This window comes from Acinetobacter sp. YH16031 (assembly GCF_013417335.1).
Lineage (GTDB): Bacteria > Pseudomonadota > Gammaproteobacteria > Pseudomonadales > Moraxellaceae > Acinetobacter.
Genome location: NZ_VPED01000020.1, coordinates 1 through 55,473, shown reverse-complemented (window position 1 = coordinate 55,473; position 55,473 = coordinate 1). Strand labels below are relative to the sequence as shown.

65 protein-coding genes and 1 pseudogene (1 of these 66 only partly in view) are annotated in these 55,473 nt (G+C 44.5%); 49 read left to right on the top strand and 17 right to left on the bottom strand.

Translation table 11 applies throughout. The features are described 5' to 3' along the window. The 3 genes from aroE to hemF all read right to left on the bottom strand — a co-directional run. Positions 1-629, bottom strand: the 5' portion of a protein-coding gene (gene aroE / locus FTV31_RS10200) for a shikimate dehydrogenase (protein WP_180014649.1). The gene continues 160 nt to the left of window position 1, outside the view; only the first 629 of its 789 coding nucleotides appear in the window; it begins with the start codon at positions 627-629; its stop codon lies off the left edge, out of view. A gap of 98 nt (positions 630-727) precedes the next feature. After that, positions 728-934 carry a hypothetical protein gene (locus tag FTV31_RS10195; RefSeq protein WP_005233693.1) on the bottom strand — a complete coding sequence of 69 codons (207 nt, stop codon included), beginning with the start codon at positions 932-934 and terminating at the stop codon, positions 728-730. Positions 935-1,084: 150 nt separating this feature from the next. After that, on the bottom strand, positions 1,085-2,032 hold the full coding sequence (hemF, locus tag FTV31_RS10190) for an oxygen-dependent coproporphyrinogen oxidase (protein ID WP_180014647.1): 948 nt from the start codon (positions 2,030-2,032) through the stop codon (positions 1,085-1,087). A 241-nt stretch (positions 2,033-2,273) separates the two neighbouring features. On the opposite strand from hemF, the gene hemN reads away from it, so the two are divergent. Next, positions 2,274-3,647, top strand: coding sequence for an oxygen-independent coproporphyrinogen III oxidase (hemN, locus tag FTV31_RS10185; RefSeq protein ID WP_180014645.1), 1,374 nt, complete (start codon positions 2,274-2,276; stop codon positions 3,645-3,647). Between the two features lie 121 nt (positions 3,648-3,768). Here the strand turns inward: hemN and ribA are convergent, their stop codons facing one another. Further along, a complete protein-coding gene (gene ribA, locus FTV31_RS10180; RefSeq protein WP_004786979.1) occupies positions 3,769-4,371 on the bottom strand; it encodes a GTP cyclohydrolase II in 603 nt (200 codons plus the stop codon). A 311-nt stretch (positions 4,372-4,682) separates the two neighbouring features. Between ribA and dxs the strand changes: the two genes are divergently transcribed. The 8 genes from dxs (at position 4,683) to FTV31_RS10140 (ending at position 13,560) form a co-directional block, all read left to right on the top strand. After that, complete coding sequence (gene dxs / locus FTV31_RS10175; protein ID WP_180014643.1) at positions 4,683-6,593, top strand: 1-deoxy-D-xylulose-5-phosphate synthase; 1,911 nt, start codon at positions 4,683-4,685, stop codon at positions 6,591-6,593. A 114-nt stretch (positions 6,594-6,707) separates the two neighbouring features. Then, positions 6,708-7,538, top strand: a complete 831-nt coding sequence (locus FTV31_RS10170) for an inositol monophosphatase family protein (RefSeq protein ID WP_004786976.1) — start codon at positions 6,708-6,710, stop codon at positions 7,536-7,538. A gap of 526 nt (positions 7,539-8,064) precedes the next feature. Beyond that, positions 8,065-9,924 carry a DEAD/DEAH box helicase gene (locus FTV31_RS10165; protein WP_180014641.1) on the top strand — a complete coding sequence of 620 codons (1,860 nt, stop codon included), beginning with the start codon at positions 8,065-8,067 and terminating at the stop codon, positions 9,922-9,924. A gap of 407 nt (positions 9,925-10,331) precedes the next feature. Continuing rightward, positions 10,332-11,150 carry an ABC transporter ATP-binding protein gene (locus FTV31_RS10160; RefSeq protein ID WP_180014639.1) on the top strand — a complete coding sequence of 273 codons (819 nt, stop codon included), beginning with the start codon at positions 10,332-10,334 and terminating at the stop codon, positions 11,148-11,150. Then, on the top strand, positions 11,147-11,926 hold the full coding sequence (gene mlaE / locus FTV31_RS10155; protein ID WP_180014637.1) for a lipid asymmetry maintenance ABC transporter permease subunit MlaE: 780 nt from the start codon (positions 11,147-11,149) through the stop codon (positions 11,924-11,926). Before FTV31_RS10160 ends, mlaE begins: the two co-directional genes overlap by 4 nt. Next, positions 11,926-12,603, top strand: coding sequence for an outer membrane lipid asymmetry maintenance protein MlaD (locus tag FTV31_RS10150; protein WP_004786968.1), 678 nt, complete (start codon positions 11,926-11,928; stop codon positions 12,601-12,603). Before mlaE ends, FTV31_RS10150 begins: the two co-directional genes overlap by 1 nt. An 18-nt stretch (positions 12,604-12,621) precedes the next feature. Then, positions 12,622-13,257, top strand: a complete 636-nt coding sequence (locus FTV31_RS10145; protein WP_004786965.1) for a phospholipid-binding protein MlaC — start codon at positions 12,622-12,624, stop codon at positions 13,255-13,257. A gap of 12 nt (positions 13,258-13,269) precedes the next feature. Continuing rightward, entirely contained in the window at positions 13,270-13,560 is a 291-nt protein-coding gene (locus FTV31_RS10140) for a lipid asymmetry maintenance protein MlaB (protein ID WP_166135914.1), read from the top strand. Positions 13,561-13,907: 347 nt separating this feature from the next. Here the strand turns inward: FTV31_RS10140 and FTV31_RS10135 are convergent, their stop codons facing one another. Beyond that, positions 13,908-14,921 (bottom strand): CorA family divalent cation transporter, encoded by a 1,014-nt coding sequence (locus tag FTV31_RS10135; RefSeq protein WP_159122636.1) that lies wholly within the window; start codon positions 14,919-14,921, stop codon positions 13,908-13,910. Positions 14,922-15,073: 152 nt separating this feature from the next. Between FTV31_RS10135 and FTV31_RS10130 the strand changes: the two genes are divergently transcribed. Both FTV31_RS10130 and FTV31_RS10125 read left to right on the top strand, forming a co-directional pair. Further along, a complete protein-coding gene (locus FTV31_RS10130) occupies positions 15,074-15,664 on the top strand; it encodes a TIGR00730 family Rossman fold protein (RefSeq protein WP_180014635.1) in 591 nt (196 codons plus the stop codon). Between the two features lie 28 nt (positions 15,665-15,692). Beyond that, on the top strand, positions 15,693-16,094 hold the full coding sequence (locus tag FTV31_RS10125) for an NUDIX domain-containing protein (RefSeq protein ID WP_180014633.1): 402 nt from the start codon (positions 15,693-15,695) through the stop codon (positions 16,092-16,094). 1 nt (position 16,095) lies between these two features. Here the strand turns inward: FTV31_RS10125 and FTV31_RS10120 are convergent, their stop codons facing one another. Together FTV31_RS10120 and recG are read right to left on the bottom strand one after the other, a co-directional pair. Further along, complete coding sequence (locus FTV31_RS10120) at positions 16,096-16,731, bottom strand: ComF family protein (protein ID WP_180014631.1); 636 nt, start codon at positions 16,729-16,731, stop codon at positions 16,096-16,098. Next, entirely contained in the window at positions 16,718-18,763 is a 2,046-nt protein-coding gene (gene recG, locus FTV31_RS10115) for an ATP-dependent DNA helicase RecG (protein WP_180014629.1), read from the bottom strand. The genes FTV31_RS10120 and recG overlap by 14 nt, the downstream gene beginning before the upstream one ends. A gap of 33 nt (positions 18,764-18,796) precedes the next feature. Here recG and FTV31_RS10110 point away from each other — a divergent pair, with 33 nt between their 5' ends. Then, entirely contained in the window at positions 18,797-19,609 is an 813-nt protein-coding gene (locus FTV31_RS10110) for an NAD(P)H-binding protein (protein WP_180014627.1), read from the top strand. Positions 19,610-19,792: 183 nt separating this feature from the next. Here the strand turns inward: FTV31_RS10110 and plsB are convergent, their stop codons facing one another. Next, on the bottom strand, positions 19,793-22,360 hold the full coding sequence (plsB, locus tag FTV31_RS10105) for a glycerol-3-phosphate 1-O-acyltransferase PlsB (RefSeq protein WP_180014625.1): 2,568 nt from the start codon (positions 22,358-22,360) through the stop codon (positions 19,793-19,795). 282 nt (positions 22,361-22,642) lie between these two features. Here plsB and FTV31_RS10100 point away from each other — a divergent pair, with 282 nt between their 5' ends. Then, positions 22,643-23,515: an acyl-CoA thioesterase II gene (locus FTV31_RS10100; RefSeq protein WP_004786947.1), complete on the top strand. Its 873-nt coding sequence runs from the start codon at positions 22,643-22,645 to the stop codon at positions 23,513-23,515. A 143-nt stretch (positions 23,516-23,658) separates the two neighbouring features. Continuing rightward, positions 23,659-24,897 carry a dicarboxylate/amino acid:cation symporter gene (locus FTV31_RS10095; RefSeq protein ID WP_004786945.1) on the top strand — a complete coding sequence of 413 codons (1,239 nt, stop codon included), beginning with the start codon at positions 23,659-23,661 and terminating at the stop codon, positions 24,895-24,897. Here the strand turns inward: FTV31_RS10095 and FTV31_RS10090 are convergent. The 7 genes from FTV31_RS10090 to FTV31_RS10060 form a co-directional block, all read right to left on the bottom strand. Beyond that, positions 24,894-25,313 (bottom strand): VOC family protein, encoded by a 420-nt coding sequence (locus FTV31_RS10090; protein ID WP_159122630.1) that lies wholly within the window; start codon positions 25,311-25,313, stop codon positions 24,894-24,896. The genes FTV31_RS10095 and FTV31_RS10090 overlap by 4 nt on opposite strands. Before the next feature lie 97 nt (positions 25,314-25,410). Further along, on the bottom strand, positions 25,411-26,355 hold the full coding sequence (locus FTV31_RS10085; RefSeq protein WP_180014623.1) for a metal-dependent hydrolase: 945 nt from the start codon (positions 26,353-26,355) through the stop codon (positions 25,411-25,413). Between the two features lie 102 nt (positions 26,356-26,457). Further along, positions 26,458-27,375 carry a ribosome biogenesis GTP-binding protein YihA/YsxC gene (yihA, locus tag FTV31_RS10080; RefSeq protein WP_180014621.1) on the bottom strand — a complete coding sequence of 306 codons (918 nt, stop codon included), beginning with the start codon at positions 27,373-27,375 and terminating at the stop codon, positions 26,458-26,460. A gap of 93 nt (positions 27,376-27,468) precedes the next feature. Beyond that, on the bottom strand, positions 27,469-27,909 hold the full coding sequence (locus FTV31_RS10075; protein ID WP_180014619.1) for an Rrf2 family transcriptional regulator: 441 nt from the start codon (positions 27,907-27,909) through the stop codon (positions 27,469-27,471). An 89-nt stretch (positions 27,910-27,998) separates the two neighbouring features. Beyond that, on the bottom strand, positions 27,999-29,207 hold the full coding sequence (gene hmpA, locus FTV31_RS10070; protein WP_180014617.1) for an NO-inducible flavohemoprotein: 1,209 nt from the start codon (positions 29,205-29,207) through the stop codon (positions 27,999-28,001). 152 nt (positions 29,208-29,359) lie between these two features. Next, positions 29,360-30,910: a helicase HerA-like domain-containing protein gene (locus FTV31_RS10065; RefSeq protein WP_180014615.1), complete on the bottom strand. Its 1,551-nt coding sequence runs from the start codon at positions 30,908-30,910 to the stop codon at positions 29,360-29,362. 18 nt (positions 30,911-30,928) lie between these two features. Next, entirely contained in the window at positions 30,929-32,131 is a 1,203-nt protein-coding gene (locus tag FTV31_RS10060) for a PLP-dependent transferase (protein ID WP_180014613.1), read from the bottom strand. A gap of 162 nt (positions 32,132-32,293) precedes the next feature. On the opposite strand from FTV31_RS10060, the gene FTV31_RS10055 reads away from it, so the two are divergent. The 30 genes from FTV31_RS10055 (at position 32,294) to FTV31_RS09910 (ending at position 48,558) form a co-directional block, all read left to right on the top strand. Further along, positions 32,294-33,028, top strand: a complete 735-nt coding sequence (locus FTV31_RS10055; RefSeq protein WP_180014611.1) for a type 1 glutamine amidotransferase — start codon at positions 32,294-32,296, stop codon at positions 33,026-33,028. A gap of 274 nt (positions 33,029-33,302) precedes the next feature. Next, complete coding sequence (gene rpsJ / locus FTV31_RS10050) at positions 33,303-33,614, top strand: 30S ribosomal protein S10 (RefSeq protein ID WP_000070912.1); 312 nt, start codon at positions 33,303-33,305, stop codon at positions 33,612-33,614. Between the two features lie 60 nt (positions 33,615-33,674). Beyond that, positions 33,675-34,313, top strand: coding sequence for a 50S ribosomal protein L3 (gene rplC, locus FTV31_RS10045; RefSeq protein WP_005233737.1), 639 nt, complete (start codon positions 33,675-33,677; stop codon positions 34,311-34,313). Between the two features lie 11 nt (positions 34,314-34,324). Next, the gene (gene rplD / locus FTV31_RS10040) at positions 34,325-34,927 is read left to right on the top strand and encodes a 50S ribosomal protein L4 (protein ID WP_004786925.1); all 603 of its coding nucleotides are present in this window, start codon (positions 34,325-34,327) and stop codon (positions 34,925-34,927) included. Beyond that, positions 34,924-35,244, top strand: a complete 321-nt coding sequence (rplW, locus tag FTV31_RS10035; RefSeq protein WP_004786923.1) for a 50S ribosomal protein L23 — start codon at positions 34,924-34,926, stop codon at positions 35,242-35,244. The genes rplD and rplW overlap by 4 nt, the downstream gene beginning before the upstream one ends. A gap of 11 nt (positions 35,245-35,255) precedes the next feature. Beyond that, on the top strand, positions 35,256-36,080 hold the full coding sequence (gene rplB / locus FTV31_RS10030; RefSeq protein WP_005233738.1) for a 50S ribosomal protein L2: 825 nt from the start codon (positions 35,256-35,258) through the stop codon (positions 36,078-36,080). Positions 36,081-36,099: 19 nt separating this feature from the next. Beyond that, positions 36,100-36,375 (top strand): 30S ribosomal protein S19, encoded by a 276-nt coding sequence (gene rpsS / locus FTV31_RS10025; protein WP_004673001.1) that lies wholly within the window; start codon positions 36,100-36,102, stop codon positions 36,373-36,375. A gap of 11 nt (positions 36,376-36,386) precedes the next feature. Then, positions 36,387-36,716 carry a 50S ribosomal protein L22 gene (gene rplV / locus FTV31_RS10020; RefSeq protein WP_001982638.1) on the top strand — a complete coding sequence of 110 codons (330 nt, stop codon included), beginning with the start codon at positions 36,387-36,389 and terminating at the stop codon, positions 36,714-36,716. 1 nt (position 36,717) lies between these two features. Then, the gene (gene rpsC / locus FTV31_RS10015) at positions 36,718-37,470 is read left to right on the top strand and encodes a 30S ribosomal protein S3 (RefSeq protein ID WP_004786918.1); all 753 of its coding nucleotides are present in this window, start codon (positions 36,718-36,720) and stop codon (positions 37,468-37,470) included. A 3-nt stretch (positions 37,471-37,473) separates the two neighbouring features. After that, on the top strand, positions 37,474-37,887 hold the full coding sequence (rplP, locus tag FTV31_RS10010; protein WP_004786917.1) for a 50S ribosomal protein L16: 414 nt from the start codon (positions 37,474-37,476) through the stop codon (positions 37,885-37,887). Then, positions 37,887-38,084: a 50S ribosomal protein L29 gene (gene rpmC, locus FTV31_RS10005; RefSeq protein WP_004786915.1), complete on the top strand. Its 198-nt coding sequence runs from the start codon at positions 37,887-37,889 to the stop codon at positions 38,082-38,084. Before rplP ends, rpmC begins: the two co-directional genes overlap by 1 nt. Further along, positions 38,081-38,338, top strand: coding sequence for a 30S ribosomal protein S17 (gene rpsQ / locus FTV31_RS10000; RefSeq protein ID WP_180014609.1), 258 nt, complete (start codon positions 38,081-38,083; stop codon positions 38,336-38,338). Before rpmC ends, rpsQ begins: the two co-directional genes overlap by 4 nt. A gap of 91 nt (positions 38,339-38,429) precedes the next feature. Next, positions 38,430-38,798: a 50S ribosomal protein L14 gene (gene rplN / locus FTV31_RS09995; protein ID WP_001982634.1), complete on the top strand. Its 369-nt coding sequence runs from the start codon at positions 38,430-38,432 to the stop codon at positions 38,796-38,798. Positions 38,799-38,807: 9 nt separating this feature from the next. Continuing rightward, entirely contained in the window at positions 38,808-39,125 is a 318-nt protein-coding gene (gene rplX, locus FTV31_RS09990; RefSeq protein ID WP_004786911.1) for a 50S ribosomal protein L24, read from the top strand. 16 nt (positions 39,126-39,141) lie between these two features. Then, complete coding sequence (gene rplE / locus FTV31_RS09985; RefSeq protein WP_004786908.1) at positions 39,142-39,678, top strand: 50S ribosomal protein L5; 537 nt, start codon at positions 39,142-39,144, stop codon at positions 39,676-39,678. A gap of 9 nt (positions 39,679-39,687) precedes the next feature. Continuing rightward, on the top strand, positions 39,688-39,993 hold the full coding sequence (rpsN, locus tag FTV31_RS09980; RefSeq protein WP_004786907.1) for a 30S ribosomal protein S14: 306 nt from the start codon (positions 39,688-39,690) through the stop codon (positions 39,991-39,993). Between the two features lie 12 nt (positions 39,994-40,005). Beyond that, a complete protein-coding gene (rpsH, locus tag FTV31_RS09975) occupies positions 40,006-40,401 on the top strand; it encodes a 30S ribosomal protein S8 (protein WP_004786905.1) in 396 nt (131 codons plus the stop codon). 13 nt (positions 40,402-40,414) lie between these two features. Further along, positions 40,415-40,948 carry a 50S ribosomal protein L6 gene (rplF, locus tag FTV31_RS09970; protein ID WP_004786903.1) on the top strand — a complete coding sequence of 178 codons (534 nt, stop codon included), beginning with the start codon at positions 40,415-40,417 and terminating at the stop codon, positions 40,946-40,948. Between the two features lie 14 nt (positions 40,949-40,962). Next, on the top strand, positions 40,963-41,313 hold the full coding sequence (gene rplR / locus FTV31_RS09965; RefSeq protein WP_004281497.1) for a 50S ribosomal protein L18: 351 nt from the start codon (positions 40,963-40,965) through the stop codon (positions 41,311-41,313). A gap of 2 nt (positions 41,314-41,315) precedes the next feature. Then, positions 41,316-41,813, top strand: coding sequence for a 30S ribosomal protein S5 (gene rpsE, locus FTV31_RS09960; RefSeq protein WP_004786901.1), 498 nt, complete (start codon positions 41,316-41,318; stop codon positions 41,811-41,813). A gap of 6 nt (positions 41,814-41,819) precedes the next feature. Beyond that, positions 41,820-41,996: a 50S ribosomal protein L30 gene (gene rpmD, locus FTV31_RS09955; RefSeq protein ID WP_004786899.1), complete on the top strand. Its 177-nt coding sequence runs from the start codon at positions 41,820-41,822 to the stop codon at positions 41,994-41,996. Between the two features lie 3 nt (positions 41,997-41,999). Beyond that, positions 42,000-42,440 carry a 50S ribosomal protein L15 gene (gene rplO / locus FTV31_RS09950; protein WP_004786897.1) on the top strand — a complete coding sequence of 147 codons (441 nt, stop codon included), beginning with the start codon at positions 42,000-42,002 and terminating at the stop codon, positions 42,438-42,440. Between the two features lie 45 nt (positions 42,441-42,485). Next, complete coding sequence (secY, locus tag FTV31_RS09945) at positions 42,486-43,805, top strand: preprotein translocase subunit SecY (RefSeq protein ID WP_171505548.1); 1,320 nt, start codon at positions 42,486-42,488, stop codon at positions 43,803-43,805. Positions 43,806-43,825: 20 nt separating this feature from the next. Continuing rightward, entirely contained in the window at positions 43,826-43,942 is a 117-nt protein-coding gene (rpmJ, locus tag FTV31_RS09940) for a 50S ribosomal protein L36 (RefSeq protein WP_000867907.1), read from the top strand. A gap of 107 nt (positions 43,943-44,049) precedes the next feature. After that, positions 44,050-44,406 carry a 30S ribosomal protein S13 gene (rpsM, locus tag FTV31_RS09935; RefSeq protein WP_004786893.1) on the top strand — a complete coding sequence of 119 codons (357 nt, stop codon included), beginning with the start codon at positions 44,050-44,052 and terminating at the stop codon, positions 44,404-44,406. Positions 44,407-44,425: 19 nt separating this feature from the next. After that, a complete protein-coding gene (gene rpsK / locus FTV31_RS09930) occupies positions 44,426-44,812 on the top strand; it encodes a 30S ribosomal protein S11 (protein ID WP_001040166.1) in 387 nt (128 codons plus the stop codon). A gap of 12 nt (positions 44,813-44,824) precedes the next feature. Then, positions 44,825-45,451, top strand: coding sequence for a 30S ribosomal protein S4 (gene rpsD / locus FTV31_RS09925; RefSeq protein WP_180014607.1), 627 nt, complete (start codon positions 44,825-44,827; stop codon positions 45,449-45,451). A gap of 16 nt (positions 45,452-45,467) precedes the next feature. Continuing rightward, positions 45,468-46,475, top strand: coding sequence for a DNA-directed RNA polymerase subunit alpha (locus FTV31_RS09920; protein ID WP_004786889.1), 1,008 nt, complete (start codon positions 45,468-45,470; stop codon positions 46,473-46,475). An 18-nt stretch (positions 46,476-46,493) separates the two neighbouring features. After that, a complete protein-coding gene (gene rplQ, locus FTV31_RS09915) occupies positions 46,494-46,859 on the top strand; it encodes a 50S ribosomal protein L17 (protein WP_004786886.1) in 366 nt (121 codons plus the stop codon). 208 nt (positions 46,860-47,067) lie between these two features. Further along, positions 47,068-48,558, top strand: coding sequence for an NAD(P)/FAD-dependent oxidoreductase (locus tag FTV31_RS09910; protein WP_180014605.1), 1,491 nt, complete (start codon positions 47,068-47,070; stop codon positions 48,556-48,558). Positions 48,559-48,611: 53 nt separating this feature from the next. On the opposite strand, the gene FTV31_RS09905 is transcribed toward FTV31_RS09910, so the two are convergent. Next, entirely contained in the window at positions 48,612-49,784 is a 1,173-nt protein-coding gene (locus tag FTV31_RS09905; protein WP_180014603.1) for an acyl-CoA dehydrogenase family protein, read from the bottom strand. Between the two features lie 182 nt (positions 49,785-49,966). On the opposite strand from FTV31_RS09905, the gene FTV31_RS09900 reads away from it, so the two are divergent. From FTV31_RS09900 to FTV31_RS09880, 5 genes are all read left to right on the top strand, one after another. Then, positions 49,967-50,224 (top strand): succinate dehydrogenase assembly factor 2, encoded by a 258-nt coding sequence (locus tag FTV31_RS09900; protein WP_005233752.1) that lies wholly within the window; start codon positions 49,967-49,969, stop codon positions 50,222-50,224. Beyond that, positions 50,217-50,603, top strand: a complete 387-nt coding sequence (locus tag FTV31_RS09895; RefSeq protein ID WP_180014601.1) for a hypothetical protein — start codon at positions 50,217-50,219, stop codon at positions 50,601-50,603. The genes FTV31_RS09900 and FTV31_RS09895 overlap by 8 nt, the downstream gene beginning before the upstream one ends. 545 nt (positions 50,604-51,148) lie before the next feature. Beyond that, positions 51,149-52,189, top strand: a complete 1,041-nt coding sequence (locus FTV31_RS09890; protein ID WP_180014599.1) for a hypothetical protein — start codon at positions 51,149-51,151, stop codon at positions 52,187-52,189. Positions 52,190-52,261: 72 nt separating this feature from the next. Next, on the top strand, positions 52,262-52,834 hold the full coding sequence (gene rrtA / locus FTV31_RS09885) for a rhombosortase (protein WP_104425691.1): 573 nt from the start codon (positions 52,262-52,264) through the stop codon (positions 52,832-52,834). Positions 52,835-53,011: 177 nt separating this feature from the next. After that, on the top strand, positions 53,012-55,294 hold the full coding sequence (locus FTV31_RS09880) for a TRAP transporter large permease subunit (protein ID WP_180014597.1): 2,283 nt from the start codon (positions 53,012-53,014) through the stop codon (positions 55,292-55,294). Between the two features lie 50 nt (positions 55,295-55,344). On the opposite strand, the pseudogene FTV31_RS09875 reads toward FTV31_RS09880, so the two are convergent. Beyond that, positions 55,345-55,473 (bottom strand): annotated as a pseudogene (locus tag FTV31_RS09875) (IS4 family transposase); the annotation flags it as partial.

The window sequence follows — 55,473 nt, the reverse complement described above, 5'->3', positions numbered from 1 at the left end:
TGTTTAAACTGTAGAGCTTCAGGTAGTACCAGCGTATCACCGCTAAGACTGGCAGAAGTCGCATTAATCACAATATCAAACTCACCGGCTAAATCAGTTAAGGCAATAGCTTGTAACTCCGCCTGAGGCACAGCGTCTTTTAGATCGGCAACCAGTTGTTCTGCACGTGACAAAGTACGGTTAGCAATGACAATCTTCTTCACACCAGCTTGTACCAATGGATAGATAACGCCGCGGGTCGCGCCACCAGCACCAATAATCAGGATATCGGTATTTTCCAGAGTCCAATCAAGAGCACGAATAGCCTCGACTAAGCCTTGTCCGTCAGTATTATCGCCATGCAGAATGCCATCTTTCATCCATAGAGTATTAACGGCTTTGGCGATTTTGGCGCGTTCGGTAAGGATCTGGCACTGGGCAAAGGCCTGTTCTTTGAAAGGCACAGTCACATTCATGCCAAGACCGCCCTGAGCAAAAAATTCCTGAATATTGGCTGTGAAACCATCCAGTGGGGCAAGGCGTTTGGTATAGGTCAGATCGATCCCGGTTTTGGCAGCGAAAGCCTGATGCAGTTCAGGAGAGCGTGATTGTTCGATGGGGTTGCCAATAACGGCAAATTGCTTGCTCATTTCACCATGTCCATGTACGGAAATGGCCATTAATATACGTGAAAATGCAGGAGGGCTAAAGCCTATCAGCAGTGAAAAGCAGGCTAAAGATTAAAGGTTTAGGAACTACAGATCTCAATAATATGTTCAACAAAAAGCAAGGCCATACTAAATAAGGTTCCTGCAATTGTGAGGACACTCACAAAAATGGCAACTACATCTAAAATCAGGTTATGACTGATGACAGCGGTACTAATCGCACTAATACCAAGCGCCAGAAATAGCCAAAAGGCCAACGTAGCAGGATTAAGGTGAAGCTTAAACATTGTTATTTTTACCTAGCAGAATTTATCTTTATCAGAGTCAAGATCAAGGAGTAGATCCTGAAATATCTTTCTGAGTTGCAGTATAGAGGATTTATCCATTAAAAAAGCCCTCCATCTGAGGGCAATTTGTATTTAAATATTTTGATTGCTTTATTTTGTTTTTAATTCTGTTAACCAGTCATGTGGTTTAAGGTAGTAATCGGTCAAACGTTTTTCTGGCGATCCTTCAGCCCATTCCGGGCGGTATAACCAGCCGGTAAGAGGTGGCAGGCTGACTAGAATTGATTCAATCCGGCCACCAGTCTGCAGGCCAAATAGTGTGCCACGGTCATATACCAGATTGTATTCCACATAACGGCCACGACGATACAGCTGGAAATCACGTTGTGCTTCAGTATATGGCTTATCCTGATTGCGCTGGAAAATTGGCAGAATTGCTTCGAGATAACCATTGCCTACAGCCTGTATATACTGAAAACAGGTTTCAAAATCCCATTGATTCAGGTCATCAAAGAATAGGCCACCGACACCGCGCTGCTCATCACGGTGTTTTAGATAGAAATAATCATCACACCATTTTTTATGTTCTGGATAAACCTCTTCGCCAAAAGGCGCACAGAGATCATGCGCGGTCTGGTGCCATGACAGCACATCTTCATCATTTGGATAGAAAGGAGTGAGGTCAAAACCGCCACCAAACCACCAGATCGGATCCTGACCTTCTTTTTCCGCCACAAATAAACGTACATTGGCATGTGAGGTCGGGACATTCGGATTTTTAGGATGGATGACTAAAGATACACCCATGGCTTGAGCTTTAGCTCCGGCTATATTCGGATGGCGTTCAGTGGCAGAAGCGGGCAGTTTGGAAATATTGATGTGAGAGAACATCACACCGCCTTTTTCAATCACCGTACCATTTTGCAGCACGCGTGAACGGCCGCCGCCACCTTCAGGACGTTCCCAGTCATCAATCACAAATTCGGCTGTACCGCCACCGGCACGTTCCTGCTGTTCCAGCGCGGCACAAATCCGGGCTTGCAGGTCGAGGAGAAAATCGCGAACGCGTTGAATATCTGCAGAGGTAGGATGCTGCATCAGAACCCTCATAGGGAAATAAAAAGACTGCTTACATCAAAGCATAAAATGGCCTAAAAATTAAGGTGTTTTTCTGGATGCTCACCATCTGTAACAACATTCAACCTAATGTTTTAGAAGGATGTGTAGAGCATTAAATCCGACCAGACTACTAGGTTGAATTCTTTTTTTGAGCTCCGCACAATAACCTCAAAAGCGCTTATGCAGCGCATTAACCTGACTGATAAGGTGGTAGGCATTCATGACTGTGCAGGCAAATTCTCTCATTCAAAAATATAATGTCCCCGGTCCTCGCTACACCAGTTATCCAACCGTACCTTATTGGGAAGAGTCAGGATTTTCACTAGAGCTTTGGAAGCAGACACTAAAACGTTCTTTTCAGGAGTCGAATGCGACTGAAGGAATCAGCCTGTATATCCATCTGCCATTTTGTGAAAGTTTATGTACCTTCTGTGGCTGTCATAAACGGGTGACCAAACGTCATGAAGTCGAGCAGCCTTATATACAAGCTGTGCTGAAAGAATGGGAGCTGTATTATGAGTTATTAGAAGAAAAACCCATCATCAAAGAAATTCACCTCGGTGGTGGGACACCGACGTTCTTTTCCATTGGACATTTAACCCAACTCATTCAAGGTATTTTGTCCAAAGCCGAGATTGCAGCAGAACATGAATTCAGCTTCGAAGGTCATCCAAACAATACCACGCGTGAGCATTTGCAAGGCTTATATGACTTGGGCTTTCGTCGGGTCAGTTATGGCGTGCAGGATTATAATGAAACCGTACAAAAAGCCATTCACCGCATTCAACCTTATGACAATGTTAAACAGGTGACTGAATGGGCACGTGAAATTGGTTATGAATCGATTTCGCATGATCTGGTTTTTGGTCTGCCATTTCAAAGTCTGGATGATGTTTTAAATACTATTGATCAGACCAATTCATTGTTACCAGACCGTCTGGCCTTATATAGCTATGCACATGTGCCTTGGATTAAAGGGAATGGCCAGCGCGGTTTTAAAGATGCGGATGTGCCAAAAGATGAGATCAAGCGCCAATGTTATGAAGAGGGTAAGAAAAAGCTCCTAGCGCATGGTTATCATGAAATTGGTATGGATCATTTCGCGCTAGAAAAAGACAGCATGTACCAATCCTTTCAATCCGGAACTTTGCACCGCAATTTTATGGGTTATACCGCGTCTAAAACTCAGGTGATGATCGGACTCGGAATTTCTTCGATTAGTGATAGCTGGTATAGCTTTGCGCAGAATGTGAAAATCATTGAAGAATATTATGAACTGCTAGAGCAGAATCAGATTCCAGTGGTAAAAGGCCATATCCTGACTCAGGAAGATCTGATTATTCGTAAACATATCCTGAACCTGATGTGTAGCTTTACTACTTCTTGGGCAAAACCTGACATGCAGTTTGCTGAAATTGATGAAGTTCTAAAGCAGCTTGAGGAAATGCAGCAGGATCAGCTGATCAAAATTGAAGACTCTTCAGTCACGATTTTGGAGAAAGGGAAACCATTTGTACGCAATATTTGCATGGCTTTTGATTTACGTTTAAAGCGTCGTATGCCAGAGAACCGGATTTTCTCGATGACGATTTAAGAATCCCTCTTAGGATCTTATAAATCCCTCCAAACCTCCCTTTAAAAAAGGGAGGCTTCCCTATACTTATATAAAAGGAAATTTCCCCTCTTTGAAAAAGAGGGGGCAGGGGGAGATTCTTTTAAAAATCTTCCTTCTGATACATATGCGCCATACGCTCATGCTTGGTTTTGAGGTATTGCTCATTGAATGGATTCAGACCCACAGTGAGTGGTACACGGTCCACTACATTAATGCCTTGCTCTTTCAGTGCATCAATTTTTAAAGGGTTGTTGGTAATCAGGCGGACGGCTTTTACACCTAAGTGATCTAGCATGATGCTGCACATATCATATTGACGTGCATCTGCAGGTAAATTCAGCATCAGATTGGCATCGACCGTATCATGGCCCTGGTCTTGCAAGGCATATGCACGGATTTTATTGGTCAGGCCAATTCCGCGTCCTTCCTGACGTAAATAAAGAATGACACCGCGACCCACTTCATTAATCAGTTTTTGTGTTGCCTGGAGTTGAGGGCCACAGTCGCATTTTAATGAAGCAAAGGCATCACCGGTTAAACATTCAGAATGTACACGGACCAGCACAGGTTCATCACTTGGTTCTTCGAGGCCTTTGGAAAGCGCGACATGTTCTTCGCCAGTCTTAGGGTCTTGAAAAACAGTAATTTTAAATTCACCATGAGCGGTCGGTAATCTTGAAGTTGCGACAAATTCGATAGGCACAGCTGAACCCGTAAAATCCTAATAAAGTAGCTAAAGTATAGCGTAATGCTTAAACATTAGTAGAATTGCTCAGCTGAATTTATGAAGAACATTTTCTTTTTTGTAGAAAGCGAACGATAATAGTTGATAAATAGTAAGATTATTCAGGATAATCGTAGCCTGCAAATTTTTCACCCCGACGAGATCGCTGTTTAATATTGCATCGCTAGAAGCGTAGCTGAATTGAAGCTGCTACAATTCAACTATATGATCGGTTATTCCCCATTGACCTAGCTTAAGATTTTGCCAGGCTTTAGAAGGCTTTGCCATATATGCTGTATACAGAAATACCAACTCAACGCCCTGTAACACCGTTGCTTGATGCGATCGATCATCCTGAGCAACTGCGTGCACTCGAGCAAAGCCAGCTCACACAAGTGGCGGATGAGTTACGTCAATTCATTTTGTATGCTGCGGGTCAGAGTGGTGGACACTTTGGGGCCAATCTGGGTGTGATTGAGCTTACTGTCGCTTTACATTACTGCTTTAATACGCCACATGATCGCCTGATCTGGGATGTGGGTCATCAGGCTTATCCGCATAAGGCGTTGACCGGACGTCGTGAACAGCTCACTACAATCCGTGCCAAAGATGGCCTGGCTGCATTTCCAGCGCGTGAAGAATCCGAATTTGATACTTTTGGGGTAGGGCATTCATCTACCGCAATTTCTGCTGGTCTCGGCATGGCTTTGGCACGCCGTTATCAGAACAATCCGTGTGAAGTCGTATCAATCATTGGTGATGGCGCCATGACAGCAGGTATGGCCTTTGAAGCTATGAATGATGCTGTGGCACATCAGGCTGACTTGATGGTGGTTCTGAATGACAATGATATGTCGATTTCATGTAGTACTGGTGGTTTTGCCAAGCATCTCGCTGCAATTTGGGAGCGTGGCGAATTCGTCAATGTGACTGAAGATGGTGAGGCTTATGTACAGCCACATCCGGAATGGCTATATAACTCACGTTTACATCAAGCTGCAACTGATGCCGCAGATAACCTGTTTAAAGCCATTGGTTTTGATTATTTTGGTCCTTATGATGGCCATGATGTCAAACAACTGGTACACGTCTTTAAAGCCTTGAAAAAACGTAAAGGTCCGCGTCTAATTCATATCTATACCAAAAAAGGTAAGGGCTTTGCACCAGCAGAATGTGACCAGATTAAATACCATGCGATTAGTAAACTCAATGCAGTTGCAGTAGCTAATCCAGCACCGAAATATTCCGATGTATTTGGACAATGGTTATGTGATGAAGCAGCACAGGATAAACGCCTATTGGCGATTACTCCGGCGATGTGTGAAGGTTCAGGTATGGTGCAGTTTGCCAAAGAATACCCTGAACGTTTCTTTGATGTGGCCATTGCAGAACAACATGCAGTGACGCTTGCCGCTGGTATGGCTTGTGAAGGTTTAAAACCGGTCGTCGCAATTTATTCAACTTTCCTGCAACGGGGATATGACCAGTTGGTGCATGATGTAGCGCTGCAAAATCTGGATGTGACGTTTGGGATCGATCGTGCCGGTCTGGTTGGTGAAGATGGTCCAACGCATGCCGGCGCCTATGATTATGCCTATATGCGTACCATTCCGAATCTGGTGATCATGGCACCAAAAGATGAGAATGAATGCCGTCAGATGTTGCATACGGCTTATCTGTATCATGGTCCGGCAGCAGTGCGTTATCCGCGCGGGAATGGACTGGGTGTGGAAATCCAGAAAACCATGACCGAGATGCAGATCGGTCAGGCAGAATTGTTGCTCAGTCTGAACGAACAATATGATGAATATGTTTCAATTCTAGCGTTCGGTAGTCGGGTTCAAGCCGCAGTTGAAGCCGCTCAAGTATTTGCCAGCAAACATGAGGTGGGTGTACGCGTGGTAAATATGCGTTTCATCAAACCACTGGATACCAAAATGTTAAACCAGCTGGCCCATTCTACCAGCCTGTTTGTCACTGTTGAAGAACATGCAGTTATGGGCGGCGCAGGAAGTGCAGTGAATGAGTATCTGGCTGAAGCTCAAATCGTTAAACCAATCCTGAATCTAGGTTTAGCGGATAACTTTATGGCACAAGCAACACATAGCCAGATGTTGCAGCAGGCAGGACTTGATAGCCAAGGCATTGAAAAATCAATCAATGAGGCCTGGTCAAAGCTAGGTCAAAGCGTTCTGTTATAAACGCTTAAAAAGTTTCGACACATTTTTTCCCAAAAAGCCCGGATATTTGCTAAAATATGCGGGCTTTTATGCATTATTCTTTATCAGTATCTTCAAATTTGTAGTGGGTGTTCAATGGAACCTATGGTGGTGATGGCTGCGCGTGCGGCTCAATTAGTTGGTCAAGAGCTTTTAAAAGCGCATCAAAATCGTCATAAACTCGATCTGCAAGTCGAAGAAAAAGGCATTGATGGTCCGGTAACGCGTGTAGATCGTTATCTGGAACAGTTGACCATCGATACTCTACGTAAAAGCTATAAAAATCACAGTTTCCTTGGTGAAGAATTTGGTCTGCAAGAAGGTAAAGGTCACGACGCTGATTGGTGTTGGGTGATCGATCCACTTGATGGCACACTAAACTTTATCAACGGTTTTCCGCATTTCTGTATCTCTATCGCAGTTCAGCACAAAGGTGTAACTCAGCACGGTGTTATTTATGACCCTGTGAAAGATGAGCTATTCTCTGCGAGCCGTGGTCGTGGTGCGATGCTGAACCAGCGCCGTATCCGTGTAAATGTTAAAGACAGTTTGAACAATACTTTCTTGGCAGTAGGTCATGCTTACCGTACTAAACGTAACGGTGAAGTAGTCTCTTATGCCAAGAATCATTTTGATGCATTGCTCAATGTGACTGAAGCAGGTGCACAATTCCGTCGCGGTGGTTCAGCTGCCTTGGATCTGGCTTATGTAGCTGCTGGTCGTCTTGATGGTTACTTCGAGCTAGGCTTGAAACCTTGGGATATTGCAGCAGGCGAGTTAATCGTGAAAGAAGCGGGCGGTACTGTGGTTGATGCACGTGGTGGTAGCGATTCTATGGAAAATGGTCAAGTTTTGGCTTGTTCAATGAAAATGCTGAAACCTCTTATGCAAGCAGTTGTTCCTGCTTGGGGTGAGGCAGCGAAATAATCGGGTTTAACGCCGTAAATCGAATATTAAAAAGGTATCTCTCGGGATGCCTTTTTTATTTTTGAAAATAATTACGTGATAAATATCTTAATATTTAGATGATTCACAGCCTTGATAAAAAAAATTGACCGGCTGGAGAATTAATTACATTTCTTTTCTTGTTTAAGTCTTGGAAATTGATGAAGAAATTAGCAGTTAAACAAAATAATCTGAAAAGCAGATGACTTTATGAATAATCCTGCTATAATCTGCGCACGCACTTAATTTCTGTTCGTTACCTGAACATTTCTCTTCTTATCATTGTGTATGCGCGTGCGGTCCAAAGAGAGGACGATATCTCGCGCCCCAATCGCTAAAGCGATTCCTTCAGGTTATGCCGTAATCATGCGTGCGTTATATCACATCGTCGTTACTCGGATCGCCGCTGAATCATCTCTTTTCAGCGTTTAATTGCTGTACCGCTTTTTGTCGATGTCCATTTGACTTTATTTTTAATGGAGCACCCAATTTCCGGGTGGAATACTCTATGAGCAAAACTTTTGCTGAATTTTCTTTGCATGAATCGTTACAACAAGCCCTTCAAGGCTTAGGTTTTACTACTCCGACTCCTGTACAAGAACAATCTATCCCTGCTGCACTAGAAGGTAAAGACCTTTTAGTATCTAGCCAGACAGGTTCGGGTAAAACCGCTGCGTTCCTTCTCCCAACTTTGAACGCACTTGCTAACCAAGATACTTTCGTACCATTTAAAGAACGTATGAAAGCGGTGACTCAACCGACTATTCTGGTGATTTCACCAACTCGTGAATTGGCACAACAAGTATGCCAAGACGCGATCGCATTTGTACGTCACATGAAAGGTGTTCGTATTGCTGCAATTATGGGTGGTATGCCTTTTGGTAAACAAATCCAGCAGTTAAAAGGTGCACAGGTTGTTGTAGCAACTCCAGGCCGTTTACTTGATCTTGTTAACCGTCGTCAAATCAAACTTGACAAAGTTGACTCGCTGATCGTCGACGAAGCTGACCGTATGCTGGATCTTGGCTTCTCTGAAGACCTAGAAGCAATCGGTGACTTGGCTGCAAACCGTAAACAAACACTGATGTTCTCTGCAACTTTCGCTCCACGTATCATTACGCTTGCTGAACGCATGATGAATGAGCCAGAGCGTATTGCAATTGAAACTGGTCACTCTACCAATACTGACATTACCCAGACTTTACACTGGACTGATGGCTTTGAGCACAAGAAAAAACTTCTTACTCACTGGTTAAACGAAGAAGATGTTGATCAGGCAGTGGTCTTTGCTTCTACTCAAGAAGATACAGATATGCTGGCTGAAGAACTTGCTGAAGCAGGTTTATCAGTTGTTGCTCTGCATGGTGCGATGCCACAAACCGTTCGTAACCGTCGTCTGCGCAGTATCCGTGAAGGTCGTGCAAAAATCCTGGTTGCAACTGACGTTGCAGCACGTGGTCTAGACGTACCGACAATCTCTCACGTGATCAACTTTGGTCTTCCTATGAAGAACGAAGACTATGTACACCGTATCGGTCGTACAGGTCGTGCGGGCCGTACCGGTAAAGCAATTACTTTAGCGACTTATCGTGAACGCGGTAAAATCCGTGCACTAGAAGACTTCCTTGAAGCTCGTCTAAATGTATCTGAAATTGAAGGTCTTGAGCCATCTCCACCTCCTGCACGCGGTAGCCGTGATGGCGCTGGTCGTGGTCGTGGCGGTCGTCGTGATGGCGGTCGTGGCTTCGGTGGTGGTCGTCGTTTCGAAGGCGAGAGCAACTTCAAACGTCGTGAAGGTGGTGATGACCGTCCACGTCGTAGCTTCGATGACAAACCTCGTGGCGAACGTCCTGCGTTCGGTGGCGAAGATCGTCCACGTCGTGACTTCAACAGCGATCGTCCACGTCGTGAAGGTGGTTTCAGTGATCGTTCACGTCGTGACTTCAATGAAGACCGTCCACGTCGCGAGTTTAACAATGATCGTCCACGTCGTGACTTTGGTGACCGTCCTCGTTTCGAAGGTAATGATGACAACCGCGGTAACCGTGTAGATTACAAACCACGTCGTGAAGGTTCATTTGGTGACCGTCCAAAACGTGATTTCGGTGATCGTCCTGCTCCACGTCATGAAGGTTCTTTCGGTGACCGTCCTAAACGTGATTTTGGTGATCGTCCTGCTCCACGTCGTGAAGGTGGTTTCGGTGACCGTCCTAAACGTGATTTCGGTGATCGTCCAGCACGTTCATTCGGTGATGACCGTCCAAAACGTGACTTTGGTGACCGTCCAGCGCGTCGCAACTTTGATGACAAGCCACGTGGCGAGCGTTCATTCGGTGAAGATCGCCCACGTCGTAAATTCAATGACTAATTGAATAACGTCTGAAAAAAAACCAGCCTGAGTGCTGGTTTTTTTTATGCATTGATTTTTTGTTTTTTCAGCATAAAATGCCTACTTCATCAACTTTTTCTGAGTTTATGATGATCCGTAACCTGAAAACGTCTTTTTATAGTCTTTCATATTATTGAGGGGTACATGTCCTACATTGCGGTAACTTTGCTTTTGTGCAATCTGATTTATTATGTATATCGTTTTTTAAATGGATCATAGTCTGTTAAAATCGCGTCGAAATAAAATTTTTGATTACTAGAAATATATGGCCAAGCATGGAGCATTATGTTTTCCATGAACTTGACCCTTCATTTTCAAATGCTAACATGTTGAACTTCGTTCTTTTGTCATATGCATGCTGAAAAAATGCAGGAATAAACTCAGCTATGAAAAATCAAACAGCGCAGGATCCTCAGTCTTTGATTGAAGTCAAGAATTTGAGTTTCAAGCGGGGTGAGCGTGTAATTTATGACGATGTCAGTTTAAACATTCGTCGTGGGCAGATTACCGCCATTATGGGACCTTCCGGAACTGGTAAAACCACTTTATTAAGATTGATCGGCGGGCAACTGACGCCTGAACAGGGTCAGGTTTTACTGGACGGTAAAGATATTGCCAAGATGTCCCGTTCCGAGCTTTTTTCCGCACGTGCACGTATGGGGATGCTGTTCCAAAGTGGTGCTCTGTTTACCGACATGAGCGTCTATGAAAATGTTGCCTTTCCGATTCGTGCGCATACCAAATTGCCTGAACATTTGATTGCTGAAATCGTGGCTTTGAAACTCGAATCAGTAGGACTGCGTGGGGCAGAGCAGATGATGTCTTCAGAGTTGTCTGGCGGGATGAATCGTCGTGTCGCATTGGCTCGTGCGATTGCACTGGACCCGGAGCTGATCATGTACGATGAGCCTTTTGCCGGGCAGGATCCGATTGTGATGGGTGTTTTGACCCGACTGATCCGCTCTCTACGTGAAGCATTGGATTTAACGACCATTATTGTTTCACATGATGTGGCAGAGACTTTATCGATTGCTGATTACATCTATGTGGTCGCAGAAGGCAAAATTCAGGGTGAGGGCACAGCAGATGAATTGAAAAATCATCCTTCAGCTTTTGTGCAGCAGTTCCTAACCGGTTCGGTTGAAGGCCCGGTAGATTATCAGTTTAGTCATCAGGCTTATTTAAGTGGTGAGGTACGTTCATGAATGCCATTGCTGCCTTAGGTAGACGCGTTATTGAACGTGTTCAGGGAATTGGTGTTGCAACACTGATGCTGTTGCAGATTCTCTTTTCCATGCCGACCTGGATTGGAGTAAAGCTGTTTGTTTATCAGATGTATCGGGTCGGGGTACTGTCACTCTTAATCATTGCGGTATCTGGCCTGTTTATTGGTTCAGTACTCGGTTTGCAGATGTATACCATCCTGTCGACCTTCGGTAGTGAAGCGATGCTTGGTACTGCAGTGGCTTTAACCTTGTTACGTGAATTGGCACCTGTGGTTGCTGCCTTACTATTTGCTGGTCGTGCCGGTTCTGCCTTAACTGCCGAAATTGGTTTGATGAAAGCGACCGAGCAATTATCCAGTATGGAAATGATCGGGGTCGATCCCTTAAAACGGGTGATTTCACCACGCCTTTGGGCCGGTATTTTTAGCTTGCCCATGCTCTCAGTGATCTTTGCTGCGGTCGGGATTATGGGCGGAAAAATGGTGGGTGTTGATTTTCTGGGTGCAGATGAAGGCGCATATTGGAGTGGCATGGAAAGTACCGTGCGATTCTATAAAGATGTCCTGAATGGCACCATTATCAAGAGTTTTGTTTTCGCATTAATTTGTACCTGGATCGCGGTTTATCAGGGTTATGCCTGTGAACCAACATCAGAAGGTATCGCAACTTCTACAACACGTACGGTCGTCTATTCTTCGCTGTGCGTATTAGGTTTTGATTTCGTGTTGACTGCGGTCATGTTCGGAGGTATTTAATGAAATCACGTACTAGTGAGCTGGCCGTTGGTGTTTTTGTCATTCTTTTCGGTATCGCCCTGTTTTTTTTGGCGATGCGTGTCAGCGGTTTGGTAGGCACCAATATTTCTGATAGCTATCAGATGACAGCGACTTTTGAAAATGTAAATGGCATCAAGCCACGCGCTAAAGTTGCTTTAAGTGGGGTGAAAGTCGGTCAGGTTGATAAAATTACGCTGGATCCGGTGACCCGTTTAGCCACTGTCCATATGACGCTGGATGGCTCTCTGACTTCTTTTAATGCCGAGCAGCTCAAGCAGGTTCAGCAGGAAGCATTGGAAGAGTTACGTTATAGTTCAGACTATACCGCAGCCGATCCTGCGCAACAAAAAACAATGGAAAAACAACTATTAGATAACATGAAATCCATCACCAATATTGATGAAGATGCTTACATTATGGTAGCAACAAATGGTTTATTGGGTGAAAAGTATCTGAAAATTATTCCAGGTGGCGGTCTGACTTACTTGAAACGTGGTGAGCAGATTGCGAACACTCAAGGCACCATGGAAATTGAAGATTTAGTGACGAAATTTATTACCGGTGGTGCCGGAAAATCGTCAGATAGTCAGGAAAGTGCCTCAGAAGAAGCTGCATTTTCAGAAACAACAGATGCAGAACCTGCATTTGTTGAATAACAGATTGAGGAGATTTGAGTGAAGACTTTAGTAAAACAAACGCTTGCTGCAAGCATTCTTTCAACAATGGTTGCTGGTACAGTGTTTGCTGCACCGTCTGAAGCCCCACCTGCTTTTATTAAAAGAGTTGCAGACAATTTGATTGATCGTCTTAAAACCGATCATGCTAAATTGCAGAATAATCCTGCGCTTGTGAAAACGATTGTTCGTCAGAATCTTGACCCGTATATCGATTCACAATCGTTTACCCGGATTGTGATGGGGACTTATGCGACCAATCAGTATAGTACTGCGGCGCAGCGTGCACAGTTTGAAAAGAACTTCCGTGAAACCCTGATTGAAAATTATGGTACGGCTTTCTCTAAGTTCAGTAACCAGACTTACAGCGTTCGTCCTTATAAGGCAACTAACAGCAAAAATCCTGTGGTGACTATCGACTTTAATAACAAAGGCGAGAAAATCCCGGTTGCTTTCCAGCTGGTTGATAAAGGTTCACAATGGAAAATCCGTAACATCAATGTTTCTGGTATTGACCTAGGTCTGCAGTTCCGTAACCAGTTTGCGGCTACAGTAAAACGTAATGGTGGTAATCTGGATAAAGCCATTGCCAACTTCAAGCCAGATGCAGAAGCGGCGATTGACAAGAAAAAATAAGATAGGTGAGCTGTGATTCAATTCAATAATCAGGAACTACAGGTTTCAGGCAAGATTGACGCTGACAATGCGCAGAACTATTACCTAGATGGTTTGCGTGTTATTCAGTCACAGGATAAATTTCCTGTGGTAGTTAATCTGGCTGGTCTTGAGCAGGGTAGTACTTTGGCTTTGGCCGTTCTGGTGCGCTGGTTGCGCCAGACCCCGCAAGCACGAGGGCTACAGTTTAAAGCAGTTCCTGAGAAAATGATGAAGATCATTCAGGCCTGTCATTTGCAGGATGATTTACAGATCATTCAGTAAATAAAAAAGCACCGAAAGGTGCTTTTTTATTGCCGGTATATTTTAAAAAAGTTCCTCTCTTTCTCAAAGGAAGCTTAGGAGGGATTAGTTAATTAACCTCTCTCTAACCCTCTCCTGAAAGGAGAAGGAACTTGTATTTTAGAAAAGTGGAGAAATGGGTCTAGACTCGAACTTTAAGTAAATATTGGAAGTCTTTTCTCTCTGAGCGAGATTTAAAGCACTGCCTTAAATCTAAGCACAAGAGACTTAGAGAGAGGATTAATTCTGACCTCACCCTTGAGCAGCAGTGCTGCACATCACCTGAAAAGAGAGGGAAATTCCTCCCTTAGGAGAAATTAGGAGGGATTCTAAATCCACTTCTTCCATCTAAAGTAAATCAATGGCCCAATCAGGAAGCCCATAATAATAATGTTCACCATCACAAAGCTCATCGAACCTTGAGCGAAAGGCAAGACATCAGTGTTCATCCCGTAAATACTGGCAATCAGCATGGGTGGTGCGAGCATACTTGGTAAAATCGAGAAGCGACGGATCGTATCATTCTGTTCAGTGTTAATGAATCCGGACGTGGTATCCAGCAAGAATCGGACTTTTTGGAACAGGAAGGCATCATGCTCGACCAGTGAGCGGACGTCTTCACTGAGTTCTCGAATATCTGCATCATAAATATGACTGCCTAAGGCTCGTGGACGTGACAGGAAGGTAAGTACACGGCGTAAATCGATCAGACAGAGCTGAGCTTTCCCGAGCATATCTTCCAGTTGGGCCAGACGGGTAATCATGTCATCCAGATCAAGGATCTGTTCACGATGCCGGTTATTCAGCACTTCGGTTGAGTATTTTTCCAGATCCTTATGCACATCTTCCAGAATATCGGCCAACTCATCCAGTTTGGCCTCGAGCAAACCCAGCAAAATCCAGGTTGGATCTTTATAGTCAATATCATAATCATTGCGACGCGCACGGGCACGAAAGGCCCGGAAAGCTACCAGCTTTTCACCACGCAGGGTAAAGAGCCGGTCCTTATGCAAAATGAAAGCGACTGTCTGAACCGTCGCGAGGATGCTGGCATCATCCTCATGTTCACTTTCGACCTGATAATTTTTATTTTTCGTTAAGAAATAGGTACTGATGTGCAAAATACCGTCATCATCACGGTAGAATCGAGCACTCGAAGAAATATCTTCCAGAGATTTTAAGGTGGGCAGGTTTTGCTCATAGGCATCCAGAATCCATTGCTGTTCTTCTTGTGAAGGCGCAATTAAATCTATCCAAACCAGTTCCGGATGCAGGTCGAAATCACCATTGATGGTGGCATCTTCTAGGCTACCGCGCTCTGTGGCGTAAAAGGCTTCAAGCATGCTGTCTTTTCTCCCTTGCGCAGTATGTTACTCTAAATGCGTGTATTTTAGACAAGGAATTGAATAAAAACACTGATTGTGCAGTTATTTTTGAAAAAAAACTCTCAGGCGCTGCCTGCGTACTATATACCGGCAATGCAATGGTGAAAATGATGAATTCTATCGCAATTTTCTGTGGCTCAGCGCTAGGTTCTGAACCTGGTTATAAACAAATTGCCGAAAAGGTAGGTCAAACCCTGGCAAAAAGACAGCAAACACTGATTTATGGTGGTGGTCGTTCCGGATTAATGGGCATTATAGCGGATAGCGCCCTGGCTGCAGGGGGCGAGGTTATTGGTGTTATTCCAAGACCCTTGGTGAATCGTGAACTGGCACATCCACATATTACCAAGCTGTATGTGGTCGATAATATGCATGAGCGTAAGACCAAAATGTCAGAACTCTCCGATGGTTTTATTGCCATTCCGGGTGGGGCGGGAACGCTCGAGGAAATTTTTGAGCAATGGACTTGGGCTCAGCTCGGGATTCATAAAAAACCTTGTGCTTTTCTCAATGTCGATGGTTTTTATGATGATTTGCTGAAATTTATTCAGATGACTACAGACAAAGGTTTTACCAAGCCACGTTTTACTGAAGCCCTGATCGTAAGTGAGGACTTCGAAGAAATTTTGCAGAAATTTCAAGACTACCAGCCGCCTGAAGCAAAATGGGGTATGGTCGATCAGGAAGATCTCGTAAAATAAGTATTTCCCATTTGATCGTTCCGAATTCATGAAAATTATTACCGTTGCAGCTGCCATTATTTTGAATTCTGATCAGCAGCTGCTGGTGGTTCGTAAGAAAAATACTGACTGTTTTATACAAGTTGGTGGCAAGCTGGAACCGGATGAAGCACCTGAACGAACTATGCTACGTGAAATTCAGGAAGAAATTGGCTGTCAGGCTGAGATTCAGCAATTCATTGGGCGTTTTGAAACTCAAACTGCCAATGAACCGGATCATCAACTGGTGAGTTATGTTTATCTGGTGCAATTAGATGGGGAACCACATATTGAAGCTGAGATTGCCGAGATGAAATGGGTGGACCTGAATCAGAAAGATGTGAAACTTGCACCTTTAACTACAGAAATTGTCATACCTTGGGTTAAAAAGAACTTATTGGCCCAAGCCTGATTTAAAGTTTGGCTCCTGCCAGACAAGCGGCGTAAATCTGCTGGCAGCCCAGTTTTTCCAGCTGTTGACTTAAAGCTCGAATCGAGCTGCCAGTCGTAACCACATCATCGATAATTAAAACCTTACGATAACGAACTTTTGAAGAGGTAGTGACCCTGAACTGTGCCTCAATATCTTCGATACGTTCCAGACGGCTTAAGCCTTTTTGTGAATGTTGCTTGAGTCGCTCAACTGGTTGCCAGACGGGAATTTGTAAATGTTTAGCTACATGCTTGGCCAGCAACAAAGATTGATTATAGCCACGTTCGACCAGCCGTTCGGTTGAAATCGGCATAGGAACCACTGCGCTGACTTTAGGAAATTTTAAGGTCAGTAATGCACCTACCAATAATGGTTCCAGATGCAGCTTCTGCTCATATTTAAATAATTGAATCAGGCGATCCATCGGGTAGGCATAGTCACATGCCACTTGAAACTGCATTTCCTGACGCTGAATAGTCTGATGTGCCCAAGGTAACTGTTGCCAGCAATCCTGACAGACGGAATACAGGTTTTGATAATCTGTCTGGCATAGTTGACAAGGCTGTAAACGATTCAGCCAGTGTTTTCCCTGTTGGAGCAGCTTAAACATAGGCATAGCGTGGAGCCTCGGGTAGCCAGCGTTTTAATAAGGCATCCGCCTGTTTCGGATAATCTTTTAGCATCTGCTGGGCGACATAATGGGCCTGATTCAGCAAGTGATCATCACGTTCCAGCTTGGCTACACGGAAACCCATATCACCAGTCTGTTTGGTTCCTAATAATTCACCCGGACCACGTAATTCCAGGTCTTTCTCGGCAATGATAAAACCATCATTGGTTTCGCGCATGATGCGCAGACGTTCCTGACCATTTTGTGACAATGGATTTTTATAAAGCAAGGCACAGAAGCTGGCTTTGGCACCACGACCCACCCGACCACGCAGCTGATGTAGTTGTGACAGGCCAAGCCGTTCGGCATTTTCAATCACCATAATCGAAGCATTCGGGACATCAACACCGACTTCGATCACAGTTGTAGCAATGAGTAGCTGCAGTTTATTGTCTTTGAATTCCTGCATGACTGCCTGTTTTTCATCGGCTTTCATTTTGCCATGTACCAGACCGATATTCAGTTCAGGGAAGCGTTCCTTGATCTCGGCAAAGGTTGCTTCTGCGGCTTGAGCATCCAGAGTTTCCGACTGTTCCACCAAAGTACAGACCCAATAAGCCTGTTTACCTTCAGCACAATTCGTGGCAATCCGTTGCAGAACCTCTTCGCGACGATCCAGCGGAATGGTCACAGTCTGGATCGGAGTACGACCCGGTGGCAATTCATCAATAATTGACGTATCCAGATCGCCATACGCCGACATAGCAAGCGTGCGTGGAATCGGGGTTGCGGTCATCACCAATTGATGCGGCGACATGCCATCCAAGCCTTTATTTCTCAAGGCTAAGCGTTGATCGACCCCAAAACGATGCTGCTCATCAATAATTACTAAGCCCAGTTTGGCAAACTCGACATTTTCCTGAAACAGGGCATGTGTGCCCACCACCAGATGCGCGCTACCATCACGGATCACTTGTTCTGCTGCTACACGCGCTTTACCTTTCTGCTTGCCGGAAAGCCAGGCGACATTTAAACCGAGTGGTTCGAACCAGCGCTTGAAGTTGAGGTAATGCTGTTCGGCCAGAATTTCAGTTGGCGCCATCAGCGCGACTTGCCAGCCTTCTTCTAGGGCATGACAGGCTGCTACGCCGGCAACCAAGGTTTTTCCTGCACCCACATCACCCTGCACCAGACGTAGCATCGGTTTATTCTGTTTCAGGTCTATAGCAATTTCCTTAGATACGCGTTTTTGCGCACCGGTCATTTCGAAAGGCAAACCGGCCAAAAGCTGTTTGGCATAGGTCTTACTTGGAGAAAATGAAGGGGCTTCAATCTGCTGAATAAAAGCACGCCGGGTCAGCAAACTGATTTGATGTGCCACCAGTTCCTCAAAAATCAGACGCTGCTGTGCCGGATGTGAGCCTTGAGTGAGCTGCAACATATTGGCGTCCAATGGCGGATGATGAATATATTCCAGTGCCTGCTTCAGGCCATAACCATTGCTAAATTTTTGTGGTAACAGTTCAGGTAAATCATCGCTATGCAGCTCTAATGCCTGTTTAATATATTCCCGCAGCTTGGGCTGAGTCAGTCCTTCGGTTGCCGGATAGATCGAGGTGAGTTGGGTATGAGGCAGAGGCGTATGTTCAGTAATCACTTGCAGCTCTGGATGATACATTTCCAGACCACGGGCACCGACTCGCACTTCACCAAAGACTCTTAAACGGTTACCGAGCTTGCAGCGATCGGTAATGCCTTTATAAATATGATAAAAACGCAAAGTGACTTTGCCAGAATCATCATCCAGTAACACCGCCATGGACTTGCGTTTACCGGGTGGGAAATCGACCCCTTTCACGATACCTTCCAGCAAATAGCTGCGTCCCACCATTAATTGATTCATGGGAATGATCGTGCTACGGTCTTCATAGTCACGTGGTAGATGAAAAAGCAAATCATCAGTATTAAAGATATTTAGTTTTTCGAGTAAAGCAGCGGCGGCATTGCCAACGCCTTGTAACTGATGGACTGCAGCCATGTCCCCTCAACCAGGTCTGTGATTCGGTGTCGAATGCATATTTTATTTATTGGTTATGGTAAAACATCCGAGCGGGTAGCTAAACAATTATTTGAGCAAGGTCATCAAATTAGCACAATTAGCCAAAGTCCCAAAACAGATTCATTCGCAACTCATCTGATTCAGGATGTGCATACTCTAGATTTAAGTGCAGTCGCTTCGATTGATTGGGTCTATGTGTTACTCAGTCCCAAACAGAGTGGTGTCGAAGCCTATCAGCACATTTATCTGGATTCGGTTCAGCCAATCGTCACTGCCTTGAAATCCCATCCGGTAAAAAGAATTGTGGTGGTTTCATCAACCCGGGTTTATGGACAGAATGCAGGTGAAAGCGTGGATGATGAAACTGAAATTCATCCGAATGATGCTCAAGGTGAAATTCTGCATCACATGGAACAGGCGTATCTCGCCGCTTATCCTGATCAATGTACCATTATCCGCCCAAGTGGGATTTATGGGACTTCTGTGGCACGTATGCAGAAAATGGCAGCATCGATGACCAGCTATCCAAATCTGCACTGGTCAAATCGGATTCATATTGAAGATTTATCACGTTTTCTAGCTCAGATGATTCACGTGGAACATCCTGATTCTTCATATATTTTGACTAATAATCAGCCACAACTTTTGCATGAAGTCTTGCAATGGTTTCAGCAGCAAATGGGTTTACCTGTATTAAGAGTCGAAAGTGACAGGGTGACGGGTAAAAGGCTGTATGCTACAAGAATAGAAAAAATAGGCTTTGAGTTAGAGCATCAGGATTGTTTTCAGGATTATTTAGAGTTGATGAATAAGACTGATTTATAAATTTGGAAGTTCCTCCTCCCTCTGGGAGGAGGTTAGGAGGAGGTTAGGAGGAGGGTTTTTTAAATCACCTCTTCCTTGCGCAGCAGTGCTGCTCATCTCCTAAAAGGAGAGGGAATATTTATCATTTTTATTAATTCTCAAGCAAAAAAGAGAGGCCAAAACCTCTCTTTTTTTAATTAAACCTTATTTCTTCTTACGTTTCGCACGTTTCTTGGCCTGTTCAGCCGCAACCGCATCCAGAGCTTCTTTGAGTTCTTCATCGGTAAAGGAGGTGATGTGATGCAGCATTTGCAGTTTCACTTCATCCAGTACCAGATCTGCATACTGCGCGACATTGGTCAGCTGCTCATCATAGACAATGGCATTGTCTTCATTGGTACAGATATAACCTTTTTGTGTCAGAACTTTGATAAAGCTTTGGAATAAGGCTTTATCAAAGAATTCTGGCGAGTTGAATTCATACAGTACAGAAAGACGTTGGCCCACCAGATGACTCAGTTCTTCTACCTGACGGGTTGAAATGTTGCCTGGACCACGCTGGGTGATTAAAGCCAGTGTCATATAGTAACGTTCCAGACTTTGGGTCACTGGAGCAGCCAGAACTTCAAGCTGGTGATGCGCTTCAGTATTTGGTGCTGGCGCTACCAGATTTTCACCATCTTCACTGATCAGGTTAGTTGCAAGTAAAGCATCGATATAAGCATCAACGTGTTGCTGAATTTCGTCTTCTTTCCATTTCAGGAACAGCTCGGCTTTCAGGAATGGATAAAGCGTACTGCTGGCATTAATCACATCTTCACGACGAATCACGCCATTGTGTTCTACCAGTGCCGCAATCAGGGACGGCAATACAAAGCTATGCACGATGTTATTACGGAAATAGGTCAGTAGTACTGCCTGATTATCTTCAATGGCAATGATATCGCCCAGAACGTGTTTCACCCGTTTAATCAGCTTGAGCTTCATTGCATAGGCAATAATCTCTTTACCTGAAAGTGAGGTAATTTGCATGCGCTCATCATAAGGTAAAGCCACCAGCAGATTACGGTAGGTATCCAGCTGCTTGATACAGATTTCTTCGTCCAGCGTATGTTTCGGTGTTGCCAATAAAATAAGTGACAGCAGTGAAACCGGATTCACCACGACTGCACGGTTGATATTTTCTAGAATGGCTTGGGCAGAACTATTGACTGCATCAGATACCGGCTGCGGAATCGGATCATCATTCTTTTCAATTTTGATATGTTCTGCGCCGTGCTGTTTCAGGATGTCATCCAGAAATACCGGTTCACCGAAGTTCAGATGAACCTTGCCAAAAATACGTTCAATTTTGCGCAAGGTTTTCAGGATACCGAAAATAGATTCTGCTTCTTTCGGCTTGCCGTTCATCTCACCGACATAAGTACCACCTTCCATCAGGCGTTCATAGCCGATATAAGTCGGAACAAAGACAATTGGCTTGGCTTTGCCACGTAAATGACCATGTACGGTCATCGCCAGCATCCCGGTTTTTGGTGGAAGTAGACGACCAGTACGTGAACGGCCACCTTCGATAAAGTATTCCAGTGGAGTATTACGTGACAACACGCTATACAGATATTCTTTAAATACGGTGGTATAGAGTGCATTACCGCGGAAGGTACGACGGATAAAGAAAGCACCACCACCCCGTAAGATCTGACCCACAAATGGCATGTTCAGGTTATCGCCTGCCGCAATATAAGGCACCATCAAACCACGACGATAAATCACATAAGACAATAATAAATAGTCGATATGACTGCGGTGACATGGCGTATAGACAATTTCATAATCTTTGGCCAGTTCACGCACGGTACTGAAATTATGTACTTCCACGCCGTCATAGAGCTGGGTCCATAAACGGGTCAGGGCTTTATCGGCGAAACGTACGGTAGAGTGAGAGTAGTCCGATACAATTTCATTCAGATAGCCAATCGCACGACGTTCTGCTTCCAGCATACTGATTTTGCTGCGGATGCTTTCATTACGAATAGCCGCCTGTACATCCGGAGATTTAATCAGGCCATGCATCACATTACGGCGATCTGACAGGTCAGGGCCGAGGATCACTTCACGCTGTGCATCCAAATAGTCATTCAGACGGCTGACAATATAGGTCGCTGGCGCTGAATTTGGATAAGTTTCTTTGGCAAATTCCATGAGGGCGCGCAAAGATTGTGGCTCATGAAACTCCAGATAAGACTGGCGACCATGCAGACCGATATTGACCAGCTGTTTGACCCGGCTTGGCGTAGACCAGGTATCGGTAAATAAAAGCTTGAACCAAGAATCTTCTTTTTCAGGATCACGACCCCAAAGTACAGTCACCGGTACCAGTTCCACATCCAGTTCGGGGTTTTTTTCTAGGACTTCAATCAGGCGTAACAGGCGTGGAGGAAAAGCATGTGGTGGTGAGCTAAGCAGATTATTCTCATCATGATGCTGCAGGAACAGCACCGAAGCCTTTTCCTTGCTGTCACCAATCTGTAGAGGGTCAAGCGCGGGCGGCATGTTTAAACGGCGAGTTTCCGCATCGACCACCAATGCATTACTGCGTGAATGATTCTGCAAGATATAGCAGACGATTTTCTGCTGTGCTGCCGGAGTCTGGTCAGCAGTAGGAGTTGTCACTTCACTTGGTACTTCCCCAAGAACATGCGGGGTGACCACAAGATCAAGTAGCTTACTTGAAAGCTTGCGATACATTTGACCAAAGCCACTCTTGGACATAGTTACTCCTAATTTTACTGATCAAAACTACAGAATTTCTGAGGGATTTTATTTTGATTGATTATAAAAACAAACAATATGTCATTTTCTGACAAATTCAATCGAAGTGGTTCAATTTTAGCGCGAAAGCAGATGTTTTTCCTAGTAAGTTGCAAGAGCAGTTGACAGAACAGTCAATCAATCTTTAGAAGATTGCTTGGATTTTATGGCAGAATATTCAGAATAAATTGTATAGATTTATTTCTACACTTCTGGATCTTGCCAATATCACACAGGTTGCTTATGAATGCCTTAACACAGGAACTGGTCGAGCTGCTCAGTTTAGAAAAGTTAGAAGAAAATATTTTCCGGGGAATTAGCCGTAATCTGGTAGGCAAGCGCGTATTTGGTGGGCAGGTTCTGGGACAGGCCCTACGTGCTGCGTCTTATACCACAGATCGTCCTGCACATTCATTGCATGCCTATTTCCTGTTTGGTGGCGATGTCAATGCACCGATCATTTATGAAGTGGACCGTATCCGTGATGGCAAAAGTTTCGTCAGCCGTCAGGTTCGCGCCATTCAGCATGGCCGTACCATTTTCATGTGTATGGTTTCTTTTGCGCATCAGGAAGAAGGCCTGAACTATCAGATTTCAGAACCTGAATATCCACCGGCAGAAAGCCTGAAAAATGAAGCAGAACTCACCCGGCAGATTATTGAATTTATTCCGGAAAATGTACGTGCGTCTTTCATGCGTGACCGTCATGTCGAGATTCGTCCTGTGATGCCGGTAAACCCATTCCAGCCGCAACCGGAAGCGCCGAATTATGCGCACTATATCCGTACTCATGGAAAGATTGCTGCAGAAGTGGATGAAATTTCCCTACATCAAGCGATTGCTGCTTTCTATTCAGACTTTACCTTAATGACCACGGCGCTACGTCCGCATGGTTTAAGTTATCTGTCTCCAAGCTTGCAATGTGCCAGTATTGACCATGCCATGTATTTCCATAAACCGTTCCGGGTAGATGAATGGATGTTATACGACATGGATGCTACTCAAAGTGCCAGTTCGCGTGGTCTGAACTTTGGCCGCATGTGGCAAAATGGTGAGCTGGTCTGCAGTACCACACAAGAAGGCTTGATCCGTTTACGTGAAATTGAAACCCAGTAAAGCATACTTTTAATTTAAATAAAGCCGGATCCCAGATCCGGCTTTATACATTTTTAAGCACGGCTCTTTATAAAAAATTACTCGATTCTCCAGCACTTGCATGGCATAGTGCCCTTAAGATCAATATTAAAAATGCATGTAAAATGAGCTTAAATACGCAGATTTTAATTGCCGCCGTATTGGGGGTACTGTTTGGATTTTTACTGACTTTATTTCCGCAAAGCACATTTTTTGATGTCGGCCTGTACGGGATTGGAATTGCCAGCAGCCTTTTTATTGGTCTGCTGAAAATGATTTTGATCCCCCTGATTTTTACCTCAATCGTGGTTGGAGTGTCTAATCTGCAGGCGGGGGGACAGCTGAGTCGAACCTGGAAAATTACTTTGCTGTGCTGCGTGACCACCACCTCATTGGCATTGATTCTAGGACTGACCTGTGCACATCTGTTTAATGTGGGGAGAGGCGTAGATGTGGTGATGTTTCAGGATGCCATGGCTCAGCATCAAACGCCTGATACTTTAACGCCATCTTCTTTCTTTACTAATTTTATTCAGAATACCCTGATCAATCCCTTTAAGGCCTTTGCTGATGGCAATGTTTTGGCCGTTGTGATTTTTGCTCTGTTTATCGGTGTGGCGCTGGTCGCAGGTGGAGACAGCTTTCGTACTGTGCGTAAGCTTAGTCACCAGTTTTTTGACATCATGATGTTGATGATTGGCTGGATCATGAAACTGGCACCGATTGGGATTTTTGCATTACTCGCTAAGTTAATTGCCACTGAAGATATTTCAGTGCTGAGTCGTCTGGCCGAGTTTGCGGCAGTGGTGACAGGCACTACAATTTTCCACGGGATAGTGGTGTTGCCGTTATTGTTATGGATCTTCGGCAAAATGAATCCGCTGACCTTTTTTAAAGGCACCCGTAGTGCATTAATTACTGCCTTTGCCACCAGCTCCAGTTCGGCAACCATGCCGATTTCTTTAAAATGCGCGCAGGAGAATCTGGGCGTACGTCCGCAAACAGCCGGTTTTGTGATTCCTCTTGGCACGCAGCTGAATATGGATGGAACGGCACTTTATGAAGCTGCAGCAGCTTTGTTTATTGCCAATCTGATGGGGCTGGATTTAACCTTAGGTCAGCAGCTGGTGGTTTGTGCCACGGCAATGATTGCGTCATTAGGTGCACCGGGCATTCCAAGCGCCGGCATGGTCACCATGATCATGGTACTGCAATCAGTCGGTTTGCCGGCAGAAGCGATTGCGATTCTACTTCCAATTGACCGTCTACTCGATACCGTACGGACTGTAGTAAATGTACAGGGCGATATGATGATTAGTGTGGTAGTAGATCGACATACCCGCGAGCCTGAAGTACCGGTTTAATCTTTGTCAAAGTCCGGGTTCCAGACAATTTCCCAGAGATGACCATTGGGATCCTGAAAATAACCTGCATATCCGCCATAAAAAGTCGTGTGTGCAGGTTTAATAATTTTAGCGCCGGCACGTTCAGCCTGTGCCATTGCCTGGTCGACTTCTAAGGGACTATAAACATTATGCCCCAGAGTCATTTGCGTCGGACAGATTGGGCTTGGCTCCAGACCGGTATCTTGCTGGATACTACGCTGTGGCCATAAGGCAAGCTTAAGACCAGGTTGTAATTGAATAAAAGCCACCGCGCCATATTCAAACTCTTCACCCATAATTCCTTCACTGGGAAAACCCAGTCCATCACGGTAAAAGCGTAGTGAAGCTTCCAGATCGAGCACACCGAGGGTAATCACAGAAATCCGTGCTTGCATAAGTCCCTCCTGATTATGATTGTTATATTTCTATCTTAGGACAAATAAAAAGCAGGGAAGCGATCCCTGCTGTTAGAAATTGTAATAACAGGCAAGCTTAAGCGACTTTGAGAGTAGCGCGTTTGGCTGCCTGTGAATGGTTGAGATAATGCAGCGCATCATCGGTACTGCCTTCATGCACCGGATCATACCAAGGCATTAAATAACCGAGCTGTTGGGATACTAACCACAGCGGGTTAGGCAGAAGGCGGTTATCTGACTGGGAAATACGCAACCATTCTTTCCAGATCCAGGGTTTATATACGGCTGGCTTATACTGCTTGAAACGTGAATCCTGCGATAACAGATGTGCAGCACCATCCACCCAAAGGCCAATTACCCCAATAATGACCACCACACTTAGATAATAACGGGCAATATAGCCGCCACCTAGATGACGATATAAATCAAAAGCCACACTACGATGCTCGATTTCTTCAGCACCATGCCATTTCACCAGATCCAACATATTCGGATCAGCACCCAGACGTTTCCATTCAGTATTGTAGAGTGCGTATTTACCCAAGACACAGGTCATGTGTTCTATCGTCGCAATGATACCGAGACGGAACAGATCCCATTGGTGTTCTAAGATTTTAGGAATTTTGAGACCGAATGGATGATCGGCTAGGAGCTTGTTAAATAGGAAATGCATGATGTGCAGATTGCGCTGGATATCAATCTGACGTTCAGATAAATATTCTTTATTGGCCGAATTATGCGCTTGGGCATGCATGGCTTCCTGACGGATAAATGCCTGCACATCATGCTTTAATTTTTCGTCAGTGATCTGGGGGAGGACTTTGTTATATAAACGGCAGAACCAGAGTTCACCCGCGGGCAGAATATTGTTAATTTCATTGACGAAGTAACTGGCAAAGGGCTGATCAGGAATCCAGTCGACTGGAGTGTCTTGCCATTCAAAGCTGACTTTGCGAGGCTGGATAAAATAGGAAATGGAAGAGCCAATTCTTGTTGTTTTGAAGCGCGAAAGTAAAGACATGGTGTGAATCCATCACTGCTTGATCAAGACAGTATGAAAAAAATATCCCGAATTGCAGCAGGCAATACGGGACATTCTTTTATCCGATGAAACACATTCGGCTTATTTTTGTGGATCCTGTTCGACAATCTTTGTTGGATCGACTTCCACAGGCGCGTCCAGATCATTCAGTTCACTGGCACTGACTTCATGAGCGCTGTCTTCTTCAGCTTCATCTTCTAATAATTCAATTGGTTCATCAGCTTCGTTTAAATCATGCATTGAAGCTTCAGGAATGCTGTCCAGATCAAATTCAGGTGTTTGATTCAAAGTGAAGTTCAAACGGCCGCCCATCACACTGGCCAATTCCTCCAAACCTTGCTTGTTTAGAGAAGAGAATAGTTGAATCGAGAAATCCAGCTTCATCTTTTTCAGTTTGGCTTTCACTTCTTGTAGCGCTTTCGAAGCGGGGCCACGGTTCAGCTTGTCGGCTTTGGTCAGCAGCACATGTACGAATAATTTACGTGAATACGCCCATTCCAGCATCATCACATCAAAGTGTTGTAACGGATGACGGATATCCATCAGCAACACCAGACCTTGCAGGCTCTTGCGGTGAATCAGATAGTTTTCCAGTTCTTTCTGCCAGACAATTTTCATGGCTTCTGGGACCGCTGCATAACCATAACCCGGTAAATCGACTAGGCGCTGATCCGGATTGCCAAGGCTAAAGAAGTTGATCATCTGGGTACGGCCTGGTTTTTTGGACGCACGGGCCAACTGTTTCTGATTGGTCAGGGCATTGATGGCACTCGATTTACCCGCATTGGAACGGCCAGCAAAAGCGACTTCATAACCGGTATCTTCTACACACAAGCTGAGCTTGGGTGCACTCATCAGGAACTCAGCTTTGCGTAACCAGTTGAGGGCTTGTACCGAATATTCAGTAATGGCTGGATCGACCTTTTTTTCATAGCTGATCTTTTGCTTTGGGGCATTTGATGCCTTACTGTTTTTCGACTTTCCTCTGCTGTGATGCATGGCTCAACTTCAATGACTAATTATACAAGAAGCTATTATAAAGGAAGTCGGGCGGGCAAGCGAACTTTAGAATTGCCCAATAGAATAAGGGTATTAGAGATTGATCAGGCTAATTGGTGACTGGATACTAAAATGTTCCTTGGTCGGTTCAACGACATCACCCAGAATATATTGATCCAGATTGGTGTAGAACTGCTCCACAGCCTGATCCAGAATGCCTTTTAATCCGCAATTGGTACGTAATACACAAGGTGGATCATTACATTCCACAATCTGGTTATCACGTTGCAGAATACGCACAATCTGTCCTAGCTGAACTTTCAAGGCAGCCGGATTAAGACGGATTCCACCGCCTTTACCGCGAGAGGTAATGAGCCAGTCCTGTTTCGCCATAAAGTAGACAATTTTCATGGCATGGTTCTGTGAAATCTGTAAGCGCTCCGCCAGCTCGGCAATCGTATAAGGCAGATCGCGGGGTTGTGCAACATACATCAGTATGCGCAGCGCATAGTCAGTAAATTTATTCAGTTGCATGATAATACTGATGTTTTTGATGAAAAAAATTAGGGTTAGTCTAGCATACCAGACTAACCCTCTGTTTTTATTTTAAGCTGAAGAAGTAGTTAGTGGCGTACACCACCTGTGCCAAAGGCTTCGCTATGAATGTTCTCAGCAGGAATTCCGCGAGCGACAAGCGCCTTTTGCTGTTCAGCCATAAATGGCATTGGGCCACAGAGATAGTAGTCTGCATTGGCTGGTAATAATGCGCTATCTACAGTGCTTAAGTCCAGTCGACCGGCAACATCATAATCCTCGCCCAGTTTATCGCTTGGGTGCGGGAATTCATAAGCAGTCATTGTGCTTAAACGTGGATATTTGGCTTTCAGGTCATGAATATGCTGTTTCATCGCATGAACCTGTTTGCTACGGCAGGCATGGATGAAAGTCACAGGTTGTGGCATGTCCAGAGTCACCAGCTGGTTTAGCATGGCCACCATTGGAGTCAGGCCTACACCGCCACTGATAAACACATTACGTTTGTTCGGATCGATCAGGTAGAAGTTACCTGTTGGTGCAGAGACTTCAATTTCTGAACCTTCTGGAAGGCTATGTAAAGTATTCGATACCCAGCCTGGAACCATGTCGCCTTTCTGATCTTCACGTTTCACGGAAATACGCAGGTAATCCGCTTGTGGGCAAGTTGACAGGGTGTATTGGCGTGGCTGTCTCAGGTTCAGCTCAGGTACAAATACACGTACTGAAATGTATTGGCCGGCTTCATATTTTGGTAATGGACCGCCGTCGACTGGAGCCAGGTAGAAAGAAGTGATTTCGTCACTTTCCACGACTTTCTTGGCAATCTTGAAGTTGCGCCAGCCTAACCAGCTGCCTTTAGTCTGTTCATGCTGATCATAGATCGCTTTTTCAGTGGCAATGAACAGATCCGCCAGTTGACCGTACGCTGCAGCCCAAGCATCAATCAGTGGATCATCCGTCGAAATGTTCAGCACTTCACTGATCGAATGTAAAAGGTTTTCCCCAACAATACCGTAGTCCGGTGCCTTAATGTTTAAGCTCACGTGCTTGTGTGCGATCAGCTCAACCACGGGTAATAGCACAGATGGATCTTCGATATTTTCAGCATAAGCCAGAACCGCACCTGCCAAGGCTTGTGCTTGAGCTCCACTGCGTTGATGTCCCATGTTAAAGGTTTCTTTCAAATCAGGATTATTGCCTAGCATGCGGTTATAGAAATAACCGGTCAGGGCAACCCCATTTTCACGAAGTACAGGAACAGTGGCTTTTACAAGGTCAATTTGCTGTGGAGTCATAGCTGATCTCTCATGGCTGTTATTTATAAGATGTATTTAAAATACATCTTATAAAGTGCTTTTACAATATAGTAAAAGCATAAAACCATAAAAAAATTATGGGATATAAAAATATCCCATAAAAATGATGTTTTCGATCGGAGAAAGGAAGGTTATTTGCGCCCGAAGAGGGAACCTAATAGACCACGCACAATTTTCTGTCCGGTACTACCACCAAGACTACGTGCTGCACTTTTGGCAAAGGTACCCACAATATCCTGAGTAAGTTTTTCACGTTGCTTGGCTGCACGCTCAGCTTCTTTTTGCTGTTCACGTGCCAAACGTTCCTGTCCCTTGGCTTGCTGTTTAGCCAGAGCTTCCTGTTCTTTGGCTTGCTGCTTGGCAAGTTCCGCAGCTTGAGCCTGCTGCTGAAGTTCCAGTACTTTTTGCTGCAGCATCTCATGCGCACTGTCACGGTCAACTTCCTGCTCATAAATACCAGCGACAATGCTTTGCTGCATCAGTGCTTTACGTTCTTCTGATGTAATCGGGCTAAAAGAAAAATGTGGTGGCATGATCCAGCCACGTTCAACCATCTGTGGAGTCCCTTTTTCATCCAGACAGCTAATCAGCGCTTCACCTACAGCAATTTCAGTAATCGCTTCCTGTACTTTAAATTCTGGATTGGCACGGAAGGTATCCGCCGCCGTTTTGACTGCCTTCTGATCTTTAGGAGTAAAAGCGCGTAAGGCATGCTGAACCCGGTTGCCGAGTTGACTGAGGACGCTTTCTGGTAAGTCGAGTGGATTCTGGGTGACAAAGTAAATCCCGACACCTTTAGAGCGGATCAAGCGTACCACCTGTTCAATCTTTTCCTGTAGGGCAGGGCTGGCATTATCAAAGAGTAAATGCGCTTCATCAAAGAAGAACACCAGTTTCGGTTTGTCCAGATCCCCCACTTCTGGTAACTGTTCAAATAACTCTGATAGCATCCATAACAGGAAAGTGGCGTACAACTTCGGTGTGTTCATTAGCTTGTTGGCAGCCAGTAGATTGATATTGCCGCGACCTTGGCTATCTGTTTGCAGGAAATCCATCAGGTCTAGTGCTGGCTCGCCAAAGAATTTATCCCCGCCTTGATCTGCAAGTGCCAATAAATTGCGTTGAATCGCACCGAGGCTGGCGGGGGAGAGATTGCCATATTCCGCTTTAAAGTCTGCAGCATGTTCGCTGACATAGCTGAGCATGGCTTTCAGGTCTTTAAAATCGATCAGTAACAAGCCCTGATCGTCGGCAATTCGGAAGACTGCCGAGAGAACGCCTTCTTGCGTGTCATTCAGGTTCAGGATGCGGGCAAGCAAGAGTGGCCCAATTTCAGAAATCGTAGTACGGACCGGATGGCCTTGTTCACCAAACAGATCCCAGAATACGACCGGCGAAGCTTCAAAAGGAATCGAATCAATATTCAGACTTTTAATACGTTCATCAAACTTAGGATTACTTTCGCCTGGCTTGGCCAGGCTGGAAACATCGCCTTTGGCATCGGCAAGGAACACGGGTACACCAATGCGAGAAAAGTTTTCTGCCAAAACTTTCAAGGTTGCCGTTTTGCCGGTTCCGGTCGCGCCGGCAATCAGTCCGTGACGGTTGGCAAGCTGTGAGTGCAGTACAATATCTTGCGTAGTATCACTGGTTTTTTTTGCAATAATGATTGGTATACCCATAAATTTTCCTGTTGTTATTTATTCATTTTTAAGTTTTTTCATGTTTTGTAGTGCATGCTGAATATCTTCAATCAGATCTTCGGGATGTTCCAGACCAATACAGAAACGAACCAGAAAACCTTCTTTCAAATGTGAATGTTCAAGCACACGCATTTCTTTTAAGTTATATAGCATGACCAGACTGACAGGACCACCCCAGCTAAAGCCAAGCTTAAACAGTTTTAAGCTGTCACAGAAATTGCGAATATCTTGCAACTTGTAGTTATTGTCAAAAATCACGCTGATCAGTCCGGCACTGTGTCCTTGCTTGCAAATTTCTTTCCAGTTTTTATGGCCAGCATTGTCAGTATCAGCCGGATGTAAGACCTGAACAAATTCTGGTTGCTGTTTGAGCCAGTCTAATAAAGTTAAGCAGCTATGTGATTGATGTTCATATCGGAGTTGCATCGATGCCAGACTTCGTTGTACCTGAGCGACATCATCACCTGATACTGAAATACCCTGAATGGCATGCGCACGGAACAACTTGTGGTGCAGTTCTTTATCGCGGGTAACCACTGAACCCATCAGGATATCACCGCCACCACTTGGATATTTAGTCAGGGCATGCACGGTCATATCGACACTTAAATGATCGTCACCAAAATCAAAAGCATTAAAGGCAAGGCCTGCACCCCAGGTATTATCCAGCGCAGTGAGGATGTTGTTAGCTTGAGCTTTCTTGACCAAGTGACTTAGATCGGGAAATTCTAAAGTCACGGAACCTGCTGCTTCCAGCCAAAGCAGTTTGGCTTTTTTCGAGGGCTGAAAAGTATCTGCATCTATCGCATTATAGACTTTGACCTGAATACCATAGCGGGTTTCCAGATTGCGTAGATGTTCCATGTTTGGACCATAGATATTATCCGCAACCCACACTTCATCGCCCTGGCTTAAAAAACAAGAATTCACGAGATTAATCGCGGATAAACCACTCGGTGCCAGCAAACAATATTGACCGCCTTCGATCTGGGCAATGCTATCGCCTAAGGTAAATGTCGTCGGTGTGCCATGCGTGCCATAGCTATAGTCATAGTCATCAGTCCAGTGGCGATTAAATAGGGCATCGGTATTGTTAAAGATAATGGTGGATGCACGAAACAGGGGAGGTTGAATACTGGAAATGTATTGCGGGGCCTTTCGTGGTGCATGAATTAGCGCTGTTTGAGGATTTTTTTTCACGTGAATGCTCTTAAATGTAATCAAATATTGCTTTAGCTTAAGAGAATCTCATTATTGCTGCCAGTTATGTTGTGAAATGTTGAAAAAACTGACATTGCTAAAAAGTTGGCTTCATTTTTGCAAAACCTAAAATCAGAGAGCTACAACAAAAGGTTTAGGCGCATGAAGTCGCAGTTAAAAGTACATTATTTTCAGCATATTGCTGGCGAGGGTTTTGGTAGTTGTATTGATTTTTTAAAGCAGCATCAGGCGCAAATTACTGCGACTGAATTCTTTGCTTTACCCGTCGATCGTCCACTGGATATTGAAGCTTTGCCATCAGTCGATGAAGTTGATTTACTGATCATCATGGGCGGTACCATGAGCGTCAATGATGAGGCGAATTATCCATGGTTAAAGATCGAGAAACGCTGGTTACGCCGTTATCTTTCTCAAGGCAAGCCGACAATTGGTCTATGTCTAGGCGGGCAGTTGATTGCCAATGCTTTGGGTGCGGCCGTCAGCCGTAACCAGGAACAGGAGCTAGGCTGGACTACGGTACGCAAAGTGGCGCATGTACCCGAGGATTGTTTTGTCTTGCCAGAACAGTTTGAAATCATGCAATGGCACAGTGAAACCTTTGAATTGCCTAAGGGGGCGATTCATCTGGCAGAAAATGAAGCCTGTCGTAATCAGATGTATCAACTCGGCAAGAATGTCTTGGGATTCCAATTTCATCCGGAAATCACCCCGGAAACTTTAAAGCTGTTTTTGGAAAATGAAGAAGAAATTTCACAATTTTCTGGAAAATATGTACAGGACATACAACAACTGAAAAGAACAACCAAAAATAATTTTATCCAAGGAAATCAAATACTAAACCAAGCTATTCAATATGTTTTGGAAAAAACCGCCTAGTGGGTAAAAAATAAACAATTGATTTCCCGAATAAATTGAAATACAGCAAGAAAAACCATAAAAGAGATTTGCTTATGCAATAAACAATGGCTATAATAAGCGACCCTTCGATAGGAAGGGGGTTAACTGCGAAGAAAGTAGTTAACTATCGTTACAGTCGTGGCATCGATCACGACCTTAGTGATATTTCACTGCTCTTGACACTTGCCTTAAAATAGTGGGGTGAGATGCGTCAAGAGTGATTCTTTATATATTTGGCTTGGAGTTAACTGGTATGTCTAACCAGAGAATTCGTATCCGTCTTAAGTCTTTTGATCACCGTCTTATTGATCAATCAGCTCAAGAAATCGTAGAAACAGCAAAACGTACTGGCGCACAAGTTTGTGGTCCAATTCCAATGCCTACACGCATTGAACGTTTTAACGTTTTAACATCACCACACGTTAACAAAGATGCGCGTGACCAATACGAGATCCGCACTTACAAACGTTTGATCGACATCGTTCAACCTACAGACAAAACTGTAGATGCATTGATGAAGTTAGATCTTGCAGCTGGTGTTGATGTTCAGATCGCATTGGGTTAAGGCTTTCGGGTTAATTAACGCTCTAAGTTAATTAGGCCGCTTTTTTAGAGGTTTATGCACATGGCTATTGGTTTAGTCGGTCGCAAGTGCGGTATGACACGTATCTTTACAGATGCTGGTGTTTCTGTGCCTGTTACAGTGATTGAGGTTGATCCTAACCGCATCACTCAAATCAAAACGCTTGAAACTGATGGTTATCAAGCGATTCAAATCACTACTGGTGAACGTCGCGAATCTCGCGTAACTAACGCTCAGAAAGGTCACTTTGCGAAAGCTGGTGTTGCTGCTGGTCGTCTGGTTCAAGAATTCCGCGTTTCAGAAGCTGAGCTTGAAGGTCGTGAAGTTGGCGCTACTATCGGTGTAGATTTGTTCACAGTGGGTCAAATTGTTGACGTAACTGGTCAGTCTAAAGGTAAAGGTTTCCAAGGTGGTGTTAAGCGTTGGAACTTCCGTACTCAAGACGCTACTCACGGTAACTCTGTTTCTCACCGTGTTCTAGGTTCTACAGGTCAAAACCAGACTCCTGGTCGCGTGTTCAAAGGCAAAAAAATGGCTGGCCATTTAGGTGCTGAACGCGTAACTGTACAGGGTCTTGAAATTGTATCTATCGACGCAGAACGTTCAGTTCTAGTAGTTAAAGGTGCGATTCCTGGCGCTACTGGTGGCGACGTAACTGTTCGTCCTACGATCAAGGCCTGAGGGGAAATAACGTGAATTTAAATACTGTTTCCGGCTCTGCTGTTGAATTATCAGAAGTTGCGTTCGGTCGTGAATTTAATGAAGCTCTTGTACACCAAGTTGTTACAGCTTATTTAGCTGGTGGTCGTCAAGGTTCTAAAGCTCAGAAATCACGTGCAGACGTTTCTGGCGGTGGTAAAAAACCATTCCGTCAAAAAGGTACTGGCCGCGCTCGTGCTGGTTCTATTCGTAGCCCAATCTGGGTTGGCGGTGGTAAAACTTTTGCTGCTCGTCCACAAGACTGGTCTCAAAAAGTAAACCGTAAAATGTACCGCGGTGCTATGCAATGCATCCTGGCTGAACTTGTTCGTCAAGATCGCTTAGTTCTAGTTGAAGAGTTTGCTGTTGCAGCTCCAAAAACTAAAGAATTGCTTGCAAAACTTAACGACTTGAATGCTACTCGTGCATTGATCGTTACTGATGCTGTTGATGAGAACTTGTATCTAGCTGCTCGTAACCTTCCACACGTTGATGTGGTTGATGCGACTGCAATCGATCCTGTTAGCTTGATCGCGTTCGACAAAGTTGTTATGTCTGTAGCTGCTGCTAAGAAAATTGAGGTAGAACTCGGATGAACAACGAACGTTTATATCAAGTCCTGCAAGGACCTGTTTTCTCAGAAAAAGCACAAGTTTTAGGTGAAACTGCTGGTGTTCAAGTATTCAAAGTTGCACTTGATGCAAACAAACTTGAAATCAAAAAAGCAGTTGAACAATTGTTTGGTGTAGAAGTTGTTAAAGTTAACACTACGATCACTAAAGGTAAAACTAAACGCTTTGGTAAAACATTAGGACGTCGTTCTGATGTTAAAAAAGCATACGTCACCCTGAAAGCTGGCCAAGATGTTGAAATGGCTGACTTGGGCGATGCCGCTGAAAGCGCAGCGGAATAAGGACGAAAACTATGCCTATTCAAAAATGTAAGCCAACGTCTCCAGGACGTCGCTTTGTAGAGAAAGTGGTTCATGATCACCTTCACAAAGGCGCGCCTTATGCTCCACTAGTTGAAGCTAAAAAACGTACTGGCGGCCGTAATAACAACGGTCACATTACGACTCGTCACGTTGGTGGCGGTCACAAACAACACTACCGTTTAATCGACTTCAAACGTAACAAAGACGGCATCCCAGCTGTAGTTGAGCGTATTGAATACGATCCAAACCGTACTGCGCACATTGCGTTGTTGAAGTATGCTGACGGTGAACGTCGCTACATCATCGCGCCTAAAGGTTTACGCGCTGGTGATTCAGTTCAATCTGGTAACGATGCTCCAATCCGTCCAGGTAACTGCTTGCCACTTCGCAACATGCCTATCGGTTCTACTCTTCACAACATCGAACTTAAAATCGGTAAAGGCGCGCAGTTAGCTCGTTCAGCTGGTACTTCTGTTCAGTTGTTGGGTCGTGACGGTTCTTACGCTATCGTTCGTCTTCGTTCAGGCGAAATGCGTAAAATTCATGTTGAATGCCGCGCTGTGTTAGGTGAAGTATCTAACTCAGAAAGCAACCTTCGCTCACTAGGTAAAGCTGGTGCATCACGCTGGCGTGGTGTTCGTCCTACCGTTCGTGGTATGGCGATGAACCCAGTTGATCACCCACACGGTGGTGGTGAAGGGCGTAACAAAGGTATTCAACCTGTAAGCCCATGGGGTCAAAAAGCTAAAGGGTACAAAACACGTACCAACAAGCGTACGACTAAGATGATTATTCGCGACCGTCGCGTTAAGTAACAAGTAAAGGAATCTGACAATGCCTCGTTCTCTGAAAAAAGGCCCATTCGTCGATGCGCACTTGTTCGCTAAGGTTGAAGCGGCTATCGCGGCTAATAACCGTAAGCCGATCAAAACTTGGTCGCGTCGTTCGATGATCCTCCCGGATTTTGTTGGTTTAACAATTTCTGTACACAATGGCCGTAACCATGTTCCAGTGATCATCTCTGAACATATGGTTGGACACAAGCTTGGTGAATTTGCGCCGACTCGTACCTACCGTGGTCACGGTGTTGACAAGAAATCTAAACGTTAATAGGTGCTATGATGGAAGTAACTGCTAAATTACGCGGTGCCGCTATCTCGGCACAAAAAGCTCGTTTGGTTGCAGATCTTATCCGCGGCAAATCTGTTGCGCACGCTCTTAACATCTTAAACTTCAGCAACAAAAAAGCTGCAGTATTGGTTAAGAAAGCGTTGGAATCTGCAATTGCAAACGCTGAACATAATAACAGTTTAGATGTAGACGACCTTAAAGTTTCTACGATCTACGTTGATGAAGGCATGAGCCTGAAACGTATTATGCCACGTGCTAAAGGCCGTGCAGATCGTATTACTAAGCGTACTTGTCACATCACCGTTAAGGTAGGGGTTTGATATGGGTCAGAAGGTTCATCCAATCGGTATCCGCCTAGGTGTTGTGAAACGTCATAACGCTAACTGGTATGCGAGTCCGAAACAATACGCTGAATACTTGCTTAAAGATTTGCAAGTTCGTGAGTTTTTAACTAAAAAACTTAAGAATGCAATGATCAGCAATATTCTTATCGAACGTCCAACAGGCGCTGCTAAAGTAACTATTAGCACTGCTCGTCCTGGTATCGTAATCGGTAAAAAAGGCGAAGACATTGAGAAATTACAACGCGAATTAACATCTATTATGGGTGTTCCTGCGCAAGTAAGTATCAACGAAATTGATCGTCCAGACTTAGACGCGCGTCTAGTTGCTGAAGCTATCGCTTCTCAATTGGAAAAACGTGTAATGTTCCGTCGTGCTATGAAGCGTGCGGTTCAAAACACTATGCGTGCTGGTGCGAAAGGTATCAAAGTAGAAGTTTCAGGCCGTTTAGGTGGTGCTGAGATTGCTCGTACTGAATGGTATCGTGAAGGTCGTGTACCTCTACATACTCTTCGTGCAGATATCGACTACGCGACTATGCGTGCTGAGACTACTTACGGTACGATTGGTGTTAAAGTTTGGATCTTCCGTGGCGAGATCTTGGGTGGCATGAAACAAGTCATGAACCCAGCTCCAGCTGAAGAACGTCCAGCTAAACGCGGTCGCGGTCGTGGTGAAGGTCAAGAGCGTCGTGGTCGTCGCAATGATCGTTCTGCTGAAAAAGGAGAATAATCCATGTTGCAACCTAAACGTACTAAATTCCGTAAGGTGCAAAAAGGCCGTAACACTGGTCTAGCTCACCGCGGTAGCTCAGTATCTTTTGGTACTATCGCACTTAAATCAATCGAACGTGGTCAAATGACTGCACGTCAAATTGAAGCAGCGCGTCGTACAATTAGCCGTCGTATTAAACGTGGTGGTAAAATCTTTATCCGTGTATTCCCGGACAAGCCAATTACTTCTAAACCACTTGAAGTGCGTATGGGTAAAGGTAAAGGTTCTGTGGAATACTGGGTTTGCCAAATCAAACCAGGTAAAGTCTTGTACGAAATTGATGGTGTTAACGAAGACCTAGCTCGCGAAGCGTTCACGCTTGCTGCTGCTAAACTTCCGTTTAAAACCACTATCGTGACTCGGACGGTAATGTAATGAAAACTAAAGATCTACGTGAAAAGTCGGTAGAAGAGTTGACAGCTTTGCTTGATGAGCAACAGCTAAACCAATTCCGTCTTCGTATGGCGAAAGCAACTGGTCAATTGGGTAAATCGCACGAAGTGCAATTGACTCGCAAGACTATTGCTCGTATCAAGACCCTCCTTACCGAAAAACAGGGGAACGGACAATGAGTGAAAATACAGTCCGCACGTTAACAGGCAAAGTAGTAAGCGACAAGATGGAAAAATCTATCGTTGTTCTTGTCGAACGCCGTGTTCAACACCCGTTGTATGGCAAATCAATCCGCCGTTCAACAAAATTACATGCTCATGATGAGAACAACACAGCTAAAGTTGGCGACGTTGTAACCATTAAAGAAAGCCGCCCAATGTCTAAAACTAAGTCATGGACTTTAGTTGAAGTTGTTGAAGCAGCTGCTGAGTAATTAACGTTCTTGTTGCATCATCGGTCAATTTCGAGTACTCTTTGAGCCTTTCGAAATTGTGACCGGTGATGCTCGGTTTTGGAGTAGGGCAATGATTCAGACCGAAACTATGCTCGACGTAGCAGACAACAGTGGTGCTCGCCGCGTACAATGTATTAAAGTACTTGGTGGTTCACATCGTCGTTATGCTTCTGTTGGCGACATTATTAAAGTTACTGTAAAAGAAGCAATTCCACGCGCACGTGTTAAAAAAGGTGACGTGATGAATGCAGTAGTTGTACGTACAAAATTCGGTATCCGTCGTCCAGACGGTTCAGTGATTCGTTTCGACGATAACGCTGCTGTTATTTTGAACAACAACAAAGCGCCGATTGCAACTCGTATTTTCGGACCAGTGACTCGTGAACTTCGTACTGAACAGTTCATGAAAATTATTTCATTGGCTCCTGAGGTTCTATAAGAGGCGATCATGGCTAAGATTAAAAAAGGCGATCAAGTAATTGTGATCGCAGGTAAAGAAAAAGGCAAACAGGGTACTGTTCTGTCTGTTTCTAATGACCGCGTTAAGGTTGAAGGCCTTAACTTGGTGAAGAAGCATCAAAAGCCGAACCGTGTTACTGGCGCTGAAGGCGGCATCGTAACTCAAGAAGCTTCGCTTCACATTTCAAACGTGGCAATTTTTAATGCTACAACCCAAAAGGCTGACCGTGTTGGTTACCAAACGATTGATGGCGTGAAAACTCGCGTATTCAAATCTAATGGTGAATCAGTGGCGGTAGCGAAGTAATAGGTTGAAAAAGGCAATGGCCAGACTTAAAGCACGTTACAACGACGAACTTAAAGCTCAATTAAAAGAACAATTGGGAATTAAGAATGTGATGGAGATCCCTCGCATCACTAAAATCACTATCAACATGGGTGTTGGTGCAGCTTCTGCTGACAAGAAACTCCTTGATGGTGCTCTTTCTGATATGCAAGCTATCGCTGGTCAAAAACCAGTTCTTACGTTAGCTCGTAAATCTATCGCTGGTTTCAAAATCCGTGATGGTTGGCCGATTGGTTGTAAAGTTACTTTACGCGGCGAACGTATGTACGAATTCTTAGACCGTCTGATCTCGATTGCGATTCCTCGTATCCGTGACTTCCGTGGTTTCTCTGCGAAATCATTTGATGGTCGTGGTAACTACTCAATGGGTCTTAAAGAACAGATCATGTTCCCTGAGATCGATTTTGACAAGATTGACCGTATTCGTGGTATGGACATTACCATCACTACGACTGCTCGCACCGATGACGAAGGCCGTGCGCTAATGCGTGCATTCGGCTTCCCGTTCAAATAAGAGGTCGAAATGGCTAAGAAAAGTATGATTAATCGCGAATTGAAACGCGAAGCTACTGTTGCTAAATACGCTGCAAAACGTGCTGAATTAAAAGCAATCATTGCAAACGTAAATGCTTCAGATGAAGAGCGTTTCGATGCGATGATGAAATTACAAGCATTACCACGTAATGCATCTCCAGTACGTCTACGTAACCGTTGTGGTTTAACTGGTCGTCCTCATGGTTACTTCCGTAAGTTCGGCTTAAGCCGTAACATGGTACGCGATAAAGTAATGCAAGGTGATGTACCTGGCGTTGTTAAGGCAAGCTGGTAAGGAGCACTATAAATGAGTATGCAAGATACCGTTGCCGACATGCTAACACGTGTTCGTAACGCACAAATGGCAAAGAAACAAACTGTTTCTATGCCTAATTCTAAGTTGAAAGTTGCGATTGCTAACGTACTTCAACAAGAAGGTTATATTTCAAACGTAGAAGTTGCTGAAGTTGAAGGCAAAGCAACTCTTACTTTGACTTTAAAATATTTTGAAGGCAAGCCAGTTATCGAAACTGTGAAACGCGTAAGCCGTCCAGGTCTACGTCAGTATCGCGGTAAAGATGCACTTCCAAGCGTTAAGCAAGGTTTAGGTATTGCAATTGTTTCTACAAGCAAAGGCATCATGACTGATCGCGCTGCACGTGCTGCAGGCGTTGGTGGTGAAGTTATTGCTTTTGTTTCTTAATAGGTGATTCCTCATGTCTCGTGTGGCTAAAGCCCCAGTAACTGTACCTAACGGTGTAACAGTTACTCAGAACGGCCGGCAGGTCGAAGTGAAAGGCAGCAAAGGTACATTGTCTTTCAACCTGCATGCGCTGGTCGAGCTAAAACAGGAAGACGGTACTCTAGTTATTGCTCCTAAAGCTGAATCTAAAGACGCTTGGATGCAAGCTGGTACTGCTCGCGCTGTGCTTAACAACCTTGTAAAAGGTGTAAGCGAAGGTTTCGAACGTAAGTTACAACTTATCGGTGTTGGTTATAAAGCTGCGGTTAAAGGTAACGTTGTTAACCTTAACCTTGGTTTCTCTCACCCGATCGACTATACGCTTCCTGAAGGTGTAACTGCTGAAACTCCAACTGCAACTGAAATCGTACTTAAATCTGCTGATAAAGCAGTTCTAGGTCAAGTCGCTGCAGATATCCGTGGTTACCGTCCACCAGAGCCTTATAAAGGTAAAGGTGTTCGTTATTCTGACGAAGTTGTACTTCGTAAAGAAGCTAAGAAGAAATAAGGCGCGAGGTTCTTATGAACGAAAAGAAACAATCCCGTTTGCGTCGTGCGAAAAGCACACGCTTGCACATCCGTGCATTGGGTGCGACTCGTTTGTGTGTAAACCGCACTCCGCGTCACATCTATGCTCAAGTTATCTCAGCAGATGGTGGCAAAGTATTAGCGCAAGCTTCTACTTTAGACGCTACTCTACGTGCGGGTACTACTGGTAACGTTGAAGCAGCTCAAAAAGTAGGTGCTTTAATCGCAGAACGCGCTAAAGCAGCTGGTGTTACTAAAGTTGCATTTGACCGTTCTGGTTTCAAATATCATGGTCGTATCAAAGCTTTGGCTGATGCTGCCCGTGAAAACGGCTTGGAGTTCTAATCATGGCTAAAGTTGAACAAAACGAAGGTCTTGTTGAAAAGCTGGTTGCCGTTGATCGTGTAGCCAAAGTTGTTAAGGGTGGTCGTATCTTCTCTTTCACAGCATTAACTGTTGTGGGTGATGGTAATGGTCGCGTAGGTTTTGGTCGTGGTAAAGCGCGTGAAGTTCCAGCTGCTATTTCTAAAGCACTTGAAGCTGCTCGTCGTAACATGATTACTGTTGACCTTGTTGATGGTACTGTTCAGCACCCTATCAATGCTCGTCACGGTGCAAGCCGCGTTTACATGCAACCTGCTTCTGAAGGTACTGGTGTAATTGCTGGTGGCGCGATGCGTGCAGTTTTAGAAGCTGTTGGCGTACGTAACGTATTAACTAAATGTTATGGCTCTACAAACGCTGCTAACGTAGTAAACGCGACTTTTAATGGTTTGCGTGATATGACTTCTCCTGAGAAAGTTGCTGCGAAACGTGGTTTAACAGTAGAACAAATTCAAGGGTAATCAATCATGAAAACGATTAAAGTTACCCAGACTAAATCTGCATCGCACCGCTTGAAAAATCACAAGCTGAGCCTGAAAGGTTTAGGTCTGCGTCGTATTGGTCATACTGTAGAAGTGCAAGATACGCCTTCTAACCGTGGTATGATCAACCAAGTCTACTATATGGTTAGTGTAGAGGAATAAGCCATGACTCTGCGTTTAAATACAATTGCACCTGCAGAAGGTGCTAAGCGTGACAACCTTCGTCTAGGCCGTGGTATCGGTTCTGGCGTTGGTAAGACTGGTGGTCGTGGTATCAAAGGTCAAAACTCACGTAAGAGCGGTGGTACTCGTCCAGGTTTCGAAGGTGGTCAAACTGCACTTTATCGTCGTTTGCCTAAATTCGGTTTCACTAGCCAATTGGCTTTGAAAACTGCTGAAGTACGTTTATCTGAGCTTGCTAAAGTTGAAGGCGACATCGTGTCTCTTGAAACTTTAAAAGCTGCGAACGTTGTACGTAAAGACATGACTCGTGCTCGTATCGTACTTTCTGGTGAAATTACTCGTGCATTCACTGTACAAGGTGTTGCATTGACTAAAGGCGCTAAAGCTGCTGTTGAAGCTGCTGGCGGTAAAGTCGAGGAGTAATCCCCAGTGTCTATGACTCCTAGTTCTTCAGGTCATGTCAACATGATGAAAGGCCAACCATTTCATGTGAAATACCGTGAAATTATTCGTCGAATGATGTTTCTCATTGGTGCGTTGTTGGTGTTTCGACTAGGAGCGCATATTCCAGTACCAGGGATTAATAATGCTGCGCTAGAAAATCTGTTTAATGCAAACCAAGGTACCATCCTTGGTTTGTTTAACATGTTTTCGGGTGGTGCATTAGAGCGAATGTCGATTCTTGCTTTAGGGATCATGCCATATATCTCTGCATCGATTATCGTGCAGTTGATGTCTACAGTGGTTCCATCGCTCGAAGCTTTGAAAAAAGAAGGCGAGCAGGGCAAACGTAAGATTAACCAATACACACGACAAGGCACTCTGTTCCTTGCACTTGTGCAAGCAATTGGTATGTGTGCTGGCCTGATCAGCCAGGGAATTACCCTGACCTCTGGTCTGGCTTTTTATGTTCCTGCAGTAACCTCTTTGGTTGCGGGGACCATGTTCTTGATGTGGCTGGGTGAACAAATTACCGAGCGTGGGGTGGGTAATGGTATTTCCATGATCATCTTCGCAGGTATCGTTGCAGGATTGCCGACTTTAGTTATGCAGTCTCTAACTTCAGTTGATAATGGCCAGTCTAGTCTAATTGGACTAGCAATTTTTGGTCTGTTATCGATTGCTGTACTTGCAGCGATTGTGTTTATCGAGAAGGCGCAGCGTCGTATTCCGGTGAACTATGCTCAAAAGCAGCAGGGACGTCGTGTATTTACTGCACAGCAAACGCATTTGCCATTAAAAATTAATATGGCGGGTGTAATTCCGGCAATTTTTGCCAGCTCTTTACTTTTGTTCCCAGCGAGCTTAGGTCAGTGGGTTGGTAGTTCGGATCCAAGTGCAGGAATTATCAAGCGTAGTCTACAAGACTTGGCATTGGTGTTATCGCCTGGTCAGCCGTTGTATTTGGTGCTCTTTGGTGCGTTAATTATCTTTTTCTGTTACTTCTATACAGCACTGGTATTTAGTCCTAAAGAAGTGTCAGAGAACTTGAAACGCAGCGGAGCTTACGTGCCTGGTATTCGTCCAGGTGAGCAAACTGCTCGTTACTTAGATCATATTCTCAATCGTTTGACCTTTATCGGCGCGATATACATCACTGTCATCTGTTTAATGCCGATGATTTTGCAAAGCTCTTTTGGTATTCCATTTAGCTTGGGCGGAACATCGTTGCTGATCGTGGTAGTGGTGGTGATGGACTTTATGGCTCAGCTTCAAGCACATCTCACCTCGCACCAGTATGACAATCAAACGTTAATGAGAAAAACGACTGCTCATCCTAAGGGATAAGCGCACTTAGAGGTTTCATCATGAAAGTACAAGCTTCTGTAAAGAAAATTTGTGGTAGCTGTAAAGTTATCCGTCGTAATGGGGTTATCCGCGTGATTTGTAGCGCAGAACCTCGTCATAAGCAGCGTCAAGGTTAATCTGATCAAGACCTGTTGATTTCAGTAGGCGAATTGGGTTATTATCCGCCCCTCAAGATTTTTGTGGGGCGGTTGATTATCTCTACTGCCTTTTTGGAGAAAATTGAATGGCTCGTATTGCCGGTGTAAACATTCCGGATAACAAGCATGCTGTTATCTCTCTAACGTACATCTTTGGTATTGGTCGCCACACTGCTAAGTCAATCTTAGCTGCTGCGGGTATCCCAACTACTACTAAGATCCGTGAATTAGATGACGCTCAGCTTGATGCGATTCGTGCAGAAATTGCCAAGGTTCCGACCGAAGGTGATTTACGTCGCGAAATTTCCATGAACATTAAACGTTTAATGGATTTAGGCTGCTACCGCGGTCTTCGTCATCGTCGCAGCTTGCCTGTCCGTGGTCAACGCACCAAAACTAACGCACGTACCCGTAAAGGTCCGCGCAAACCAATTAAGAAATAAGATTTCTGGAAGCTAAAAGATGGCTAAAGATACTCGCACACGCAAGAAGGTCACTCGTACCGTCTCTGAAGGTGTTGCACACATTCACGCTTCTTTTAATAACACCATTGTGACTATTACCGATCGTCAAGGTAATGCACTGGCTTGGGCCACTTCAGGTGGACAAGGCTTCCGTGGATCACGTAAATCAACTCCGTTTGCTGCTCAGGTAGCTGCTGAAGTTGCTGGTAAAGCAGCTTTAGATTACGGTTTGAAAAACTTGGACGTCCTTGTGAAAGGTCCTGGTCCAGGTCGTGAGTCTGCGGTTCGTGCATTAGGTGCAGTGGGTTATAAAATTAACAGCATTACCGATGTGACTCCAATCCCTCACAACGGTTGCCGTCCACCTAAAAAACGTCGCGTGTAAGGAGAAACATTCATGGCTCGTTATATTGGTCCAAAATGCAAACTCTCTCGCCGCGAAGGGACAGACCTGCAATTAAAATCTGGCGTTAAACCATTTGACGTCAAAACTAAAAAACACGCTAAAGCTCCTGGTCAACATGGTGGAGCTCGTGGCGGTAAACAATCTGAGTACTCACTACAATTACGTGAAAAACAAAAAGTACGTCGTATGTACGGTGTTTTAGAGCGTCAATTTAGTAACTACTACAAAGAAGCTGCTCGTGTTAAAGGCGCAACTGGTGAAAACCTGTTGAAACTGCTTGAAAGCCGTCTTGATAACGTTGTTTATCGCATGGGTTTTGGTTCTACACGTGCAGAAGCTCGTCAGTTAGTATCTCACCGTTCAATCACTTTAAATGGCCGTCGCGTTAATATCGCGTCTATCCAAGTTAAAGCTGGTGACGTGATTGCAGTTCACGAAGGCGCTAAACAACAATTACGTATCAAAAACGCAATTGAATTAGCTGCTCAACGTGGCATTCCTTCTTGGATGGAAGTAAATCATTCTAAACTAGAAGGTACGTTCAAAGCTGCACCGGATCGTTCTGATTTACCTGCTGAAATCAACGAAAGCTTGATTGTAGAATTGTATTCTAAATAATCCTTGAGGTAGCAATATGACGCGTACTGCAAATGAGTTTCTAACTCCGCAAGCGATCAAGGTCGAAGCGGCAAGCGGGACCTCGGCAAAAGTTATTCTAGAACCCTTAGAGCGTGGCTTTGGTCATACTCTGGGCAATGCTTTACGTCGCATCCTTCTTTCTTCTTTACCTGGCGCTGCTGTGGTAGAAGTTGAGATTGAAGGTGTTGAGCACGAGTACAGTACTTTGGAAGGCTTGCAGCAGGACATCGTCGAGCTCTTGCTGAACCTAAAAGGATTGTCTATTAAGCTGTTCGATCAAAATGAAGCTTATTTAACATTAGAGAAACAAGGTCCAGGCGACGTAACTGCGGCTGACCTTCGTTTACCTCATAATGTTGAAGTGGTTAACCCTGAACACTTGATCGGCACGTTAAGTGCATCAGGCAATCTTAAGATGCGCCTGAAAGTGGCTCAAGGCCGTGGCTACGAGACTTCTGACTCACGTTTCCCAGAAGGCGAGACTCGCCCAGTGGGTCGTTTACAGTTAGATGCATCTTACAGCCCGATCAAACGTGTGTCTTACACAGTGGAAAACGCTCGTGTAGAACAACGTACTGACCTTGATAAACTGGTCATTGATCTTGAAACCAACGGTACAGTTGATCCTGAAGAAGCAATCCGCAAAGCGGCAACAATCTTGCAACAACAAATTGCAATCTTTGTTGATCTTCAGAAAGATCAAGCTCCTGTGGCTCAAGAACCTCGTGAAGAAGTTGATCCAATTTTGCTTCGTCCAGTAGATGATCTAGAGCTAACTGTTCGTTCTGCTAACTGTTTGAAAGCAGAAAACATTTACTACATTGGTGATCTTGTACAGCGTACTGAGGTTGAGTTACTTAAAACTCCTAACCTTGGTAAAAAATCGCTTACTGAGATCAAAGATGTTCTGGCTTCCAAAGGCTTACAACTCGGCATGCGTTTAGAGAACTGGCCACCAGCTAGTCTCCGTATGGACGATCGTTTCGCCTATCGTAGCCGTTAATTAAGTAGGACTATCACCATGCGTCATCGTAATAGTGGTGTGAAATTAGGCCGTACAAGCAGTCATCGTAAAGCGATGTTCCAAAACATGGCTAACTCTTTGTTCGAGCACGAGTTGATCAAAACAACTGTGCCTAAAGCTAAAGAATTACGTCGTGTTGCTGAGCCTTTAATCACTTTAGCTAAAGTCGATACAGTAGCAAACCGTCGTTTGGCGTTTGCTCGTACTCGTTCAGCTGCAACTGTTGGTAAATTATTTACCGTTCTTGGCCCTCGTTACAAAGAGCGTAACGGCGGTTATCTACGTGTTCTTAAAGCGGGCTTCCGTGCAGGTGATGCTGCACCGATGGCTTACGTTGAGCTAGTAGATCGCGAAGTTAACTAATTTCGTGTAGAGCAGCAAACGTTGTTCGAAAAGGTCGGTTGAATAAACCGGCCTTTTTTATTGTCTTGCATTTGCCTATTATCAGGCAGTTTAGAAATCTGTCCTGAAAAGATAAAAAAATAATCACTTTTACTTAAACTTGACATTGTGTATTGTCAATTTTGTGCTTTAATAAAAATATATGACAATACTCAGGTAAAAGAAGAATATGGAAAAGCAAGTTGATATTTTAATTGTAGGCGCGGGGATCTCAGGAATTGGTCTGGCAGCCCATCTTTCTAAACATAGCCCTCAACGCTCATTCGAAATTATTGAACGTCGCGAAAGCTTTGGCGGTACGTGGGACCTGTTTAAATATCCTGGTATCCGTTCAGATTCGGATATGTCGACTTTTGGTTTCAACTTTAAGCCGTGGAAAAAAGAAAGTGTATTGGCTTCTGGCTCAGCAATTAAAAACTATATTGCAGAAGTGGTTCAGGAATTTAACTTGAGCTCAAAAATTCATTTTCAACATCGCGTCGTTAGTGCCAATTATGATTCAGCGACACGTAAATGGTCAGTCGTAGTTGAAAACGCTCAGGGCAAAAAGCAGACCTGGATCGCTAACTTTGTTCTTGGCTGTACTGGTTACTACAATTATGATCAAGGCTTCCAGCCGGAATTCCCGAATCAGGATGCATTCAAAGGTACATTCATTCACCCGCAGCATTGGCCTGAAAATCTGGACTATAGCGGAAAAAAAGTAGTCATTATTGGCAGTGGTGCAACAGCGATTACATTGGTTCCTGCCATGGTTAAAGGCGGTGCAGGGCATGTGACCATGTTACAGCGCTCTCCAACCTATATCGCGTCAGTGCCTTCGATCGATATGATTTACTCAAAAATGCGTAAATTATTGCCTGAAGATGTGGCCTATAAGCTGACCCGTGCGCGTAATATCGGCATGCAGCGTGGTATCTATGCACTTGCACAAAAACAGCCAAAATTACTGAAAACATTACTATTAAAATCAGTACAGTTCCAGCTGAAAGGTAAAGTGGATATGAAACACTTTACCCCGAATTATGAACCTTGGGATCAGCGTCTATGTGTAGTGCCAGATGGGGATTTATTCAAAATCCTGCGTGAAGGTCATGCATCTGTAGAAACCGATCATATCCAGAAATTTACTGAAACTGGGATTCAGCTAAAATCAGGTAAACATCTGGATGCGGATATTATTGTGTCTGCCACCGGTTTAAATATTCAGATTCTTGGTGGTATTCAGGCCACAATGGATGGTAAACCTTTAGATACGTCGAAGCATATGCTGTATCAAGGGGTGATGGTCAGTGATGTGCCAAATATGGCGCTGATTATTGGTTACATTAATGCTTCTTGGACCTTGAAAGTGGATATTGCCGCAGAATATATCTGTCGTCTGCTCAATTATATGGATCAGCATGGTTATGATGAAGTGATTCCGGAAGGAGATGCCACCGAGTTGCTGGAAGATACGGTGATGGGTAGTTTAACTTCAGGCTATATTGCCCGTGCAGCGGATGTGATGCCGAAACAGGGTAAGCATGCGCCTTGGAAAGTATCCAATAATTATCTGGCGGACCGTAAAGAGCTGAAAACTGCATCTTTTGAAGATGGAGTATTGAAATTCAAATCGAAATCCAGTGCTGTGCCATCCAAGCCAAGATTGGTGTCTTAAGTATTGACATAGATAAAAGGAGTACCTGATGTACTCCTTTTTTATATTTCAAATTAAAGTGATCTGGAAATCAGTTCCTTCATGATTTCATTGGTTCCTGCATAAATGCGGTTCGCGCGATTATCCAGGTACGCTCGTGCAATCGGATATTCCAGCATATAGCCATAACCGCCATGCAGTTGTAGGCATTCATCCACCACTTTGCTATATAGTTCAGAAATTTTGTATTTAGCAGCTGCGGCGGCATCAATTCCCAATTCATGGGTAAGCTGTAGTTGCATACAACGGTCCAGATAAGCCCGACAAATTTCAATTTCAGTACGCAATTCTGCCAGTTTAAAACGGGTATTTTGAAAAGCGCTGATCGGTTTGCCAAAGGCTTGACGTTCTTTGGTGTATTTTACCGTATGTGCGAATGCCGCTTCTGCCCCTGCCTGACATATGATGGCCACAATTAACCGTTCCCAAGCCAGTTCTTTCATCAGCATCATAAAACCCATGCCTTCCTGACCTAGCAGGTTTTCTTTAGGCACACGAACATTGTCAAAAAACAGTTCACAGGTATCCTGACCTTTCATGCCGATTTTATTTAAGGGTTTACCTTTACTAAATCCTGCACGATCTGCTTCGACCATAATTAAGGAAAGGTTGGCAGAGCCTTTCTCGCTATGACCCGTCTTACATACCACAATTGCCATATCACAAAGATAGCCATTGGTAATGAATATCTTGGAACCATTAATCACATACTCATCACCCTCTAATACCGCAATTGTGCGTACTGCCTGCAGGTCGGAGCCAGTTCCAGGTTCGGTCATCGCAATTGCCGTGACCACTTCACCTGTAGCCATTTTCGGGAGCCATTGCTGCTTTTGTGTTTCATTGCCAAAGTTCAGAATATAATTGGCCACGATATCGGAGTGCAGTGAAAATCCTGTCGCAGAGTCGCCTGCATAGGCCTGTTCCTCGATCAGGATCATACTGTATAAACGATCCACCCCTGAACCGCCATAAGCTTCAGGCATCGTGGCACAGAGAAGGCCAAGTTCACCGGCTTTATTCCAGAGCTCACGATCGATATGCTGTTGCTGTTCATATTTTTCTGTATGAGGAATCACTTCCTTTTCATAGAATTTACGGACCATCTCCCGAAAGGCTTCATGTTCATCATTGAAAAGCTGACGTGGCAGCATGCTGGCCAATGGACGGATCGCGCTCGAATGCATCTTATAATTTCCTTATTGTGATGTTTTATTTAACTTAAGATAGAGCAGACGAGGGAACAATGAGCTGAATGTTCAAATCTGGGGAATCTACTGATGCTTTTGGTCATTTGTATGAAATACCTCGAAATTCAGCAATGGCTTAAGGTAAACTACTCAGGTTTGTAACGAGTTGGGAAAATTCGATGACTGATGACATCACCTTAGAAGAGCGCAAAGTGATTTATCGCGCGCGTCGTGGCTTGAAAGAGATCGATGTATATTTTGATCCCTACGTGAAAAACTATTATCTCAATGCTGATCCCTTCGAAAAACAAATGTTTGCTGAGTTGGTTGCACAGGAAGATCCGGACCTGCTGGACTGGTTTATGGAAGTGTCAGAACCCCCACGCCCTGAATTAAAAGATTTTATCAAGAAGCTTAAATTTTACGTTCATGGATAATCGCTGTTTCAAGCTGAAACGCAGCAAGTGTGCACTGGTGTTTCAGCTTTTTATTTTTGCTGTATTGATGTTCCTGTTGTATCAGTTATTGCCTGTGATAATGTGGCTGGTTTGTGGCGTCATCGGATTGGTCATTTACCAGTTATTTTATCGTAAGACACCTCACATTGAGCAGTTTGAATATCTGGATGGACGTGAATGGTCGCTGACAGCAGCTGCGCAAGGCACACGGCGAGTGTTGATCAGTCACGTGATTGATCACCAAGCTTATATCGTGGTGTATTTCCAGCATGCAAAAGCACGTCCGTTGCTCATCTGGTGTGACCAGTTGCCTTTTAAACAATGGAAGTCTTTGAAAGTTTTGACAAAAATACTTTAATTGTCCGACAAATGATATTCCGAAATTTTAAATAAATTGATTAAAAATAAAGATTTATCCGCTAACCCCGCTCGAATTGTCAGACAAAAAATCACATTTCTCTGTAAAAACAATGAATTGTCTGACAATTTTTCAGCTGCTTTTTTTATAAGCAGGTACATTTAAGTCACCAACAGCGAACACAGGAGATCATGATGGAATTTCCAATGTGGATGTTTTTGATCGTTGCGATTGTGATGGCCCTAGTCATAGGACGGCTGGGAACGGTGCTGAAGGACAGATTTTCACCTAAATAACAGAATTAAGCTCGAGAATCTATTTTCTTCTCGGCTTGTCAAGTTGATAAGTAGCATGTGCTGAACCGTCGCAATGCTACTTTTTTTTGCCCAAAATTTGGGATTTTATCTACTACAGTCAATTGCAGCTGGGAAATTTAATGGCAAAGTGTCTGGTCTAAATTAGAGTAAATACTCTTTTATTCGTTATATGCTTCTGATATGTTTAGCAGAATAATGGACATAATCACAATTATAGAGGACAGGAAAATGTCGAGCGTCCGAAAAATATGCCAAGGTATGGCGACCATTGCAATAACAACAACAGTTCTAACAGGATGTTCTCAGGTCATTAAAACCGGTGCCAATGTGGCGCTGGGCTTCACTGAAAAGCATATTGTTCCACCAATCCTGGCGATGGATGATGCCGAGATGGTGTGTAATTCCGGGAATTCTTTAACACCAGCCATCATGTCGACCAAGGAAATGGGGGCTGATCCGACTCGTGTTGCGGTACTGATGTACTCCGCAGCCGGGATTTGTGCCGAGCAGAAAGCGCTGGATGCAGAGCTACGGTATCTGCGTGCTTCTAAAGTCAATCAGGTGACTGAAGCTCAGGATGCGCGGATTGAGCAGAAACGGTGGGCTGCACTGGCTGCACAACGTCAGTACACGGGTTATCAGTTATTTCAGACCCGTTATGAGAAAAAATATAAAAAAGCGCTGGGTGAAGGCTGCCTACGCATGAACAGTGATATTGAACAGACAGTTTATCTGCTGGGCATGCTGAGTGGCTTGCAAGCCATGACCAATGACATTAACTCGGGTGGGGCTGTACAAGTACCTAAAGATATTGCGGCTGTGGTTGAGCGTGGCATGACCTGTCTGGATAATACCAAATTCTGGGGCGCGCCAAATGCAACCCGTGCTGTGATCTGGACTTTATTGCCAGGGGCAGGTGATGGAAAACCTGATCCTTACCAAACTCTGAAACAGTCAGTACAAATTGGTGAGCAAAAAGGTGTACGTTTATCACATGCCTTATATGCTGTAGCGGCACAGGCCAGTGGGGATGATGCCAAAATTCGTGATGCGTTAAGAACCTTTGATCAGGCACGTAGTGATGAAAAACCGGTCAATCCTCAGTTCAAGCTGATCGACAGTATGGCTGCCATTATGGTGAATGGTATTTCTGACCGTTACTGGACTGAAAATACCGGTATTCGTAGCGCAGATGATGGCATGCAGACCTTCTGGGATGAAACGGATAATTCTTCAGAACTAGATGATCTGTTTAGCGCTGACCTATAATTTAATGAAAAATTAAGTAAATGATGCTCATAGAGGTCATTTTCAATATGCTGAAAGGAGTTCAAGGAGCCGATGCAAGATCAACATCTTCGACGAAAAATTATTTTTCTGGCGGCTTTTGTCTCTCTTTCAGCGAGTTTGCAAATCTTTAACGATGCTTTCATCTACTGGCAGGAAAGCCTGCTCGGAGAATTCTGGCGGCTCTGGACCGCGCACTGGGTGCATGTCGGCTGGGCCCATTATTTTCTGAATATTCTTGCCTTTATCTGTCTACCTTTCATTTTCCCCCGTGCATCTGTGTGGCATTTCGTCTCGATTCTTTTGATCCTGCCGCCGTTGATCAGCCTGAGTTTTTATTTTTTCCTGCCAAATATTGAAGCATATGCAGGACTATCCGGGGTATTACATGGGGCTTATGTCGCAGTCGCCTGTGTGCATCTGCTTTATCAACGCGAACGTGGATTTGCCGTGCTGGTATTATTTTTAATCTTTGCCAAACTGATTTGGGAAAATACCATTGGAAATCAGGAAACTGCACAACTTATCGGCAGTCCGGTACTGGTCGAAGCGCATTTATTAGGGGTGATCTGGGGAGTGGTAGTCGCATTGCTCTATATCTTGGGCAATTATGTCCAGGATAGCTGAAACTGTTGGCAGAAAAGACAAAAAGAAAAGATAAATTGTCATTTTTATTCTGCTGATTTTCATGCAGAGTCAAAACAGAAAATAATGATACTGACCCTTGTAAAGGAATTTTCGGGGCAGACAGGAAGACCAGCGCTTAAAAGAATGTAAGGCGCGAAAACAAGAATAGGAAAATACATGCACAACGATAATCAAAACAGATCAGGATTAGGTCTGTTACGTTATATCTGGACAGAGTGGATCTCGACCTTTGTCGTGCTCATCTTGCTCTTACTGACCTTAGTGATTGGAACCGGGGAAATGATTCATGGTCAGTTACTGCGTATGGGCGAGCGTCTGTATGGTGATCCGGCGACAGGCATGCAATATTCGTTTTTGCGTGCTGAACCGAAAGCACCACAATGTGATCGTAATATTAATGTCGATCAAAAAGTTCAGGAGCAGATGAAAGCAGATGCCGCCGATGAATATGCCGATTTCTTCGGTGTACGTTCTGAAGCGGATGTGCGTGCTGCAGTGATGCAGGCACAACAGGTTTGTGAAGAGTCTTACCAGTTCTATGACAAGGCGATAACGCATATTGAAGCGCATCCAAGTATTCGCGCCTATCGCAGTTTTGAAACTTCATTCTTTGGCATTTTCAAGTTCGGGACTGAAAACCGTGCCTTACTGTTGATTATCATGGTGGTATTTGCTGCAATCAGTGCGACATTAAAAACCCATCATATCGGTCTACGTAGCCCAGCCACCCGTATCGATTTCAAAGTTTATTCTGTGGCGATGCTGATCGCGAACAGTTTCCTGGTCTATTCTTCCTACAGCCAATATATGTCGGTGCTGAATTCCGGGGTGCCGATGGGAGACATGAAGTATGTCTACTGGCTATGGATGATTCTCTTTGGGACATTGACCCTGATCAGTCTGTACCAAGTCATTAAGCCACCTCAGGCGACCCGAGAGGGAGGCAGTTTTGGACTGGCTTTCTTAAGCGTGCCACTGTATGCCTATATGGCCATCAGTACTGGGTTTAACTTTGTCTTCTTGATGGATTACCCGATGGGTCAGGGTATCTATCTGGGGCAACTGGTTGAATTCTCGAGCATCTTCCTGAATCTGGCCTTATTTATCTGGGCCGGTATGTTGCTGAAACAAACCCGTGTCGTAGACATGTTCCTGAATATCCTGCGTCCATGGAATCTGGCACCAGAAACCTTGACCTGGTTAATCCTGCTGGCAGCTGCACTACCAACCGCTTATACCGGTGCATCTGGGATTTTCGTGATTGCTGCAGGTGCGATCATTTATAAGGAAGTCTGGAATGCCGGTGGTCGCCGTCAGTTTGCCTTGGCAGCAACAGCGATGTCCGGTTCACTCGGTGTGGTGCTTCGTCCATGTCTACTGATTGTTGTGGTTGCTTCACTGAACAAGGAAGTGACGACAGATATGCTGTATCACTACGGTGTCTATGTCTTCCTGCTCAGTTCAACATTGTTCCTGATCATTTCGCTATTCTTTGCTGAAAGCAAGTTCCGTATTGCTGCACCTGGTCTGGCTGCACCACAGTCTGCACGTGCCTTTGTAAATGTGATTCCTTATATTGTGATTTTCATCCTGATCTGGCTGTTCTACAAATATGCTTTATCTACAGATCTGAATGAATTTACTGCACCTGTCATGATGCCAGTCATTCTGTTGATGATCGTGCTATTTGATAAGTTACGTCATGAGCCTGCACCATTACCACCAGTAGGGCATTGGGATGAAACCTTAACCACAACCTTAGGTTCAGGAAATACGCCTGCAATGGCAACTGCGGGTACAGCCATTAATGCAGAGTATCGTGAAGCAGAGCATATTGAGCAGCAGGGCGGTGAACTGGCTGTAGACCATGGTGTAAAACGTTCGACTGTTGGTGAAAGCTTGCGTCAAGTCGGCTTCTGGAAATCATTACACATTTCGACCAGTGAAACGGTTGGACACATTGGTGCGCTGGTGATCCTGATGGCACTGTCTGTCAGTGTGGGTGGCCTGCTGGAACGTATGGAAATTATGGAAGCGTTCCCGACAGATATCAGCAGTACCATTCTGGTGATTTCCATGATTGTTGGCCTGATGGTGTTCGTTGGCATGATCATGGATCCGTTCGGCGCGGTGATCCTGATTTCAGCAACGGTTGCACCAGTCGCCTATCAATATGGAATTCATCCGGTGCATTTCTGGATGATTACCTTGATTGGTTTCGAGCTGGGTTATGTGACACCGCCAGTTGCCCTGAACCATCTGTTGGCAAGGCAATCCATTGGTGATGCTGAAGTGGCTGAGGCGGATGCAGAAGTTCGACATAAGTCCTTCTATTATCGTTATGAGCGCTGGATTTTACCGATGATCGTGTTACTGCCAGCGATGCTGATCATTGCCTATGTGCCATATGTATTTAAACTCTTCAGCTGGTATCAGTAATTTAAGCAAATAAAAAAAGCACCTTCGGGTCATTGCTGTCCCACAATTTTTTACAAGAGGAAGCTCAAATGAGCTTCCTCTTGTTTTATGGGTATTTTATCGGGTGAAAATAAAGCTTTTAAAGTTCTTCTTTCAAACAAATTCACTTGAATTATTCTGAGTAAACGTTGAACTGTCCA

Bases quoted from the DNA above. Each gene is read 5' to 3' on its own strand.
- rpsJ (WP_000070912.1), top strand. From the start codon at position 33,303: ATGTCTAACCAGAGAATTCGTATCCGTCTTAAGTCTTTTGATCACCGT.
- mlaE (WP_180014637.1), top strand. From the start codon at position 11,147: ATGAATGCCATTGCTGCCTTAGGTAGACGCGTTATTGAACGTGTTCAG.
- hemF (WP_180014647.1), bottom strand. From the start codon at position 2,032: ATGCAGCATCCTACCTCTGCAGATATTCAACGCGTTCGCGATTTTCTC.
- rplR (WP_004281497.1), top strand. From the start codon at position 40,963: ATGAACGAAAAGAAACAATCCCGTTTGCGTCGTGCGAAAAGCACACGC.
- FTV31_RS10090 (WP_159122630.1), bottom strand. From the start codon at position 25,313: ATGCAAGCACGGATTTCTGTGATTACCCTCGGTGTGCTCGATCTGGAA.
- yihA (WP_180014621.1), bottom strand. From the start codon at position 27,375: ATGCATCACAGCAGAGGAAAGTCGAAAAACAGTAAGGCATCAAATGCC.
- FTV31_RS09910 (WP_180014605.1), top strand. From the start codon at position 47,068: ATGGAAAAGCAAGTTGATATTTTAATTGTAGGCGCGGGGATCTCAGGA.
- FTV31_RS10130 (WP_180014635.1), top strand. From the start codon at position 15,074: ATGAATTCTATCGCAATTTTCTGTGGCTCAGCGCTAGGTTCTGAACCT.
- rplE (WP_004786908.1), top strand. From the start codon at position 39,142: ATGGCCAGACTTAAAGCACGTTACAACGACGAACTTAAAGCTCAATTA.
- rplV (WP_001982638.1), top strand. From the start codon at position 36,387: ATGGAAGTAACTGCTAAATTACGCGGTGCCGCTATCTCGGCACAAAAA.
- FTV31_RS10160 (WP_180014639.1), top strand. From the start codon at position 10,332: ATGAAAAATCAAACAGCGCAGGATCCTCAGTCTTTGATTGAAGTCAAG.
- rpsH (WP_004786905.1), top strand. From the start codon at position 40,006: ATGAGTATGCAAGATACCGTTGCCGACATGCTAACACGTGTTCGTAAC.
- rplX (WP_004786911.1), top strand. From the start codon at position 38,808: ATGGCTAAGATTAAAAAAGGCGATCAAGTAATTGTGATCGCAGGTAAA.
- hmpA (WP_180014617.1), bottom strand. From the start codon at position 29,207: ATGACTCCACAGCAAATTGACCTTGTAAAAGCCACTGTTCCTGTACTT.
- rplO (WP_004786897.1), top strand. From the start codon at position 42,000: ATGACTCTGCGTTTAAATACAATTGCACCTGCAGAAGGTGCTAAGCGT.
- rpsQ (WP_180014609.1), top strand. From the start codon at position 38,081: ATGAGTGAAAATACAGTCCGCACGTTAACAGGCAAAGTAGTAAGCGAC.
- secY (WP_171505548.1), top strand. From the start codon at position 42,486: ATGAAAGGCCAACCATTTCATGTGAAATACCGTGAAATTATTCGTCGA.
- FTV31_RS10100 (WP_004786947.1), top strand. From the start codon at position 22,643: ATGAATGCCTTAACACAGGAACTGGTCGAGCTGCTCAGTTTAGAAAAG.
- FTV31_RS09905 (WP_180014603.1), bottom strand. From the start codon at position 49,784: ATGCATTCGAGCGCGATCCGTCCATTGGCCAGCATGCTGCCACGTCAG.
- FTV31_RS10110 (WP_180014627.1), top strand. From the start codon at position 18,797: ATGCATATTTTATTTATTGGTTATGGTAAAACATCCGAGCGGGTAGCT.
- dxs (WP_180014643.1), top strand. From the start codon at position 4,683: ATGCTGTATACAGAAATACCAACTCAACGCCCTGTAACACCGTTGCTT.
- rpsK (WP_001040166.1), top strand. From the start codon at position 44,426: ATGGCTAAAGATACTCGCACACGCAAGAAGGTCACTCGTACCGTCTCT.
- FTV31_RS10055 (WP_180014611.1), top strand. From the start codon at position 32,294: ATGAAGTCGCAGTTAAAAGTACATTATTTTCAGCATATTGCTGGCGAG.
- FTV31_RS10170 (WP_004786976.1), top strand. From the start codon at position 6,708: ATGGAACCTATGGTGGTGATGGCTGCGCGTGCGGCTCAATTAGTTGGT.
- rplN (WP_001982634.1), top strand. From the start codon at position 38,430: ATGATTCAGACCGAAACTATGCTCGACGTAGCAGACAACAGTGGTGCT.
- FTV31_RS09880 (WP_180014597.1), top strand. From the start codon at position 53,012: ATGCACAACGATAATCAAAACAGATCAGGATTAGGTCTGTTACGTTAT.
- FTV31_RS10125 (WP_180014633.1), top strand. From the start codon at position 15,693: ATGAAAATTATTACCGTTGCAGCTGCCATTATTTTGAATTCTGATCAG.
- rpmD (WP_004786899.1), top strand. From the start codon at position 41,820: ATGAAAACGATTAAAGTTACCCAGACTAAATCTGCATCGCACCGCTTG.
- rpsM (WP_004786893.1), top strand. From the start codon at position 44,050: ATGGCTCGTATTGCCGGTGTAAACATTCCGGATAACAAGCATGCTGTT.
- FTV31_RS09900 (WP_005233752.1), top strand. From the start codon at position 49,967: ATGACTGATGACATCACCTTAGAAGAGCGCAAAGTGATTTATCGCGCG.
- FTV31_RS09920 (WP_004786889.1), top strand. From the start codon at position 45,468: ATGACGCGTACTGCAAATGAGTTTCTAACTCCGCAAGCGATCAAGGTC.
- rpsS (WP_004673001.1), top strand. From the start codon at position 36,100: ATGCCTCGTTCTCTGAAAAAAGGCCCATTCGTCGATGCGCACTTGTTC.
- rpsN (WP_004786907.1), top strand. From the start codon at position 39,688: ATGGCTAAGAAAAGTATGATTAATCGCGAATTGAAACGCGAAGCTACT.
- FTV31_RS09895 (WP_180014601.1), top strand. From the start codon at position 50,217: ATGGATAATCGCTGTTTCAAGCTGAAACGCAGCAAGTGTGCACTGGTG.
- FTV31_RS10085 (WP_180014623.1), bottom strand. From the start codon at position 26,355: ATGTCTTTACTTTCGCGCTTCAAAACAACAAGAATTGGCTCTTCCATT.
- FTV31_RS10195 (WP_005233693.1), bottom strand. From the start codon at position 934: ATGTTTAAGCTTCACCTTAATCCTGCTACGTTGGCCTTTTGGCTATTT.
- recG (WP_180014629.1), bottom strand. From the start codon at position 18,763: ATGGCTGCAGTCCATCAGTTACAAGGCGTTGGCAATGCCGCCGCTGCT.
- FTV31_RS10150 (WP_004786968.1), top strand. From the start codon at position 11,926: ATGAAATCACGTACTAGTGAGCTGGCCGTTGGTGTTTTTGTCATTCTT.
- rplP (WP_004786917.1), top strand. From the start codon at position 37,474: ATGTTGCAACCTAAACGTACTAAATTCCGTAAGGTGCAAAAAGGCCGT.
- rplF (WP_004786903.1), top strand. From the start codon at position 40,415: ATGTCTCGTGTGGCTAAAGCCCCAGTAACTGTACCTAACGGTGTAACA.
- FTV31_RS10065 (WP_180014615.1), bottom strand. From the start codon at position 30,910: ATGGGTATACCAATCATTATTGCAAAAAAAACCAGTGATACTACGCAA.
- rpmC (WP_004786915.1), top strand. From the start codon at position 37,887: ATGAAAACTAAAGATCTACGTGAAAAGTCGGTAGAAGAGTTGACAGCT.
- FTV31_RS10075 (WP_180014619.1), bottom strand. From the start codon at position 27,909: ATGCAACTGAATAAATTTACTGACTATGCGCTGCGCATACTGATGTAT.
- rpsC (WP_004786918.1), top strand. From the start codon at position 36,718: ATGGGTCAGAAGGTTCATCCAATCGGTATCCGCCTAGGTGTTGTGAAA.
- hemN (WP_180014645.1), top strand. From the start codon at position 2,274: ATGACTGTGCAGGCAAATTCTCTCATTCAAAAATATAATGTCCCCGGT.
- FTV31_RS09890 (WP_180014599.1), top strand. From the start codon at position 51,149: ATGTCGAGCGTCCGAAAAATATGCCAAGGTATGGCGACCATTGCAATA.
- rpsD (WP_180014607.1), top strand. From the start codon at position 44,825: ATGGCTCGTTATATTGGTCCAAAATGCAAACTCTCTCGCCGCGAAGGG.
- FTV31_RS10165 (WP_180014641.1), top strand. From the start codon at position 8,065: ATGAGCAAAACTTTTGCTGAATTTTCTTTGCATGAATCGTTACAACAA.
- rplB (WP_005233738.1), top strand. From the start codon at position 35,256: ATGCCTATTCAAAAATGTAAGCCAACGTCTCCAGGACGTCGCTTTGTA.
- rrtA (WP_104425691.1), top strand. From the start codon at position 52,262: ATGCAAGATCAACATCTTCGACGAAAAATTATTTTTCTGGCGGCTTTT.
- rpmJ (WP_000867907.1), top strand. From the start codon at position 43,826: ATGAAAGTACAAGCTTCTGTAAAGAAAATTTGTGGTAGCTGTAAAGTT.
- rplQ (WP_004786886.1), top strand. From the start codon at position 46,494: ATGCGTCATCGTAATAGTGGTGTGAAATTAGGCCGTACAAGCAGTCAT.
- plsB (WP_180014625.1), bottom strand. From the start codon at position 22,360: ATGTCCAAGAGTGGCTTTGGTCAAATGTATCGCAAGCTTTCAAGTAAG.
- rpsE (WP_004786901.1), top strand. From the start codon at position 41,316: ATGGCTAAAGTTGAACAAAACGAAGGTCTTGTTGAAAAGCTGGTTGCC.
- FTV31_RS10135 (WP_159122636.1), bottom strand. From the start codon at position 14,921: ATGCTTGAAGCCTTTTACGCCACAGAGCGCGGTAGCCTAGAAGATGCC.
- rplC (WP_005233737.1), top strand. From the start codon at position 33,675: ATGGCTATTGGTTTAGTCGGTCGCAAGTGCGGTATGACACGTATCTTT.
- FTV31_RS10095 (WP_004786945.1), top strand. From the start codon at position 23,659: ATGAGCTTAAATACGCAGATTTTAATTGCCGCCGTATTGGGGGTACTG.
- rplW (WP_004786923.1), top strand. From the start codon at position 34,924: ATGAACAACGAACGTTTATATCAAGTCCTGCAAGGACCTGTTTTCTCA.
- FTV31_RS10120 (WP_180014631.1), bottom strand. From the start codon at position 16,731: ATGCCTATGTTTAAGCTGCTCCAACAGGGAAAACACTGGCTGAATCGT.